A 55,716-nucleotide genomic window follows, 5' to 3' on the forward strand; every position below is an offset into this window, starting at 1 on the left:
GGCGACGAAAAAGCGTGTGTCGAAGCGCTTGGGCATGCCGGGTGGGGTGAGCCAGTGGCTGTGGTAGGCCAGGGCCGCGGCGTCCAGCCGCAGGCCGTGACGCTGGCACAGCGCGGCGAAATCGGCGCCGGTATTCACCAGCGCCCGCTCGCCCAGGGCGGCCGCACGGGCGGTGTCGGCGCCGGCATAGAGCAGGCCCACCTCCTCGAAGGTCTCGCGGATGGCGGCCACGGTGTAGGCCAGCGCGTCCGGCACGCCCAGGCGATCGTCGGCGGCCGCCGCCGTGTCCCCGTCGCACAGGCCGGCCAGGCCCGCGTCCTGCGGGTCCAGCACGCCGCCAGGGAACACCCACACGCCGCTGCGCATGTCACCGTCGCGCTCGGCGCGGCGCAGCAGCAGCACCTCCGGGGTGCCGCCCGGGCCGTCGCGCAACACGATGAGGCTGGCCGCACGGCGGGCGCCCACGGCATCGGCGTCCGGCGCGTCGGAGGGGGCAGAGGCAGGGGGCGCGGATGCGGACGCCATGGGGTGGGTGCTCATGCGGCGATTGTCCGGCGCGCGGCGCCGCTGGCCAGCAGCGTGGTGATCTCGGGCGGCGTGTAGCCCGCCTCGGCCAGCAGGGCCTCGGTGTCCTGGCCGGGCTCGGGCGGCGGCCGGGGCGCGTCGGGCACGCTGCGGTCGAAGCGCGGCGCCGGCGCCGGGTGGCGCACGCCGTCCACGTCCACGAAGGCCTGGCGTTCCGCCGCCAGCGGGTGGGCGGCCGCCTCCTCCAGCGTCAGCACCGGCGTGACGCAGGCATCGCTGCCCTCGAACACGTCACACCACTCGTCGCGCGTGCGGCGGGCGACGAGCGCGGCGATCTCGGCCCGCATCGCCGGCCACAGGGCGCGGTCGTGCTGGCCGGCCACGAAGCGGGGCTCCAGGCCGGCGCGCCGGGCGAACTCGGCGAAGAACTTGGGTTCCAGCGCGCCCACGGCCAACCAGCGGTCATCGGCCGTGCGGTAGGTGGCGTAGAACGGCGCGCCGCCGTCGAGCAGGTTGGCGCCGCGCCGCGCGGTGTGCCAGGCGCCGGCCGCCGCCAGGCCGTGGAAGATGGCCAGCAGCGAGCCCACCCCGTCCACCATGGCCGCGTCCACCACCTGGCCGCGGCCCGAGCGCTGGCGCTCCCACAGGGCTGCGAGGATGCCCACGGCGAGGTACAGCGCGCCGCCCCCGTAGTCGCCCACCAGGTTCAGCGGCGGCACCGGCGCGGCGCCGCCCGGCCCCTCGGCGGCGGCGCCCTGCGGCCCGATGGCGTGCAGCGCACCGGCCAGGGCGATGTAGTTGATGTCGTGGCCGGCCGTGTGGGCCATGGGCCCGGACTGGCCATAGCCCGTCATGCGGCCGTAGACCAGGCCGGGGTGGCGCGCATGGCAGTCGGCCGGACCGAGGCCCAGGCGCTCGGCCACGCCGGGCCGCCAGCCCTCGATCAGCACGTCGGCCCGGTCGATCAGCCGGCGCGCGGCCTCCACGCCGGCGGGCTGCTTCAGGTCCAGCGCGACGGAGCGCCGGCTGCGGCCGGGGATGTCGAAGCGGGCGGCCACGGGCACGCCCAGGCCGCTGGGCTCCGTGCGGTCGATTCGCCAGACCTCGGCGCCCAGGTCCGCCAGCAGCATCGCGCACATCGGCCCGGGCCCGATGCTCGCCAGTTCCACCACCCGCATGCCATGCAAGGGTCCCATGCCGACTGTCTCCTCGTGATCGCCGTTCTGCAGCCCGCAGGCTAGCATCGCCGGCATGACTCGCCTGCTGCACATCCAGCCCGCCGGCTGGCAGGTGGCGGTGGCCCCTGGCCAGAGCCTGCTCGAGGCCGCCCAGGCCGCCGGCATCCGCCTGCCGCGCTCCTGCCGCAACGGCACCTGCCGCGCCTGCCGCTGCCGGCTGCTGGCCGGCACGGTGAGCTACCGGGTCGAGTGGCCGGGGCTGCTGGCCGAGGAACGGGCCGAGGGCTGGGTGCTGCCGTGCGTGGCGGAATCCGACGGCGACGTCACGGTGTGGGCGCCAGGCGCCGCCGACAGCCGGCGCGCCGCCCCCGGCAGCGCCTGATCAGCCCGCCTCGGCCACCTCGCACGCCAGTTCGCCGTCCTCGAACTGGGTCACCCGGCCCACCCAGGCCGGGGAAGACACCTGCAACTGGCGTCGCACGCCGCCCGACCTCACCAGGTCGCTGTGGACGTGCAGCGGTATGCCGGCTTCATCGAACGTGAACACGGTGAGGAACTTCGCCTGCCGGCCGTGCCGGGTGGCCACGAGGGTGGGCGCAAAACACGTGTCGTACATGGCTGCGCCCGCACACAGCGCCACCTGCCGCCCCGAGCCGGCCGGCAGGTGCTCCAGGTCGTCCAGGGGCCACAGCTGGCGCACCGTGAAGCCCAGGCGCTCGTCGCGGTAGCTGGTGTCGTCCATCGGGACGAGTTCGCACTGGTCGCCGAAGTGCCACACCTGCTGGAAGCGGACCGGCGTCGCGGCATCCAGGCGGTCCATCACGACGACACACTCCGGCTCGAAGAACACGACCACGTCGCGGCGCCGCCGCACCCCGATGCTGGGCTCGTCCTCCATGCGCAGATGGCAGAAGCGCGGGTCCAGCGACTGCCGGCTGAGGGTGGTGTGCGGGTTGAGCGCTCGTCGCGCCGGATCGGTGCACATCGCCACGTTGTGGGCAGCGGGTGCGCGCAGGTGGGCCCGCACGGCGTCGTCGGTGTAGCCGTGGAAGCCGCCGTCGCGCAGGATCTCGGTGCCGCGACTGAAGTAGGTGAGGGACGTGTGGTCAAGGTGGCCGTGGATGGCGCGGGGCGGGCCGAAGCGCAGCGCGAATGCGGTTTCCTCGGCGAACGGGCGGCGGCGCCCCCAGCCGGAGCGGCCGAACACGTAGCCCGCGCGCTCATACACGGCCACGCTGTGCGCGGGTTCAATGCCCTCGCGGCCCTGGGTGGCGGCGTACTCCGCCGCCGTGCCCGGGATCGCCGTGGCCGCCTGGACCTCCGTGTCACCCAGGCAGAAATAGGTCCCGTCCGGCCGCGTGGCATGGGCCAGGAACAGCGGCATGCGGTTCCATCGGTCCGTCACGTCGGCATCCACGCCGACCGCCCGCAGGCGGTCGACCGCGGTCGCCAACTGCTTGTAGCTGTAGAGCTGGTAGCTGATCGCCTGCTCGATCGTGGCGCCCTGCTCGTCCACCACGGTGGTCAGTGCGCCAGCGAGCCGGTCCGCGCCGATGCGCGCGCACTCGGGCAGCCCCAGCGCCTGGGCCACGTCGACCAACGCGATGGACTGGTCCACACCGTGGTTCCAGTGGCCCTGGTAGTTCTCGTCGGCCGCCAGGAACGCGGCGTGTTCGGCCAGCAGCGGACGCAGCCAGTCCTCGCCACGGAGGAACACCTCGCCAAGCACCCTGGCGCGCAGCGCCACGGCGTGGCCGTCCCAGGCGCGGCCCGACGCGGGGGCGCCCCGCGGGTTCTTCGCCATCCAGTCGGACACGATGGCGCGCACGATCGCCCGGTCTGCCGCGGCGAAGTCGCCGCGCAACAGGCAGCGCAGGTAGCCGAAGCAGTTGAGCCACCACTTGTAGGACTCGGGCGCCGACTCCAGCGCGCCGTAGTCGATGCCACCCTGCCAGGCAAGCTCCGGCATCCGGTACTTGCGCGGCGCCACGATGAAGCCCCGGCGAAGCCGGAGCCTCAACGACGCCAGATCCACACTTTTCTCCCTGAACTCTTTTTGTGGCCGGATTTTCCCGGCCCCTGCCCGCCGGCGCAAGAGCGCCGGTGCGCGCGCGCTACAGAAAGCGTTCCAGCAGCCGCTTCGAGTGCTTGTCCATGGCCAGCAGGTCCGCCACCTTGAAGACGATGCCGTGGCTGCTGGTGATCAGCAGCGCGGCGCGGTTGCCGGGCAGGCGGCGGATGTCCTCCTCGCCCTTGAGCACGAACTGGGTCGGGCCGCGGTCGGTCTCCACCGTCCAGGTGCTGGGCGTGGAGAAGGTGGACACCTGCAGCAGGCGCTGGATGACCGGCGTGAACTCGCGCTGCGTGAGCTCCTCCTGCAGCATCTCGCGCGGGCCGGCCGGCAGGGCCGACAGGCGCGGCACCCAGGCCAGCTCGCGGCCCGCGGCACTCACCAGCGACAGGCCCTCGTCCGGCGCGGCCACCGGAAAGGCGCGCACCGGCGTCACGCCCACATGCTCCGTGCCGTCCGCGGCGATGAACACGAGCTGGCCCAGCGCGTTGCGCGCGAGGCGGAAATCGGGAAGGGTCATGGCGCTCATTGGCTCACCACATCGTGCGCCGACGGCTGCGGCAGGGCATGGGCGATGAGCACGGCGTCGTGGTCCTTGCCGTCGGCCTCGGCCTTGCGCGCCTGGGCTTCGTACAGGCGCCAGTAGGCGCCCTGACGGGCCATCAGCTCATCGTGCGGTCCCACCTCGACGATCTCGCCGCGGTCCATCACGACCAGGCGGTCGGCCTTGCGCAGGGTGGACAGGCGGTGGGCGATGGCGATGGTGGTGCGGCCCTGCACGAGGTTGTCCAGCGCCTTCTGGATCTCCTTCTCGGTCTCGGTGTCCACCGCCGAGGTGGCCTCGTCGAGGATGAGGATCTTGGGGTCGATGAGCAGTGCCCGGGCGATGGAGATGCGCTGGCGCTCGCCGCCCGACAGGCCCTGGCCGCGCTCGCCCACCAGCGAGTCGTAGCCCTGCGGCAGGCGCAGGATGAACTCGTGCGCGTGCGCGGCGCGGGCGGCCGCGACGATCTCGTCGCGCGTCGCGCCGGGCTTGCCGTAGGCGATGTTCTCCGCCACCGTGCCGAAGAACAGGAAGGGCTCCTGCAGCACCAGGCCGATGTGGCGCCGGTAGTCGGCCACGGCGAAGCGGCGGATGTCGGTGCCGTCGACCAGGATGCGGCCGTCGGTCACGTCGTAGAAGCGGCAGATCAGGTTGACCAGCGTGCTCTTGCCCGAGCCGCTGTGGCCCACCAGGCCGATCATCTCGCCCGGCCGGATGTCCAGCTCCAGGCCGCGGATGACCGAGCGGTTGCCGTAGCGGAAGCCGATGCCGTCCAGCCGCACGCCGCCCTGCAGCTGCCCGGCGGGCACGGGCTGCGCCGGCTCCGGCACGTTGGACACGTGGTCGAGGATGTCGAAGATGCGCTTGGCGCCGGCCGCCGCCTTCTGCGTGACCGACACGATGCGGCTCATGGAATCGAGCCGGCCGTAGAAGCGCCCGATGTAGGCCAGGAAGGCGGTGAGCACGCCCACCGTGATCTCGCCCCGGCTGACCTGCCAGATGCCGAAGGCCCACACCACCAGCAGGCCGATGTCGGTGAGCAGCGTCACGGTCGGGGTGAACAGGCTCCAGGTCTTGTTGAGCCGGTCGTTCACCGCCAGGTTGGCCTGGTTGGCGTCGCGGAAGCGGTTGGCCTCGCGCGACTCCTGGGCGAAGGCCTTCACCACCCGGATGCCGGGGATGGTGTCGGCCAGCACGTTGGTCACGTCGCCCCAGACGCGGTCGATCTTCTCGAAGCCGGTGCGCAGGCGGTCGCGCACCCGGTGGATCATCCAGCCGATGAAGGGCAGCGGAATCAGCGTGACCAGCGCCAGCCAGGGGTTGATCGAGAACAGGATCACCGAGGTCATGACCAGCAGCAGCACGTCGGTGGCGAAGTCCAGCGCGTGCAGCGACAGGAACACCGAGATGCGGTCGGTCTCCGAGCCGATGCGGGCCATCAGGTCGCCGGTGCGCTTGGCGCCGAAATAGTCGAGCGACAGGCCCAGCAGGTGCTCGAAGGCCGTCACGCGCAGGTCCGCGGCGATGCGCTCGGACACCAGCGCGAGCAGCCAGGTGCGCGCCCAGCCCAGCGCCCAGGCGAGCAGCCCGGCGCCCAGCAGGCCCGACAGCAGCAGCATGACGTAGCCGCGGTCGATCGACTGGCCGTTCTGGAACGGGATCAGCACCTCGTCCATGAGCGGGATGGTGAGGTAGGGCGGCACCAGCGTGGCGCCGGTGGAGGCCAGCGTGAGCATGAAGCCGCCAATGAGCTCCTTGCGGTAGGGCCGGGCGAAACGCCCCAGCCTTAGCAGCACCCAGGTGGACGGCGGCTCGTTGTGCTCCCGGCTGCACACCACGCACTCGTCGCTGTCGGGCGGCAGCAGGGCGCGGCAGCTGGGGCAGCGGGTGGGGTCGTCGCCCTCGGGCACCACGCCGCGCGCATGCGCCGCCTGCACCTGCTCGAAGCGTTTCACCAGCCGCAGCGCCTGCACGTTGGCACCGAGGGTGAAGCGCCAGGTGGCCGTCAGCCGCGCGCTGCCGGGCGCCTCGTCGACCAGGCTCAGCGTGCCGACGCCGGCATGGTCGTGGTGCCGAAGCGACATGCCCGGCGAGAGCCCATGGCGCTGCCATGGCCCGCCATCCAGGCGGGCCCACAGGGCGCGCTCGCTGAGCACCAGGCGGCCCGGCGCGAAGCGCAGCTGCTCGTCCAGGTCAACCTGCAGCGTGGCGAGGACGTTGTCCCCGCCATCGAGAGGGGGGTGGTCGTCGGCCTCGGCGGCCGCAAGGTGGTGGGTGGCTTGCATCTGAATCGACGATTTTCCCTGATGGCGCCGGCGGTGGCCGCCCCGGGTGCGCCCGGGCAGGCGGGCTGCCCGGACACGGCGCACAATCCTAGCCTCGCACAGCCCCTGACGCCGTCCGGGCGGCCCGGCCGCCCACGCATGCGCTCCATGACCGACCGCAAGAACGACATCACCCTGCAGCGCATCACCTACCTGCGCGGCCCCAACATCTGGACCTACCGACCGGTGCTCGAGGTCTGGCTGGACCTCGGCGAGCTGGAGGGTTATCCCTCCGACAAGCTGCCCGGCTTCACCGACCGGCTGCTGGCGCTGCTGCCCGCGCTGGCGGAGCACCACTGCGGCGTGGGCGAGCGCGGGGGCTTCCTGCAGCGCCTGCGCGAAGGCACCTGGGCCGGCCACATCCTCGAGCACTGCGTCATCGAGCTGCTCAACCTGGGCGGCATGCCCACCGGCTTCGGCCAGACGCGCAGCACCCGCCAGCCCGGCGTCTACCGCATGGTCTTCCGGGCCCGCAACGAGCAGGTCGGCCGCGTGGCGCTGGCGCAGGGCCATGCGCTGCTGATGGCCGCCATCAACGACCAGCCCTTCGACGTGACGGCGGCGGTGGCGCAGGTGCGCGAGGCCATCGACGACTGCTACCTGGGCCCGTCCACCGCCTGCATCGTGGCCGCGGCCACCGACCGGCGCATCCCGCACATCCGGCTCAACGACGGCAACCTGGTGCAGCTGGGCTACGGCGCCAAGCAGCGCCGCATCTGGACCGCCGAGACCGACCTCACCGGCGCCATCGCCGAGACCATCGCCTGCGACAAGGACCTCACCAAGTCGCTGCTGCAGAGCTGCGGCGTGCCGGTGCCCGAGGGCGAGATCGTCGACAGCGCCGAGGCCGCCTGGACGGCGGCCCAGGACATGGGCGGTGCCGTGGCCATCAAGCCCACGGACGGCAACCACGGCCGCGGCGTCACGCTCGACCTGACGAAGAAGGACGACATCGAGGCGGCCTACCGCCTGGCTGCCGAGGAAGGCAGCGAGGTGATGGTGGAGCGCTGCATCCCGGGCGGCGAGCACCGGCTGCTCGTCGTGGGCGGCAAGGTGGTGGCCGCTGCGCGCGGCGAATCCGCCTGGATCACCGGCGACGGCCAGCACACCGTGGTGCAGCTCATCGACCTGCAGATCAACACCGACCCGCGCCGCGGCACCACCGAGGACCACCCGCTGAACCGGCTGGACGTGCGCGAGGACCCGGTGATCCTGCTGGACCTGCAGCGCCAGGGCTTCCCGCCCGACAGCGTGCCGCCGGCCGGCCACCGGGTGCTGGTGCAGCGCAACGGCAACGTGGCCATCGACTGCACCGACGACGTGCACCCCGAGGTGGCCCACAGCGTCAGCCTGGCCGCCAAGGTGGTGGGCCTGGACATCGCCGGCGTGGACGTGGTGGCCGAGGACATCTCGCGCCCGCTGCAGGCACAGGGGGGCGCCGTGGTGGAGGTGAACGCGGGCCCGGGCCTGCTGATGCACCTGAAGCCGGCCGTGGGCAAGCCGCGCCCGGTGGGCCAGGCCATCGTCGAGCAGCTGTTCCCGAGCGAGGAACACGACCCGCACCCCGGCCGCATTCCCATCGTCGGCGTGGCCGGCACGCGCGACACCCAGGTCGTGGCGCGCGCCATCGCCTGGCTGATGCACCTGTCGGGCAAGCACACCGCCCTGGCCTGCCGCGACGGCCTGTTCGTGGGCCAGCGCCGCATCGAGCGGGCCGACATGGCCCGCAGCAGCGCCTACTGGGAGGCCGGCCACCGCCTGCTGATGAACCGGGACGCCCATGCGGCCGTGTTCGAGAACGGCCCCGCGCTCATCCTGGACGAAGGCCTGCCCTACGACCGCTGCCACGTGGGCGTGGTGACCGACTTCGACGGCGCGCCGGGCCTGGAGCGGCACGACGTGACCGAGGCCGAGCAGCTGTACAAGGTGATGCGCACGCAGATCGACGTGGTGCTCGCCGACGGTGTGGGCGTGCTCAACGCCATGGACGCGCGCGTGGCCGAGCTGGCCGAGCTGTGCGACGGCGAGGTGGTGTTCTACGCCGCCGAGGGGCCCGAGGGCGACCCGCCCGTGCTGCGCGACCACTGCCAGGAAGGCGGCCGGGCTGCCGTGCTGCGCGCCGGCCGCGTGCTGCTGCTCACCGGCGCCAGCGAGCAGCCGGGGCCCGACCTGCACGCGGCGCTGCGCCGACACGACATCACGGAGCCGGCCCAGGTGGCCGCGCTGTCGCAGGCGCTGCTGGCCGCCGTGGCCGCGGCCTGGGCGCATGGCATCTCGCCCGAGCTCATCGCCGCCGGCATCGAGACCTTCGAGCCGCCGCGCGCCGCCGCCTGAGCCCCCCGCCCGCATCCCGCCCCCTTCTTCCCGTCCGCCGTCGCCCATCCATGGACATCTCCCGCATCCGCGCCCTGCGCGGCCCCAACCTGTGGAGCCGCCACACCGCCGTCGAGGCCGTCGTCACCTGCACCGAACAGGAGTGCGACGCCCTCGCGCACCTGCCCGGCTTCGAGGCCCGGCTGCGCGCCCTGTTCCCCGGTCTCGGCTCGCTGCGCGCACGGGCCGAGGAATCCTCCCTGGCGCACGTGCTCGAGGCGGCCACCCTGGCGCTGCAGACCCACGCCGGCTGCCCCGTCACCTTCAGCCGCACCGCCGCCACCCATGAGCGCGGCGTCTACCAGGTCGTCGTCGAGTACAGCGAGGAAAAGGTGGGCCGCCAGGCGCTGGAGGCCGCCGAGGCCCTGATCCGCAGCGCGCTCGGCGAGAACGGGACGCTGTTCGACTGCGACGCCACCGTGAAGTCGCTGCGCGAGCTGGACGAGGACATCCGCCTGGGGCCCTCCACCGGCTCCATCGTGAACGCCGCGGTGGCGCGCGGCATCCCCTACCGCCGCCTGACCAGCGGCAGCCTGGTGCAGTTCGGCTGGGGCTCGCGCCAGCGTCGCATCTGGGCCGCCGAGGTCGATTCCACCAGCGCCGTGTCCGAGTCCATCGCCCAGGACAAGGACCTGTGCAAGACCCTGCTGCGCGCCGCCGGCGTGCCGGTGCCGCTGGGCCGGCCGGTCGGCAGCGTCGAGGACGCGGTGGCCGCGGCCGAGGAGATCGGCTGGCCGGTGGTGTGCAAGCCGCAGGACGGCAACCAGGGCAAGGGCGTGACGGTGAACGTCACCGACGCCGCCGGCATGGCCGGGGCCTACCAGGCCGCCGCCGAGATCGGCACGCCCATGGTCGAGAAGTTCCTGCCCGGCTGCGACTTCCGCATGCTGGTGGTGGGCCACAAGCTGGTGGCGGCGGCGCGCCGCGATCCGCCGCAGGTCAGCGGCGACGGCATCCACACCGTGCGCCAGCTCGTCGAGCAGGTCAATGCCGACCCCAAGCGGGGCGACGGCCACGCCACCTCGCTCACCAAGATCCGCTTCGACGACATCGCGGTGGCCCGGCTGGCGCTGCAGGGGCTGACGCCGGAGTCGGTGCCGGAGAAGGGCCGGCGCGTCATCCTGCGCAACAACGCCAACCTGTCCACCGGGGGCACCGCCACCGACGTGACCGACGACGTGCACCCGGAGGTCGCGGCGCGCGCCGTGGCGGCCGCCCGCATGGTGGGCCTGGACATCTGCGGCGTGGACGTGGTGTGCGAGTCCGTGCTGCGCCCGCTGGAGGAGCAGCACGGCGGCATCGTCGAGGTGAACGCCGCGCCGGGCCTGCGCATGCACCTGTCGCCGTCCTACGGCAAGGGCCGGGCGGTCGGCGAGGCGATCATCAACCACCTGTACGCCGCGGGTGACGACGGCCGCATCCCGGTGGTGGCGGTCACGGGCACCAACGGCAAGACCACCACGGCCCGGCTGGTCGCGCACCTGTTCGCGTCCACCGGCCTGCGCGTGGGCATGACCAACACCGACGGCGTGCACGTGAACGGCCGGCAGATCGACTCCGGCGACTGCTCCGGCCCGCGCAGCGCGCGCAACGTGCTGATGAACCCCGAGGTGGACGCCGCGGTGTTCGAGACGGCACGCGGCGGCATCCTGCGCGAGGGCCTGGGCTTCGACCGGTGCCAGGTGGCGGTGGTGACCAACATCGGCGCGGGCGACCACCTGGGCCTGAACTTCATCACCACGGTGGAGGAGCTGGCGGCCGTCAAGCGCGTGATCGTGCAGAACGTGGCGCCCGGCGGCTACGCGGTGCTCAACGCGGCCGACCCGCAGTGCGTGGGCATGGCGCCCACCTGCCCCGGCGGCATCATCTACTTCGCCCACGACCGCCACCACCCCGTGCTGGCCACCCACCGCGCCCAGGGGCAGCGCAGCGTGTTCGTCGAAGGCGACCAGATCGTGGCCGCCGAAGGCAACTGGCGCGAGTTCGTGGCCCTGCGCGACATCCCGCTCACCCGGGGCGGCAGCATCGGCTTCCAGGTGGAGAACGCCATGGCCGCCGTGGCCGCCGGCTGGGGCGTGGGCCTGCACTGGGACGCCATCCGCTCCGGCCTGGCCAGCTTCGTGAACGACGCCGACAACGCGCCGGGCCGCTTCAACGTCATGGACTACCGCGGCGCCACGCTCATCGCCGACTACGGCCACAACCCGGACGCCATGCGTGCGCTGGTGGCGGCCATCGAGGGCATGCCGGCCCGGCGCCGCTCGGTCGTCATCTCCGGCGCCGGCGACCGGCGCGACGAGGACATCCGCGAGCAGACCCAGATCCTGGGCACCGCGTTCGACGAGGTGATCCTCTACCAGGACGCCTGCCAGCGCGGCCGGGCCGACGGCGAGGTGATCGCCCTGCTGCGCCAGGGCCTGGCGGGCGCGGCCCGCACGCGCCATGTGGACGAGATCACCGGCGAGTTCGTGGCCATCGACACCGCGCTGTCGCGCCTGCAGCCCGGCGACCTGTGCCTGATCCTGGTGGACCAGGTGGAAGAGGCCCTGGCCCACCTCGCGCAGCGCGTGGCCGAGCCGGCCACCGCCTGACGGCCGGCCCGGCGGCGGCCGGGTTTGGCGCCGGCAATCCGCCCGTCGGTCGCGCCGAACGGGCGGTTCGTCGCAAGGCCCGCCCGTGCCCCCGGGGCGCCCGGCTATCCTCGTGCGAGCACGCGTGCGGCCGACCGGCCCGCGCGGCCACCCCAGCCCTGGCGCCGCCACCGCGGCGCCATTTGCTTGATGGAAAGCGCTTGGAGCCCATGAAAACCCTCAGACTGTCGACCCTGGCCGTCCTCGTCCACCTGGCCACGGCCACGATGGCCGCCGGTGCCGCCCCGCTCGCCTCCGGCCTCGACCGGCCCGGTTTCGACCCCTCGGTGCGCGTGCAGGACGACCTGTTCCATGCCGCCAACGGGGGCTGGCTCAAGGCCACCGAGATCCCGGCGGACAAGCCGGAGTACGGCACCTTCATCCAGCTGCGCGACCTGTCCGACCAGCGCGTGCGCGAGATCGTCGAGGGCCTGGCGCGCCAGAAGGCCGCGGCCGGCAGCGTGGAGCAGAAGGTCGGTGCGTTCTACGGCTCGTTCGTGGACACCGCCACCATCGACAAGCTCGGGCTCAAGCCGGTGCAGCCGCACCTGGCCGCCATCGACGCCATCCGCACCCCGAAGGACCTGGCCCAGTGGATGGGCAGCATGCAGGGCATGGTCGAGGCGCCCGTGCTGCTGTGGGTGATGGCCGACTTCAAGAACCCCACGGTGAACCAGGCGCTCACCTGGCAAGGCGGCCTGGGCCTGCCCGACCGCGACTACTACCTGAAGCAGGACGACGAGCGCCTGGCCAAGGCCCGCGCCGCCTACGTCGGCTACCTCACCACCCTGGCCCGCCTGTCGGGCATCAAGGACCCGGCCGCGGCCGCCAAGACGGTGATGGCGATCGAGCAGCGCATCGCCGAGGTGCACTGGGACAAGGTGGACAACCGCAACCCGGTGAAGATCTACAACCCCATGACGGTGGCCGAGCTCGCCAAGGTCGCCCCGGGCATCGACTGGGCCACCTACCTGAAGGCGGCGCAGCTGGGCAGCGTGGAGCGCCTGTCGGTGTCGCAGCCCAGCGCCGTGACCGGCATCGCCAAGCTGTTCGCCGAGGTGCCGCTGGCCGACTGGAAGGTCTACTTCAAGCTGCGCAGCCTGGACGCCGCGGCCAACCTGCTGCCCAAGGACTTCCGCGACGCCCGCTTCGCCTTCCGCGGCACCGCTCTGACCGGCGCCAAGGAGCCCAAGCCGCGCTGGCAGCAGGCCATCACCGAGGTCAATGGCTCGCTGGGCGAGGCCGTGGGCCAGCTCTACGTGGCCAAGCACTTCCCGCCCGAGGCCAAGGCCCGCATGCAGACGCTGGTGGGCAACCTGCTGGCCGCCTACAAGGAGTCGATCGACGGCCTGAGCTGGATGACGCCCGCCACCAAGGCGCAGGCGCAGGACAAGCTGGCCAAGTACATGACCAAGATCGGCTACCCCGACACCTGGCGCGACTACGGCAGGCTCGAGGTGCGCGCCGGCGACGCCCTGGGCAATGCCCAGCGCTCGGGCCGCTTCGAGTGGCAGCGCGTGGCGGCCAAGGTGGGCAAGCCGGTGGACCGCGCCGAGTGGGGCATGACGCCGCAGACGGTGAACGCCTACTACAACCCGACGCTCAACGAGATCGTGTTCCCGGCCGCCATCCTGCAGCCGCCGTTCTTCGACATGCAGGCCGACGACGCGGTGAACTACGGTGCCATCGGCGCGGTGATCGGCCACGAGATCAGCCACGGCTTCGACGACCAGGGCAGCCAGTTCGACGGCGACGGTGTGCTGCGCAACTGGTGGACCGACGAGGACCGCAAGGCCTTCGACTCGGTGGGCGCCAAGCTGGTGGCCCAGTACGAGACCTACGAGCCCATCCCGGGCAAGAAGCTCAACGGCAAGCTGACGCTGGGCGAGAACATCGCCGACCTGTCCGGCCTGCAGATCGCCTACAAGGCCTACGTGCGTTCGCTGGGCGGCAAGCCGGCGCCGGTGATCGACGGCTTCAACGGCGAGCAGCGCTTCTTCCTGGGCTGGTCGCAGGCCTGGCGCGAGAAGGTGCGCGAGGAGCGCGCCCTGCAGCTGCTGACCATGGACCCGCACTCGCCGCCGGAATTCCGGGCCAACGGCGCCGCGGTGAACCACGACGGCTTCCACCGCGCCTTCGACACCAAGCCCGGCGACAAGATGTACAAGCCGGCTGAAGAGCGCATCCGGATCTGGTGACCTTCAGAGGGCGGGCCGCGCGCAGCGCGCCCGCCCCTTCAAGCGGCGTGCGCGGGTCCGGCTCCGCCGGCCCGCTGCGCGAGCCCCCTCGGGGGGCAGCCCCCGGGAGGGGCGTGGGGGCCCTGTTTCAGGGCTTGTAGAGCTTGATCTCCTTGTTCCAGCGGTGCAGCGTGGTCGCCTGGCTGGAGTAGACCTGCATCTGCACCGTGTGCGTGCCGTAGGCCACGCTGGTGAAGGTCTGGTAGTTCATGACCTGGTAGCCGCCGCCGGCGCGCACGATGCCGTTGAACGGGCAGTTGACGGAGCCGCCGTCCACCATCAGGCAGATGGCCGCGGCGTTCTCCGCGGCCGCCGCCGCGATCTGCGCGTTGAAGTTGCCGGCGATGGTGCAGCCTGCCGTGTTGGTGCAGTTGACCGTGAGCGTGGTGCCCACCGTGTTCATGCCCGGGCTCAGCGACATCGAGGTGCTGTCGGTGTCGAAGTAGGTCTTCAGCAGCTTGTGGGCGGTGCTGATGGCCTCCGTGCCCTGGCGCGGCTGGGACTTCAGGCCGGGGGGTTCGCCGGCGGCCTGGGCGCCGAGGGCGATGGCGGCCGCGGCGGCGGCGAGCGCGAGCTGGATCGAACGGGACATGGTGCCTCCTGGGGATATGGCAGGTGAAATGACCGACGCCATCGCCCTCTGAAGGCAGCGCGGCGTCACCCGGCGGTCCGTGTGGCCCCCGGTGACGCCATTGTTCGAACCCAGCCCGTCGCGCAGCACCCTGCGCCTGGCAGGGGGAGCGCCCCTGCGTTCGCGGGAGCCGCCCCCCTAGCCGCCTCAGGCCGCGGAGGCCGTGCTGTGCCGGATCAGGTAGTCGAAGGCACCCAGCGCCGCCTTCGCGCCATCGCCCGCGGCGATGATGATCTGCTTGAACGGCACCGTCGTGGCGTCGCCCGCGGCGTAGACGCCCGGCACGCTGGTGGCGCCCTTGGCATCCACCTCGATCTCGCCGAAGCGCGAGAGCTCGAGCGTTCCCTTGAGCCACTCGGTGTTGGGCACCAGGCCGATCTGCACGAACACGCCTTCCAGCGGCACATGCTGCGTCTGGCCGCTCACGCGGTCCTTGAAGCTGAGGCCGTTCACCTTCTGGCCGTCGCCGGTGATCTCGGTGGTCTGGGCGTTCACGTGCACCGTCACGTTGGGCAGCGACTTCAGCTTCTTCACCAGCACGGCATCGGCCTTCAGCTGTTCGGCGAACTCCACCAGCGTGACGTGCTCGACGATGCCCGCCAGGTCGATGGCGGCCTCCACGCCGGAGTTGCCGCCGCCGATCACCGCCGTGCGCTTGCCCTTGAACAGCGGGCCGTCACAGTGCGGGCAGTAGGCCACGCCCTTGTTCCTGTACTCCTGCTCGCCGGGCACGTTCACGTTGCGCCAGCGTGCGCCGGTGGACAGGATCACGGAGCGGCCCTGCAGCACCGCGCCGTTGGCCAGCTGCACGCCGACCAGGCCGCCGGGCTGCGCGGCGGGGATGATCTTCTCCGCGCGCTGGTTGTTCATGATCTCGACGTCGTAGGTGCGCACGTGCTGCTCCAGCGCGGCGGCGAACTTCGGCCCTTCCGTTTCCTGGATGGACACGTAGTTCTCGATCGCCAGCGTGTCCAGCACCTGGCCGCCGAAACGCTCGGCCACGATGCCGGTGCGGATGCCCTTGCGGGCGGCGTACACGGCCGCGGCGGCGCCGGCGGGGCCACCGCCCACGATGAGCACGTCGAAGGGCGGCTTCGCGCCCAGCTTGGCCGCGTCACGCGCGGCCGCGTTGGTGTCCACCTTGGCCAGGATCTCGGCCAGCTCCATGCGGCCCGACCCGAAGGGCTGGCCGTTGAGGAACACGGTGGGCACGCCCATGATCTGCCGCGCCTCGACCTCGTCCTGGTACAGCCCGCCGTCGATGGCCACGTGGCGCACCTTGGGGTTGAGCACCGCCATCAGGTTCAGCGCCTGCACCACGTCCGGGCAGTTGTGGCAGGTCAGGGACATGTAGGTCTCGAAGACCATCTCGCCGTCGAGCGCCTGGATCTGCTCGATGACGTCGGCCTCCACCTTGGGCGGGTGGCCGCCGGCCTGCAGCAGGGCCAGCACCAGCGAGGTGAACTCGTGGCCCATGGGGATGGCCGCGAAGCGCACGCCCATGTCGGCGCCCACGGCGCTGATGGAGAAGCTGGGCCGGCGCGCATCCTGGCCGTCGTAGCGCACGGTGATCTTGTCCGGCCCGGCGGACGCGACGGCCTCCAGCAGCTCGCGCATCTCGGCCGAGGCGGGGCGGTCATCCAGGCTGGCCACCAGCTCGATGGGCTGGCGGATGCGCTCCAGGTAGGCGGCAAGCTGGGTCTTGGTGGCGGCGTCCAACATGGCGGTCTCCTTGGGTCGTCCGGGGGGTCAGTCAGCGAAAGGCAACAGGCCATCCTGCCGGCCGGCGCAAGCCCGGTCGGTGAGGTGGGTCAAGGGGGAGAAAGGGGCGGGAACCGAGCGCACGTCACGAAGTGGCTCGATTCCCGTTGCGGGCCCATCGAGGCCGCCGCCCGGGCAGCGCAGCCGTACACCCGTACGGCGAGCAGCGCAGGCAAGGGATCGATGGGCGCAGCAGGAAAGCGCGCTACGTCGTCAGATCTTGCCGACCAGGTCGAGAGACGGCGTCAGCGTCTTCGCGCCGTCGTTCCACTTGGCCGGGCAGACCTGGCCGGGGTGGCTGGCGACGTACTGGGCCGCCTTCAGCTTGCGCAGCGTTTCCTTCACGTCACGCGCAATGGCGTTGTCGTGCACTTCCAGGGTCTTGATCACGCCTTGCGGGTCGATCACGAAGGTGCCGCGCAGGGCCAGGCCCTCCTCGGGGATGTGCACGCCGAAGGCGTTGGTCAGCGCGTGGGTGGGGTCGCCCACCAGCGGGAACTGGGCCTTGCCCACGGCCGGCGAGGTCTCGTGCCACACCTTGTGCGAGAAGTGCGTGTCGGTGGTGACGATGTAGACCTCGGCGCCCAGCTTCTGGAACTCGGCGTAGTTGTCGGCCGCGTCTTCCACCTCGGTCGGGCAGTTGAAGGTGAAGGCCGCCGGCATGAAGATCAGCACGGACCACTTGCCCTTCAGGCTCTCTTCCGTGACCTCGATGAACTTGCCGTTGTGGAAGGCCTGGGCCTTGAACGGGGCGACTTGGGTGTTGATCAGCGACATGGGGTCTCCTTGAGGGGGCAGGGGTTGAACGGAATGGTCAAATCTTAGTGGCCGGCACGCATTTGTGTGATTGATTGATACGATAAACCAGATTGAAACACGCTATTAGAAATCCGACACCGCGGCCAGCCGGTGGGGCCGCCGATGATGCCGCGCGGGCCATCTGCCCACGCTGCCAGCGGGCTTTCGACTGCGGCGCCGCGGGCCCCGGGCCCTGCGCCTGCGCGGGCCTGGTGGTGCCCGAGTCGGTGCGGGAGGCCCTGCGTGGCCGCTACACGGGCTGCCTGTGCCTGGGCTGCCTGGCCGAACTGTCACGCGAGGACGCCGCGCCGCCCGCCCCTGCGCCGCCCGCCAGCGCGTAGCGGCGGGCGGCCGCCACGCGCCGTGCCGCCACCGCTTTTTCCACGGCGCGCGCCGGATGGGCGCCGCCGCGGCTTCAGGCGGCCCGCGCCCGGCCGATAACGATCCGACCGCCGGGCGCCTTGCGCCGGCCCCTTTGCGCCCATGACGTCTCCTTCCGCCTTCGACACTGCCGGCCCGCCCCAGGCCGACGGCGGCCTGCCGCCCGACAGCCCCGGGCGCCCGGCCAGTGCGCACGCGGCCACCTGGCTGCGCACCCTGCTGGCGCTGGTGGGCGTGGTGCTGATGGTCGCCGCCTGGGGCTTCGTGCAGGTGACCGCCGGGCTCGCGGTGGCCAGCCAGGGCGACGCCGAGGCACTCAAGCTCGCGGGCCGCCAGAGCTTCCTGGCCGAACGCCTGGCCACGGGCGCCATGGACGTGGGCGCGGGGGCGGACACCGCGCGGCCGCTGGAGGACACCCTGGCCCGCATGCTGGCCGAGGCCACCCGCCTGAACGAGCTGAGCGGCGTCTGGTCCGAGGCCGACGGCGACGGCCTGACCTGGACCGACCACCGCGAGCGCGTCTGGGGCACGGTGCAGTCGCTGCTGATGGCCCGCGAGCGCGGCGAGTCCGACCTGGGCCCGTACGTCACGCGGGTGCGCAACGAGGCGCGCCAGTTCATCGACGAGATGGAGCTGGCCACCACCGCGCTGCAGCGCCTGGCCGAGCAGCGCCAGCAGGACACGCGCGAGGCGCACGCCCGGCTGGTCGGCCTGCTGGCGCTGGGCGTGGGCGCCCTGCTGCTCGGCCTGGGCGAGCCGCTGGCCCGCCGCATCCAGCGTCACCACGACCAGCTGCACGCCCAGGCCCAGGAGCTGGAACGCCTGGCCGTGGTGGCCGACCGCACCCCCAACGCGGTGGCGATCACCGACACGCACGGCGCCATCGTCTGGACGAATGCGGCCTTCACCGCCATCACCGGCTACGCGGCCGACGAGGCCCGTGGCCGCACGCCCGACGCGCTGCTGCAGTTCGAGGGCACCGCGGCGGCCACGCGCGCCGCCGTGGCGCGCGCCCGCGATGGCGCGCTGCCGGTGCGGGTGGAGATCCTGCACCGCGGCCGGCACGGGCGCAGCTACTGGGCCGACCTGAGCGTGCAGCCGATGCGCGACGAGGCGGGCCGGCTCACCGGCTTCATCCACGTCGAGACGGACATCAGCGCCCAGGTGGAGCGGCGCGAGTACCTGGACGCGGTGCTGCGCGCCCTGCCCGCGGGCCTGATGGTGCGCGACGCCGACGGCCGCGTGGTGGACGTGAACGTGAAGGCCGAGCAGCTCATCGGCGCGCCGCGCGAGCTGCTGCTCGGGCAGCCGGGCCTGCCGCCGGGCTGGTCGGCCACCCGGCCGGACGGGTCGCCGCTGTCCGCCGAGGATCTGCCCGGGCTGTCCACGCTGCGGCACGGCCAGCCGCAGGAGGGCCTGCCCATCGCCGTCTGCCTGCCCGACGGCGAGCGCCGCTGGCTGCGCATCAACACGCAGCTGCTGCCCGCGCCGGACGGCGCCGTGCAGGGCGTGATCTCCTGCTTCCTCGACGAGACCGAGGTGCGTGCCCAGCGCCACCTGCTGCAGACCACCATCGACGGCGCCGGCGTCGGCACCTGGGACTGGGACATGCAGACCGGCCGTGTCGATTTCAACGACCGCTGGCTGCGCATGTTCGGCTTCGGCGGGCCCGACAACCCGCCCCGCACGGTGGACGACTGGCTCGCCCTGATGCACCCCGAGGACGCACAGGCCGCGCGCCGCGCCGTGGTGGACCACCTGGCCGACCCGACCGTGCCCTACCGGACGGAGTTCCGGGTGCAGCACCGCAGCGGCGGCTGGATGTGGGTGATGGCCGCCGGCGCCGTCATCGAGCGCGGGCCGGACGGCCGCGGCCGACGCATGGCCGGCGTGCACGTGGACATCGACGCCCGCAAGCGCCTGGAGCAGGCACTCAGCGACGCCGCGCTCACCGACGCGCTGACCCAGCTGCCCAACCGCGCCGGCATCCAGCATGCGCTCGCGCGCTGCGTGGAGCGCGTGCACGAGCGGCCGGACGACACCTTCGCCGTGCTGTTCATGGATTTCGACCGCTTCAAGCTGGTCAACGACAGCCTCGGCCACGAGGCCGGCGACGAGCTGCTGCGGCAGATCGCCGAGCGCCTGCGCCACGCACTGCGCCCGGGCGACGACGTGGCGCGCGTCAGCGAGCTCGAGGCCCGCGGCCTGCCGGCCGGCCAGCCCGACGTGGCCGGCCGCCTGGGCGGCGACGAGTTCGTGGTGCTGCTGGAACACCTGCATGCGCCCGCCGACGCCATGCGCGTGGCCCGCCGGCTGCTGGACGCGCTGGGCGAGCCCTACGAGATCGGCGGTCGCCAGGTGCAGTCCAGCGTCAGCATCGGCATCGTCACCAGCGACGTCTCGTCCGCCAGCGTCGAATCGGTGCTGCGTGACGCCGACACCGCCATGTACGAGGCCAAGCGCCTGGGCCGCGGCCGCTATGCGGTGTTCCAGCCCGAGATGCACCGCCGCATCCGCCATGCGATGGAGCTGGAGGGCGACCTGCGCCAGGCCCTGCTCAGCGAGGACCAGATCTTCGTCGCCTACCAGCCCATCGTGTCGCTGCCCCACGGCCGCCCCGTCGCGCTGGAAGCGCTGGTGCGCTGGCGCCACCCGGCCGACGGCCGCCTGGTTTCGCCCGCCGAGTTCGTGCCGCTGGCCGAGGAAGCGGGCCTGGTGGAGCAGCTGGGCGAGCGGGTCCTGCGCCGGGCCTGCCTGGACCTGGCCGCGTGGCAGCGCCACCTCGGCGACGCCGCGCCGCGCAACGTGTCGGTCAACCTCAGCCGGGCCCAGCTGCGCCCTGGCCGCCTGGCGGCCACCGTGCGCTCGGCCCTGGCCGATGCCGGCGTGCCCGCATCGGCGCTGCGGCTGGAGATCACCGAGACGCTGGCGATGAAGGTGGAGGACGCGGAGCAGGTGTTCGCCGAGCTGCGCACCATGGGGGTGGCCCTGGCGCTGGACGACTTCGGCACCGGCTACTCCTCGCTGGCGTCGCTGGACCAGCTGCCCATCGACACCGTGAAGGTGGACCGCGCCTTTGTGGCCAAGGTGGTGGACAGCCGCTACCAGCGTGCCCTCGTGCACTCCACGGTGCAGGTGGCCGACGCGCTGCACCTGCGGGTGGTCGCCGAAGGCGTGGAGACGGAGGAGCAGGCCGCGGCCCTGGTGGCGCTGGGCTGCCACCTCGCCCAGGGTTTCCTGTTCGGCCGCCCCATGGTCGCGGTGGACTTCGAGGCCTGGTGGGCCGACGCGGTCCGGCGCACGGCCGGGCCGGCGGCGGCCGACACCCTACTGGTCATCCATCCAGTATCCTGACGGGCGTGACCGCCCCGACTGCCTTCCTTGCCGAGCCCGTCCTGGACCGGCTCACCCACGCGCTGAACGACGCCCAGCGCGAGGCCATGGCGCACGGCGACACGCCGCTGCTGGTCATCGCCGGGGCCGGCACGGGCAAGACCATGACGCTCGCCGCGCGCGTGGCGCGCCTCGTGGCGGGCGGCGCCGACCCGCAGCGCCTGCTGCTGCTGACCTTCTCGCGCCGTGCGGCGGTGGAGATGCAGCACCGCGTGGCCGCCCTGCTGCGCGAGGCGCTGGGCCTGCCGCCGGGCAGTGCCCCGCCCACGCTGCCATGGGCCGGCACCTTCCACGCCATCGGGGCCCGGCTGCTGCGCGAGCAGGCCGGTCGCCTGGGCCTGTCGCCCGAGTTCTCCATCCTCGACCGCGGTGACGCGGAGGACCTGATGGGCTGGGTGCGCGACGGGCTGGGCCTGGCGTCGCAGGCGGACGGCCGGCGCTTCCCGCTGAAGGGCACCTGCCTGGCCATCTACTCGCGTGCCGTGAACAGCCAGGCGCCCCTGGCCGAGGTGCTGCGCGAGGCCTTCCCGTGGTGCGCCGAGCACGAGGGCGCCCTGCGCACGCTGTGCCGCGCCTACGAGGACGCCAAGCGCGAGCAGCAGGCGCTGGACTACGACGACCTGCTGCTGTGGTGGGCCGAGATGCTGCGCGAGCCCGACATCGCCGCCTGGCTGGGCGACCGCTTCACCCATGTGCTGGTGGACGAGTACCAGGACACCAACCGCTTGCAGTCGGCCATCCTGCATGCGCTCAAGCCCAGCGGCCGCGGCGTCACGGTGGTGGGCGACGACGCCCAGGCGATCTACGCCTTCCGCGCCGCCGAGGTGCGCAACATCCTGGACTTCCCGCGCGCCTTCGATCCGCCGGCCCGGGTGGTGACCCTGGAGCGCAACTACCGCGCCACCCAGCCCCTGCTCGACGCGGCCAACGCGGTGATCGGCCTGGCGCCGGAGCGCTTCACCAAGCGCCTGTGGACCGACCGCCCCGGCAGCGAGCGGCCGCAGCTGGTGGCGGTGGAGGACGAGCTGGCGCAGGCCCGCTGGGTGTGCGAGCGCCTGCTCGAGCGCCGCGAAGGCGGGCTGAAGCTCAAGTCCCAGGCGGTGCTGTTCCGCACCTCCAGCCACAGCGCCGGGCTGGAGCTGGAGCTGGCGCGCCGCCGCATTCCCTTCGTCAAGTACGGCGGCCTCAAGTTCCTGGAAGCCGCGCACGTGAAGGACCTGCTCGCGCTGCTGCGCTGGGCCGGCAACCCGCGCCTGCGCCTGGCCGGCTTCCGCGTGGCGCAGCTGGTGCCGGGCATCGGCCCGGCCAGCGCACGCCGGCTGCAGGACGCCATGGACGCCGCCGCGGACCCGCACGCCGCGCTGCAGGCCTGGCAGCCGCCCGCCGCGGCGGCGGGCGACTGGGCCGCGCTGGCGGCCCTGCTGCAGCACCTGGCCGAGGCACCGCAGTGGCCCGCCGAGCTGGCCGAGGTGGCCGGGTGGTACCTGCCGCACATGGAGCGCCTGCACGACCACCCCGGCCCGCGCCGCGCCGACATCGAGCAGCTGCAGCGCCTGGCCGCCGGCCACGCCACCCGCGAGCGCTTTCTCACCGAGCTCACGCTCGACCCGCCCCAGGCCACCAGCGACGAGGCCGGCGACCCCATGCTGGACGAGGACTACTGCATCCTGTCCACCATCCATGCGGCCAAGGGCCAGGAGTGGTCGGCGGTGACGGTGCTCAACGTGGTCGACGGCTGCATCCCCGGCGACCTGGCCACCGCCACGCCGGCCCAGCTGGAAGAGGAGCGCCGCCTGCTCTACGTGGCCATGACACGCGCGCGCCACCACCTGGCGCTGGTGGTGCCGCAGCGCTTCCACGTCACCCAGCAGCGCCGCTTCGGCGACCGCCACCTGTACGCCGGGCTCACCCGCTTCATCCCGCCGGAGGTGGCGCAGCACTTCGACTCCGTCGGGCCCGCCACCCCGCACTGGGCCCCCGGCCCGCCCACGCCGCCCACCGGCGCGGTGCTCGACCTGGCGCGGCGCCTGCGCGAGCGCTGGTAGGCACGCGGATGGCGCGTGCCGGCGGCGGTCAATCGCCGTGCCTGCACGCTGTCCCACGACCGTGGCTAGGGGGGTGCTGGGTTAACCCACGCGCCACGCGCCAGGGCGGGTGCTAGCTTGCCAGCCTGCGTGGCGCCCGGCCGCGCCAGGGAGACGCCCATGCACATCCCGAGCCCCCCGCGGCCCGCGGCCCTGACCGCGGTGGCCATCGCCGCGGCCCTGCTGTGCCTGCCCGCGGCGGCCGCGCGGCGGCCGGGCAGCCCGCCGCCGGGGCGCGCCGCCGACCTGCCGGTGGACCTGGCGGACGTGGTCGCCGGCCAGGGCGGCTTCGTGCTCGAGGGCACGGCCTCCTCACGGGCTGGCCAGAGCGTGTCGGCGGCGGGCGACGTCAACGGCGACGGGCTGGCCGACCTGATCGTCGGCGCCCCGCAGGACGGCGGCGGCCCCTCCAATGCCCGCCCTGGCGCCAGCTACGTGGTCTTCGGCAAGCCTGGCAACGACCCGGTGGACCTGGCCGCACTGCAGGCCGGCGGGACCGGCGGGTTCGTCATCCGCGGCGAGGCCGCGGGCCTGGGCAGCGGCCGGTCCGTCGCGGGCGTGGGCGATGTCAACGGCGACGGCCTGGACGACCTGGCCATCGGCGTGGGCAGCCTGTACGGCCCGCAGGCCGCGCAGCGCAGCTACATCGTCTTCGGCAAGGCCGACAACGCGCCGGTGGAGCTGCAGGCCGTGTCGGCCGGCACCGGCGGCTTCGCGGTGCAGGCCGCCGACCCGGCCATCCGCGGCTTCGAGGTGGCGGCGGCGGGCGACTTCGATGGCGACGGCCTGGCGGACCTGGCCGTGGGCGTGCGGTACGCGCGCGACAGCCTCACGGACCGGGGTCGCAGCTACGTGGTGTTCGGCCAGACGGGCACCCGGACGGTGGAGCTGGCCCAGGTGGCGCAGGGCCGGGGTGGCGTGGTGATCGACGGCGAGCCCGGCTACCACCCCGTGAGCCAGCCCGCCGGCGCGGGCGACGTGAACGGCGACGGCCTGGCCGACCTGGTGATCGGCGTGCCGGGCCAGCTCAACGGCGCCGGCCGCAGCTACGTCGTCTTCGGCCGGCCCGGCACCGCCCCGGTGGACTTGGCCGCCGTGGCCGCAGGCAGCGGCGGCTTCCGGCTCGACGGCTGGGACGTCTGGGACGGCAGTGGCACGTCCGTGGCCGCGGCCGGCGACGTGAACGGCGACGGCCTGGCGGACGTGCTGGTGGGCGCGCCGGGCACGTACTGGCGCTATGGGCGCGAGTGGAGCAAGGGCTTCACCTACGTCGTCTTTGGCCGCACCGGCACCGCACCGGTCGCCCTGCGGGACGTGGAACTGGGCACGGAGGCCGGCTTCGTCATCGCCGGCGAGGGCATCCGCTACGACTTCAGCGGCACCAGCGTGGCGGGCGCCGGCGACATCAACGGCGACGGCCTGGCGGACGTGCTCATCGGCGCCCCGGGCGCCGACGGCCTGACCGACCGCGAGGTGTACTACGGCGGACGCAGCTACCTGGTCTACGGCAAGGCCGACACCTCGCCCGTGGCGCTGCGGTCGGTGACCGCGGCCCTGGCGGCCGGGGCCACCTTCATGAGCGAGGGCGACTACGGCGCCCTCGGCACCAGCGTGTCGGCCGCTGGCGACGTGAACGGCGACGGCCTGGGCGACCTCATCCTGGGCGCACCGCAGCGCGACCTGCCCGCGGGGGACCGCTCCGGGCGCGCCTACGTGGTCCACGGCGCGCCCACCGGCGCCTTCCTGCCGGTCGCGATCGACGCGCTCGGTGGCCCGGGCCCCGACACCCTGCCGGGCGACCCCGCCGCGGACAGCCTCGCCGGCGGCGCCGGCCCCGACATCCTGGGCGGCCAGGGTGGCGCGGACGTGCTGGCGGGCGGCCCCGGCGACGACCTGCTGCGCGTGGACGGTGGCCAGTGGCGCGCGCTGCGCTCGCCGCTCGGCAGCGGCGGGAACCGGAGGCAGCTGGCGCGCCTGGAGGGCGGCAGCGGCATGGACACGCTGGCCGTGGCCGGCGCAGGCGTCTCGCTGAACCTGCGGCAGGTGGCCCACCTCGGCATGGGGCTGCCCGGCAGCGTCTCGCGCATCGCATCCATCGAGCGCATCGACCTGCAGGGCAGCGGCGCGAACCAGCTGCGGCTGGAGGTGGCGGACGTGCACGACATGACCGGCATGAACCTGCTCAACGCCGGCAACCACCTGGCACGCGGCTGGAGCGCCGGCACCTATGCGTTTCCCGCCACGGTGCGCCGGCACCAGCTGGTGGTGGATGGCGACGGCGACGACACCGTGTGGCTGTCCGGCGCCTGGCGCGATGCCGGCACGGTGATGCGCGGCACGCAGGCGTACACGGTGTGGAACAGCCGCAGCGGCCGGGCGCAGGTGCTGCTGAACCAGCAGGTGGCGCCGGCCCTGGCCCCGCGCGACGCGGCCCGATGAACGGGCCGGCCGCGCCCGCGCTGGAGATCAGCGCCTCGCGGCAGATGCTGGCCTGGATGGCGCAGCAGCGGCTGTCGCTGGCGCTCACCACCTACCAGATCGGCAAGCTGTTCCTGCTCGGGCTGACGCCCGAGGGGCGGCTCAGCGTGCACGAGCGCAGCTTCAACCGCTGCATGGGCCTGTGCCCGGCCGACGGCGGCTTCTACCTCAGCAGCCTGTACCAGGTCTGGCGCTTCACCAACGCGCTCGCACCGGGGCAGGCGCAGCCCGACGGACACGACCGGCTGTACGTGCCCCGCGTCGGCCACACGACGGGCGACCTGGACATCCACGACATGGCCGTCGACGGCCAGGGGCGGCTGGTCTTCGTGAACACGCTGTTCGGCTGCCTGGCCACGCTGAGCGACACGCACAGCTTCCAGCCGCTGTGGCGCCCGCCGTTCATCAGCCGCCTGGCCGCGGAGGACCGCTGCCACCTCAACGGCCTGGCCATGAAGGACGGTGCGCCCGCCTACGTCACGGCCGCCAGCACGTCCGACGTGGTGGACGGCTGGCGCGAGCATCGCCGCAGCGGCGGCGTGGTGGTGGACGTCGCCCGCCACGAGGTGGTGGCCACGGGCCTGAGCATGCCGCACTCGCCGCGCTGGCACGGCGGGCGGCTGTGGCTGCTGAATTCCGGCACCGGCGAGTTCGGCCACGTCGAGCTGGACACGGGCCGCTTCGTCCCGGTGGCCTTCTGCCCCGGCTACCTGCGTGGCCTGCACCTGGTGGGCGACCACGCCCTTGTCGGCCTGTCGCGCCCGCGGGACAACAAGACCTTCAGCGGCCTGCCGCTGGACGAGCGGCTGGCCCGCCACGGCGCTCAGGCGCGCTGCGGCGTCCAGGTGGTGGACCTGCGCAGTGGCGACGTGGTGCACTGGCTGCGCTTCGAGGGCGTGGTGGAAGAGCTTTACGACGTGGTCGCGCTGCCGGGCGTGCGCCGGCCCATGGCGCTGGGCTTCAAGACCGACGAGATCCGCCGCGTGCTGAGCGTGGCCCCGGCAGGCTAGAGGCCCCCTGGCCGCGGCGCGTTGAAATCGGCCGCACCGGCCCCACCTGCGGCCGATCCGCCCGCGTCACGGGCGCGTGACGAAAGGGGCCGCTTGCCCACCGCACCCGATGCGCTCTCGCTGACGCTGGGCCTCCTGGCGTTCGCCAGCCTGCTGGCCGCCGGCCTGTGGGCGCCCACCGCCTGGCGCGCCTGGCGGCGCCGCCGCATCGCCGCGCGGCCGTTCCCGGCCGCCTGGCGCAGCGTGCTGCGCCGGCGCATGCCGCTGATGCAGGCGCTGCCGCCCGACCTGCAGCTGCAGCTCAAGCGGCGCATCCTGGTGTTCCTGGCGGAGAAGCCCTTCATCGGCTGCCATGGCCTGGTGGTGACCGACGAGATGCGCGTGCTGGTGGCCGCACAGGCCTGCCTGCTCACGCTGAACCGGCCCGGCGAGCATTTCGCCGGGCTGCGCCAGATCCTGCTGTACCCCAGCGCCTACTGGGTGGACCGCCGCGAGGCGGACGGCACCGGGGTGCAGCACGAGCGCCGCGAGGCCCGCGCCGGGGAGTCCTGGGTGCAGGGCCAGGTCATCCTGTCCTGGCCGGACGTCCTGGCCGGGGCCGCCGACCCGGCCGACGGCGACAACCTCGTCATCCACGAGTTCGCGCACCAGCTGGACCAGGCGCGCGGCCGCGCCACCGGCGCGCCCTACCTGGGCGACCACCGGCGCTACGCCCGCTGGGCGGCGGTGATGGGCCGCGAGTTCGCCGCGCTGCGCGCACGGCTGGCGTCGGGCGAGGCGGGGCTGCTGTCGCCCTACGCCGCCACCGAGCCGGCCGAGTTCTTCGCGGTGGCCAGCGAGGTGTTCTTCGAGCGCCCGCAGGACCTGGCGCGCGAGCACCCCGCGCTGTACGGCGAGCTGGCCCGCTACTACGCCGTCCACCCGCTGTCCTGGCACTAGCCTGCCGCGCGAGCCGCCTCCGGGCAAACCCGAAGCCGCAGGGTAGGATCCCGCGGAGGCAGACGGGACGAGGACACGGTATGCACCATGACGTGGTGGTGGTGGGGGGCGGCGCGGGCGGCCTGGAGCTGGCCGCGCGGCTGGGGCGGCGCCTCGGGCGGCGGCACGGCCCGCGGCGCGTGCTACTGGTGGACCGCTCGGTGTTCCACATCTGGAAGCCCACGCTGCACGAGGTGGCCGCGGGCACGCTGGACGCGCACCAGGAGGGCCTGAGCTACACCGTGCTGGCCCGGCGCAACCACTTCGGCTTCACGCTGGGCGAGCTGCGCGCCCTGGACCCGCAGGCACGCACCCTGCGCCTGGGCGCCATCCACGACGAGCAGGGCCGCCTGCTGGTGCCCGAGCGCACGCTGAGCTACCGCTGGCTGGTGCTGGCCATGGGCAGCGGCTCGAACTTCTTCGGCACGCCGGGCGCCGAGCATGCCTACGTGCTGGAGCAGGCGGCCGACGCGGAGCGCTTCCGCCGCCACCTGCAGGCGGCCTTCACGCGCAGCGCCTTCGCCGCCGACAAGCGCCTGGGCATCGCCATCGTGGGCGGCGGCGCCACCGGCGTGGAGCTGGCGGCCGAGCTCATCGAGGCGCACCAGGAGACCCTGGCCAGCCTGGACCCTGAGCAGGCCTTCCGGCTCGACCTGACGCTGGTGGAAGCCGCCCCGCGCATCCTGGCCGGCCTGCCGGAGCGCATCTCGGCCCAGGCGCAGACGGCCTTGCAGCGCAAGCAGGTGCGCGTGCTCACGCGCACCCGCGTGCAGGCGGTGCAGCCGGACCGCCTGGTCACCGAGTCGCAGGGCGACATCCTGGCGGACCTCATCGTCTGGGCCGCCGGCATCCAGGCCGCGCCGAACAACCCCTCGCTGGGGCTGGCCACGAACCGGGCCAACCAGTTCGTGGTGGACGACCGGCTGGCCACCTCCGCCGAGGGCGTGTACGCCCTCGGCGACTGCGCGGCCTGCCCCTGGAGCGCCGACAAGACCGTGCCTGCGCGCGCCCAGGCCGCGCACCAGCAGGCGGACTACCTCGCCACGCGCCTGCTGGCCCTGCTGCACGAACGTGCGCCGGCCGAGCGGCCGTTCACCTACCGCGACTTCGGCTCGCTGGTCTCGCTGGGCGACAACAAGGGCGTGGGCAACCTCATGGGCGGCCTGGCCGGCCGCAACTTCTTCGTCGAGGGCCTGATCGCCAAGTGGATGTACATGTCGCTGCACCTGATGCACCACCGCGCCATCCTGGGCGTGGGCGGCACCTTCGTGCTGGCGATGGCGCGGCTGCTGCAGCGGCGCGTGTCGGGGCGGCTGAAGCTGCATTGACCGGCGCCGGCCGACGCGCGCCGTCGGTCCTGTCCGACACGCGGCGGCCGCCCGGGCGCGCACCATGGATCCCGTCGATGAGGCCCGCAGCGGCCCGACAACCGATCCACCCGACAAGGAGATTCCACATGAACAAGCGCACCCTGCAAGCCGCCCTGGCCGCCGCCCTCGCCGCCGGTACCGTGGGCCTGTACGCCCAGTCCACCACGGACAGCTCGACCACCTCCACGACCACCACGACGACCCAGTCCGAAATGGACAAGGGCGTGCCCGATGTGGACGTGAACGTCGGCCGCAACGCCGACGGCGCCATCGACGTGAACCGGGCCAACACCGAACGCGCCCAGGGCGTGCCGGGCGTGGACGCCGACGCAGGCCGCAACGCCTCGAACGGCGCCATGGACGTGACCACCTCGCCGCAGGCCGACCGCGACGCCAGCCTGACCGGTTCCGCCACCACGGGCAGCGCCACGACCAGCGCCGACACGAGCGCGGACGGCTCGCTGGCCCCGCGTGCGGACCGCAACTAAGGCCTTCGCCGCGCCTTCCGGGCCGCCGCCGCCGCGAGGCGCCGGCGGCCGTCGGCACCTAAAATGCGGGGTTTGATCGCCCGGGCCCCGCGCCGATGCCGCACGACCTCTCCTCCCGCCTCGGCCGCCTGTGGGCCTGGCTGGACATGCACCTGGTGGACCACGGCTTCGTGCGGGCGGTCTACAACAACTTCCACGACCTGGGCGGCGGCATGTACCGGCTCTCGCAGCCGAGCCCTGCGCAGATCCGCGCCTACCACCGGCGGCTGGGCATCCGCACCATCGTCAACCTGCGTGGCGACCACGGCTACGGTTCCTACCCGATGGAGGTGGAGACCTGCCGCGAGCTGGGCATCCGGCTGGTCGACCACCGCATGTTCTCGCGCCAGCCGCCCTCGCCCGAGACGGTGGAGGCCACGCGGCAGCTGTTCGACAGCATCGAGTACCCGGCCCTGCTGCACTGCAAGTCCGGCGCCGACCGCGCGGGCATCGCCAGCGTGCTGTACCGCCACTTCCGCATGGGCGTGCCCATCGCTGAGGCCAGGCGCGAGCTGAACTGGCGCTTCGGCCACTTCAACTTCGGCAAGACGGCGGTGCTGGACTACTTCTTCGACCGCTACCTGCAGGACAACGCGCGCGAGCCGATCCCGTTCATCGACTGGGTGCGCCAACGCTACGACAAGCGCACGCTGCACCAGGCCTTCAACCGCCAGCGGCGCGAGAACGGCGTGGGCGACTGGATCATCGACAAGCTGCTGCACCGCGAATGAAGGCCGCCTGGGGCACCTACCGCCGCCTGCTGGGCTATGCCCGGCCGTACCGCCGCGTGGTCGCGGTGTCGCTGCTGGCCATGGTGACGGCCGCCGTGCTGGAGCCCATGCTGCCGGCGCTGCTGAAGCGGCTGACCGACGAGGCCCTCATCGGCAAGGACCCCACCGCCGGCTGGCAGGTGCCCTTGCTCATGATGGCCGTGTTCCTGGGCAAGGGCGTCGCCGAGTACGCCGCCAGCGTGGCCAGCCAGTGGGTGGCGCAGCGCGCCATCGCCGACCTGCGGCAGCAGGTGTTCGACCACCAGACGGGCCTGCCGCTGGCCGCCCACCAGGCACAGACCCACGGCCGCATGCTCTCGCGCGTGCTGTACGACATCCCGCAGGTGGGCCAGTCCATCTCCAGCGCGTGGATCGTGGTGGTGCGCGATTCGCTGTTCGTCGTCGGCCTGGTGGGCTACCTGCTCTACACCGCCTGGCAGCTGGCGCTGATGCTGGTGGTGGTGGGGCCGCTGGTGGCCGTGGTCATCCGGGTGGCCAGCCGCAAGCTGCGCGGCTCCAACCGCGAGATGCAGCAGCTGGCCGGGCTGATGACCGGCCAGGTGGAGTCGTCGCTGGTGGGCGTGAAGGAGATCAAGGTCTTCGGCGCGCGCCGCTACGAGGCCGAGCGCTTCAACGCCCTGGCCGAACGCCTGCGCCGCGCCACCATGCGCACCATCCGCGTCCAGGCGGCCAACGTGCCGCTGGTGCAGGTGCTGGCCGCCGTGGCGGTGTCCGGGATGATCCTGTTCGTCACCACGCTGTCCTCGCGCAACCTGCTCACGCCGGGCGAGTTCTTCGGCTTCGTGACCGCCATGTCCATGCTGTTCGAGCCGATCCGCCGGCTCACCAACGTGAACGGCACCATCCAGGCCGGCCTGGCCTCGGCCGAGAGCATCTTCGGCCTGCTCGACGAGCCGCTGGAGCCCGACACCTCGTCCAGCGCGGCCGGCGCCGCGCCCGCGCCGGCGCGCGCGGCGGCCCGCGAGCCGCGCCCGCTGCGGTTCCGCCAGGTGGGGTTCCACTACCCTGGCCAGGAGCGTGCGGCCCTGGCGGACTTCGATCTCGTGGTCCCGGCCGGCGCCACGGTGGCGCTGGTGGGCGCGTCGGGCAGCGGCAAGACCACCGTCACGCACCTGCTGGCGCGCTTCTACGCGCCGGGCGAGGGCCAGATCCTCTGGGGCGACACGCCGATCGACGCCCTCCCGCTGGCCGACTGGCGGGCCCACCTCGCACTCGTGGGCCAGCAGGTGGTGCTGTTCGACGACACGCTGGCCGCCAACATCGCCTATGGCCGGCCCGACGTGCCGCGCGAGGCCATCGAGCAGGCCGCCCGCGCCGCGCACGCCTGGGAGTTCATCGAGCGCACGCCGCAGGGGCTGGACACCCCCTGCGGCGAGAACGGCGTGTCGCTCTCCGGCGGCCAGCGCCAGCGCATCGCCATCGCACGCGCCTTCCTCAAGGACGCACCGCTGCTCATCCTGGACGAGGCCACCTCCGCGCTCGACAACGAGAGCGAGCGCCAGGTGCAGCAGGCGCTGCGCACCCTCGTGCGCGGCCGCACCACGCTGGTCATCGCGCACCGCATGTCCACGATCGAGCATGCCGACCTCATCGTCGTGATGGACCAGGGCCGCATCGTCGAGCAGGGGCGCCATGCCGAGCTGCTCGCGCACGGCGGCCACTATGCGCGCCTGCACCGCGCGCAGTTCGACGAGGCCGGCTGAGGCGCGGGCGCACCGCGTGCAGGCATCCGCCTACACGGCGATGCTCGCGCGTCCGATGGGCCGCACCACCCGGCACGGCGAGCATGGCGGCATGGCCCGCGTGTCCGCGGGCAGCGAAAGGACCGCCATGACCCGCACCCGACTGCTTGCCCTGCCCCTGGCCCTGGCCGTGGCCGCCCCCCTGATGGGCCTGAGCCTGCCGGCCGCCGCACAGGTGGACGTGGACCTGGTGCTGCGCGTGCCGCCGCCCGCCCCGCGCGTGGAGCCCGTGCCGCCCCCGCGCCCGGGCCACGTCTGGGCGCCCGGCTACTGGGCCTGGCGTGGCAACCAGCACGTGTGGGTCGCCGGCAGCTTCCAGCCCGTGCGCGCCGGGCATGTCTACCAGCAGCCGCGCTGGGTGCAGCGCGACGGCCAATGGGTGTTCACCGCCGGCCGCTGGGCGCGCCACGACAAGGACGGCGACGGCGTGAACAACGCCTGGGACCGTGACCGCGACGGCGACGGCGTGAACAACCGCCACGACCGCCATCCCAACGTGGGCCGCTGACGGTCCGGGGCCGGCCATGGCACGCCTGAAGCGCGGCGCAGCGCTGGCGCTCGGCGCCGCCGGGCTGCTGGTGGCCGCCTTCGGCCTGGCCGAATGGCGTGGCTGGCCGTTCCTGGCGGCCCCCGCCGAGCGGTGGCTGACCGGCCGGCTGGAGCGCACCGTGCAGTTCGGCGCGGGTGAGGCGGCGGCGCCGGCCTCCGCCGGCTTCCACCTGCGCCTGCTGGGCGGCCTGCGCCTGCGCGTGGATGCGCTGGAAGTGGCGAACGCCGACTGGAGCCGCATGGGGCCGGTGATGCAGGCCCGCCAGGTGGTGCTGCACCTGCGCTGGCGTGACCTGCTGGCCGCGCGCGATGGCCGCATGCTGCGCGTGGCGGACCTGCGCGCCGATGGTCTGCGCCTGGCGCTGGAGCGCCGGGCCGATGGCCGCGCCAGCTGGCACCTGGGGGAAGGCAGCCGCGGCGCGGACAGTGGCGCGCCGGCCATCGCGGGCGTGCAGTTCGAGTCGCTGCAGGTGCGCGACGGCCAATTGCGCCTGGCCGATGCCGCCGCCGCGGTGCAGCTGGAAGGCCGATTCGCCTACCTGCCCGACACCTGGAAAGGCCAGCCGGGCTGGCGCGCGGAGGCCCGCGGCCGCTACCGCGACGCGCCGCTGACCGTGCAGATGACCACCGGCCCGGTCATGGCCGAGCTGGACCCGAGCCAGCTGCCGCCCGTGCCCCTGCGGCTGGAGGGCAGCGCCGGCCAGGCGGCCCTGCGCTTCGAAGGACAGGTGGACCGCCTGCCTTCGCTGGGTGCGTTGCAGGGGCGCTACAAGCTCAGCGGGCCCTCGCTGGCCGCGGTGGGCGAGCCGCTGGGCGTCACCTTGCCCACCACCCCCTCGTTCACGATGAGCGGTGAGCTGGTGCGCCGCGGCGAGCGCTGGACCACGGCCGTGGAGAACGCACGCATCGGGCGCAGCCAGCTGGCCGGTGAGTTCGTGTTCGAGCGCCGCGCGGGCGCGGTGCCGGTGCTGACGGGCGAGCTGCGCGGCCCCGCCCTGGTGCTGCAGGACCTGGGGCCCGCCATCGGCACCACCGCCGCGCCGGGCGCGCCGCCCGCGCCCCGGCCGGTCGGCGCGGCGGCCGCGCGCGAGGCGACGGATGCCGACGGTGGACGCGTGCTGCCCGACCGGCCGCTCGACCTGCCCTCGCTGGCGGCCATGGAGGCGGACGTGCGCATCGCGCTGGGTCGGCTGGAGCTCGGCCATCCGCGCCTGCAGGCGCTGCAGCCGGTGCGCGGCCGCCTGCGGCTGGTCGACCGCGTGCTGACGCTGGAGGACCTGGACGCCACGCTGGCGCGCGGCCGCGTGACCGGCCGCATCACGCTCGACAGCCGGCCGGCCCAGGCCCACTGGACCATGGACCTGCATGCGCGCGACCTGCGCCTGGAAGAGTGGATCGCCCAGCCGCGCGACGACGGCCAGCCGCCCTACGTGACGGGCGAGCTGGACGCCAAGGTGGCCCTGCAGGGCCCTGGCCGCTCGATCGCCCAGCTGCTGTCGCAGGCGCAGGGCGACGCACGGCTGGTGTGGACGCGCGGCACGCTGTCGCACCTGGTGGTCGAAGGCGCCGGCATCGACGTGGCCCAGGCCGTGGGCGTGCTGCTGCGCGGCGACCAGGGGCTGCCCGTGCGCTGCGGCGCGGCCGACCTGCGCGTGCAGCGGGGGGTGGTGGTGCCCAACCTGCTGGTCGTGGACACGCCCGACTCCACGCTGTGGGGCACCGGCCAGCTGTCGCTGGCCACCGAGGCGATGGACCTCACCCTGCGCTCCGCCCCCAAGGACGTGAGCCCGCTGGCGCTGCGCACCCCCGTGCATGTGCGCGGCACGCTGGGCGACCCGCAGCTGTCGCTGGACAAGGGGCCGCTGGCGCGGCGCCTGGTGCCCTCGCTGCTGCTCGGCCTGGTGAACCCCCTGGCCGCCCTGCTGCCCCTGGTGGACACGGGCAGCGACGCCGCGGACCAGCGCGCCGCGGGCTGCCGCGCCCTCATGTCCCGGCTGGGCGCCCCGCCGTCCGGCGGCGCCGCCGCGCCGGCCGCCACCCCCCCGGCCACCGGCGCGCGGCACCTGACGCGGCGCCGTGTAGGACGTGTCCGACAGCAATCCCACTCTTGCACGCACGCCTCACACCTGTGCACCATGCCGATAATCGATCGCACCCCCTCGCCGCTGCGACGCCCACCGCCCATGTCCTCGACTCCGCCCGTCCGCGTCGACATCGCCGCCCTGGCGCCGCCCCAGACGGCGGCGGCGACGCTGCGCTGCTTCCTGGTCGAGGACAGCCCGGTGATCCGGCAGAACCTCGTGGCCACGCTGGAGGAGCTGCTGGCGGTGGACGTGGTGGGCACGGCCGAGGACGAACGCAGCGCCGTGCAGTGGCTGCGCCAGGAAGGCGCCGCGTGCGACCTCATGATCATCGACATCTTCCTGCGCCAGGGCACGGGCCTGGAGGTGCTGCGCCAGGCGCGGCAGCTGCGCCCGGGCACCCGGCTCGTCGTGCTGACCAACTACGCCACGCCGGACATGCGCAAGCGCTGCGCCGAGCTGGGCGCGGACCGTGTGTTCGACAAGTCGGCCGAGCTGGAGGAGCTGATCGCCTACTGCGAGACCCTGGGCACGGGCCCCACCGGCCTCACTGGATGAGGCCGTTCTTCAGCGCGTAGTAGGTCAGGTCGCTGTTCGAGCTGAGCTTCATCTTCTCCATCACGCGCGTGCGGTAGGTGCTCACGGTCTTCACCGACAGCGCCATCGAGTCCGCCATGTGGCCGATGGTCTCGCCCTTGGCCAGGCGCAGGAACACCTGGAACTCGCGCTCCGACAGCTGCTCGTGCGGCAGCTTGTCGGGGTTGCCGCCCAGCGTGTCGGCCAGGAGCTCGGCCACCGCGGGGGTGATGTACTTGCGGCCGCGGTACACCGTGCGGATGGCGCTGACGATCTCCTCCGGGTCGCACTCCTTGTTCAGGTAGCCGCTGGCGCCCTGGCGCAGCAGCGTCGTCGCGTAGTGCGCCTCGGGAAAGCCCGAGAGGATGAGCACCGGCAGGTCGGGCTCGCGCGCCTTGATCGCCGCCAGGGCATCGACGCCGCTCTGGTCGGGCATGGACAGGTCCATCACCAGCACGTCGACCTCGCCCTTGCGCACCAGGTCCAGGGCCTCGCGGCCGTTGGCCGCCTCCCCGGTGACCCGCAGGTCCACCTGCTCGGAGAAGAACTGACGGAGCCCCGTGCGGACGATGACGTGGTCGTCGACGATGCCGATTCTGATCATGGGAAGCCTTGTGCGTTGGCCGGAAGCAGCGCCTGCGTCGGCAAGTGCCGTGCCCGGGCAGGCCCGCCGATTGCCGTGGGCGCCCGGCATGGCACGTCGCATTCCCTCCTGGCTCGAGCGCCGCCGCTACAAGGTGCTTGCCCTGCCCCTGGCCGCCCTGGTGGCCGGCCTGCTCATTGCGGTGAGCGAGCTGGCCTACCACGGCGCCAGCTCGCGGCTCGCCCGCCTGTCGTCCATGGACCAGGCACGCTTCGAGCTGCTGCGCGTGCTGCGCCGCGTGACGGATGCCGAATCCGGCGAGCGCGGCTACCTGCTCACGCGCGGGCCCGAGTACCTGGCGCCCTACCAGTCGGCCCGCGCCGACGTGTTCGACGGCCTGGCGCGGCTGGAGACGCTTTACCGCGAGAGCGGCGACAGCGGCGCCGAGGTGCACCGCCGCCGCATCTCCGCGCTGGTGATCGCCAAGATGAGCGAGATGGAGGAGGTGCTGCGGCTGGACGCCAGCGGCGCGCGCGAGACCGCGCTGGAGATGGTGCGCACCGGCATCGGCCGCGACCAGATGGACCAGCTGCGGCGCGAGGTCGATGCACTGCTGCGTGAGCAGACCCTGGCCAGCGCCGAGGCGCAGGCCGGCGTGTACGACACCCTGCTCTGGCACCGCCTGGGTGTGGCGGGCCTCACCGGCCTCGGCCTCATCGTGCTGGCGGCCTTTCTGCGCAAGGAGCGCCAGCTCGACCGCCAGCTGGCCGAACGCCAGGCCGAGGTGCAGGCCGAGCGCGACCGCCTGGAACGCGAGGTGAGCGAACGCACCGCCGACCTCACCGAACTGGCCCGCCACCTGCAGACCGCGCGCGAGGACGAGCGCGCCCGCCTGGCGCGCGAGCTGCACGACGAGCTGGGCGCCTTGCTCACCGCCGCCAAGCTGGACGTGGCGCGCATCCGACCGCGGCTGTTGCAGGCCGCGCCCGACCTGCAGCCGCGGCTGGCGCACCTGGTGGAGGCGCTGAACAGCGGCATCGCGCTGAAGCGCCGCATCATCGAGGACCTGCGGCCCTCCACGCTGAACAGCCTGGGCCTGGTGCCGGCGCTGGAGATCCTGTGCAGCGAGTCGGCCGAGCGCATGGGCGTGCCCATCCACACCGAGCTGGCGCCGGTGCGGCTGCCGCCGGGGGCCGACCTGGTCGTGTTCCGCCTGGTGCAGGAATCGCTCACCAACATCGCCAAGTACGCGCAGGCGAAGCAGGTGCGCGTGCAACTCGGCGCGGAGGGCGACGAGGCGCGTGTGCAGGTGGCCGACGACGGCGTGGGTTTTCGGGTGAGCCGCACGCTGCGCGGCAGCCACGGCCTGTTGGGCATGCGCTTTCGCGTCGAGGCCGAGCGCGGCCGGCTGGACGTGGCCTCCACGCCCGGCGAGGGCACCACGCTCACGGCCTGGCTGCCGCTGGACGCCCCGGACGCCCCGCCGGCCGCCACCGATGCCACCGACGCGCCGGCCGACGGCGCCGCCCAGGGCGCGGCGTAGGCCGCGTCCTACGGCAGGGTGCCCGCGCCGACTACAGCGAGCCGCGCCGTGTGCCGCTGTCGGCCGGGCGATGGCCTTCCTACAGTGGCTTCCATCGCGGCACGCCAGATGCCGTGTCACCACTGAGGAGCCCGTTCATGCTGCATTACGCCGTCGTCTTTCTCGTCATCGCGCTGATCGCGGCGCTGCTCGGTTTCGGCGGCCTGGCCGCCGGCGCCGCCAGCATCGCCAAGGTGCTCGCCATCGTCTTCGTGGTGATGGCCGTGGCGTCGTTCCTGTGGGGCCGGCTGCGCCGTCCCTGAGCGCGACCGCTCCTCCTCCACCGTTCGCCCACAGAAAAAGGAACCACCATGCAAAAGACCGCTTCCGCCCATGACACCGCCCAGGCCGTGGCCGACCGGCTGGCCGAGCGCGCCGACCATGCCCGCGAGCGCATGCACGCCGCGGTCGACACGCTGCACCACGGCGCGGACGACCTGCTGCACGCCGCGCCCAACGCCTTCAGCCGCGCCGCGGCGCAGATGGAGGCCATCACCCGCCGTGGTGTGGACCGCGCCCGCGAGGCTGGCCACCGGGTGAGCGACAGCGCCCACCTGGCGCGCGACCGCACGCTGGGCTACGTGGCCCATGAGCCGGTGAAGTCGCTGCTGATCGCCGTCGCCGCCGGCGCCGCCGTCGCGCTGCTGGCCGGCTGGCTGTCGCGTTCGCGCCAGCACCCCCCCTACTGACCGCCGCGGGGCCCTGCCCCGCCGGCCCACCTGCCCACAACCACGAGAGGACCTGCCATGAACACCACCCACCGCACCACCGCCTGCTGGATGGCGGCCGCCCTGAGCGCCTTCATGATCGTCGGCTGCGACAGCCGTGACGACCGCACCGCCGGCGAGAAGCTGGACGCCGCCGTCGCCGAGACCAAGCAGGAGACGGCCGAGGCGCGTGCCGACGCTTCCGCCGCCATGGACCGGGCCGGCGACAAGGTGGAGAACGCCACCGCGAACATGGCCAACACCATGGACGACGCCGGCATCACCGCCAAGGTCAATGCTGCGTTCGCGGGCGACCCCAAGCTCAGCGCCATGAAGATCGACGTGGACACCGAGCAGGGCCGCGTCAGCCTGAGCGGCACCGCCCCCGACGCGCAGGCGCGTGACCGCGCCACCGAGCTCGCCCAGGCCGTCGAAGGCGTGAAGGGCGTGGACAACCAGCTGCAGCTGGGCCGCTGAACGCCCGCCTGACCCAGCGCCCCCGGGAGAACCACCATGCGACGCCTGCCCGCCACGTTCTACGTCGTCGTCACGCTGCTCAGCGTGGCCATGACCCTGGTGCAGCCGGCGGAAGCCGATGCGTTCAATGCCAGCTCGCCGGCCGTGGCCGACGAGCTGGTGGGGCCGCTGGTGTCACAGCTGCTTGAAGAAGAAGGTGGTGCCGCAGACGCGGCCGTCGGGCAGTAAGGCGTAGCGCGGCACCTCGCCCACTCGCTGCCATCCGCAGCGTGCGTAGAGGCGCTCCGCATCACCGCCGGTGACGGTGTCCAGCACCAGCACATCGCGCCCCGCTTGCGTGGCCGCCTGCTCCACCGCCCGCATCAGGCCCTCGGCCACGCCTTGGCGCCGGGCGCGCCGGTGCACCAGCACCTTGGCCACCTCGGCACGATGGGGCTGGTTGTCCGGCATGGCCAGCACCAGCTGCGCCGTGCCCACCACGGCGCCGGTGGCGCCCTCGACCGCCACCAGCAGGACACGCTCGCCGCGTGTCACGCCCTGCGCCACGCCCTCCCAGAACGCCAGCGCCTGCGCGCGGCTCAGCCCCGCCATGAAGCTGACCGAGGCGCCCCCGGCCACGCAGTCCAGCAGCACGTCGGCCAGGTCGTCGCGCCAGGCGCGGGCCTTCAGCGCATCGGCGCGCCGGATCTCGATCGACAGCGGATGCAGGGCGTTCATGCGCCGGCCTTTCGCGAAGCGGCCGGCAGCGTGACCAGCGCCACGAGGTAGCGCGCCGTGCCCGGGCCGGGGTTGTGGAAGACGATGGCATGGTCCAGCGTCATCGCCAGGCAGTCGCCGGGCTCCAGCCGCCACAGCGCGTCGCCCATGCGGATGTCCATGCGGCCGTCGATCATCCAGACCTGCTGGCGCACCGGCGCCGGCCGGGCGAGCTGGTCGTAGGCGATGCGCTGGCCGGCGGGGAACAGCACGTCCACCAGCTGAAGCGGCGCGCCCACGACCGGCGACACGTTGCGCCGCACATAGCCCGTGGCGGGGTCCTGCCAGAGCGGCTGCTCGTGCACGCGCAGCAGCGGCGACGGCACCGCCGCCGGCTGGGCCGGCTCGAACAGCGAGGCCACGGTGACGCCCAGCGCACCCGAGAGCCTGTCCAGCACCACGGCCGTGGGGCTGCTCTGGCCGCGCTCGATGAGCGAGATGTTGCTGCGGCTCACGCCGCTGGACTCGGCCAGGGCCTCCAGCGAGAGCCCGGACGTGTCACGCAGCTGCTTCACGCGCTGGCCGATGCGTTGGTTCAGGTCCATGCCGTCCAGTTTACTGGAATCTTGCGTCCCGCAAAATGGAGGAAGGCGGCGCGTCGCTTGCCGGTCGTCGCCATGGCCCTCGCACCCCGCGGCACCGTCCGCATCGGCATCTCCGGCTGGCGCTACGCGCCCTGGCGCGGCGTGTTCTACCCGCCGGGGCTGCGCCAGCGCGACGAGCTGGCGTACGCGGCCGGCCGGATGGCCAGCATCGAGCTCAACGGGTCCTTCTATTCGCTGCAGCGGCCCGCCGCCTGGGAGGCGTGGGCGGAGGCGACACCGCCGGGCTTCGTGTTCTCGGTGAAGGGGCCGCGCTACCTCACGCACCTGCGACGCCTGAAGGACGTGCAGGCGCCCCTGGCCAATTTCCTGGCCTCCGGCGTGCTCACGCTGGGCGCGCGCCTGGGCCCGCTGCTGTGGCAGTTCCCGCCGCAGATGCGCTGGGACGCCGAGCGCTTCGAGGCCTTCTTCGCCCTGCTGCCGCGCGACACCGGGGCCGCCGCCGCGTTCGCGCAGCGCCACCACGATGGCCGTGTCGACGGCCGCAGCGACTGGCGCGTGGACGAGCCCCGCGCGCTGCGCCACGCCGTGGAGGTGCGGCACCCCAGCTTCGTCGACCCGGCCTTCGTGGCGCAGTTGAGGCGCCACGGCATTGCGCTGGTGGTGGCTGACACGGCGGGCCGCTGGCCCTGGCTGGAAGACCTCTGCACGGACTTCATGTACCTGCGCCTGCACGGCGCCGAGGAGCTCTACGCCAGCGGCTACGACGACGGTGCGCTGGACCACTGGGCGCGGCGCATCACCGCCTGGCGCCGCGGCCGGCAGGTCGACGACGCGCGGCTGGCCGCCCCGGACGAGCCGGCACCGCATGCGCCGGCACGCGACATCTACTGCTACTTCGACAACGACATCAAGGTGCATGCGCCCTTCGATGCGCAGCGCCTGGCCGAGCGGCTGGGCGTGGCGCCGCCGCCCGCGGCGGCGCCCGCCCTGCGTAGGACAAGCCGCACGGGCAAACCGCCGCTTGTCGACTCCCCGCGAACGCGGTGGCCCGGGAAGATGGGCACCCATCCCTCTCACCGAAAGCCCACATGACCGCCTCCCCTTTGTCCCTGCTGGCCGCCTCGTCGCGGCGCGCCCGCGCGCCGTCCTGGCTGCTGCTGGGCGCCGAGCCGCTGCGGGCGGCCTGCGAGTACGCCAGCGTCCACTGGATGAGCCACGACGACCTGCCTGCGGGCGACGGCCACCCGGTGCTGCTGTTCCCGGGGCTGGCCCTGGACGAGCGCACCCTGGGGCCGCTGAAGAACCTGTGCCTGCGCCTGGGCTACGACGCGCACGACTGGGGGCGCGGCATGAACACCGGCCCCGAGGGCGACGTGGACGACTGGCTGCAGTCACTGGCCGACGAGGTGGCCGCGCACGCCGACCGCGCGGGCGAGCCCGTCAGCCTGGTGGGATGGAGCCTGGGCGGCATCTACGCGCGCGAGGTGGCCCGGGTGCTGGGCCCGTCCCGCGCCCGGCGCGTGATCACCATCGGCACGCCCTTCGCCGGACGCCCGGAGCACACCAACGCCGGGCTGCTCTACCGCCTGCTCAATGGCGCCCACCCGCACATCGAGCCGACGCTGCAGCAGCGCCTGGCCAAGGCCCCGCCCGTGCCCACCACCTCCATCTACAGCCGCACCGACGGCGTGGTGGCCTGGCAGGCCTGCGTGCAGCGCAGCCGCCGCCGCGACGTGGAGAACATCGAGGTGCAGGGCAGCCACTGCGGCCTGGGCTGGAACCCCGACGTGCTGCGCGTGGTGGCCGGCCACCTGGCGCGGCCGGTGGCGCGCCCGCCCCTGCGCGCCGGCTCCCGCACGCGCTGACGCGGGCGCCGCTGGCCATGCCCCGGCACGCGCTGCACCCCGCCGAGCTGGGCAGCCTGTTGAAACAGGCGGTGAACGGCTGGCTGGACGACGCCGCGCCGAGCATGGGCGCGGCGCTCGCCTACTACACGCTGTTTTCCATCGCGCCGATGATGCTGATGGTCATCGCGCTGGCCGGGCTGGTGTTCGGCGAGGAGGCGGCCCGCGGCGAGATCATGGGCCAGCTGGCCGGCCTGGTGGGCACCGAGAGCGCCCAGGCCATCGAGCAGATGCTGGCCAAGGTGCATTTCCAGCGCGACAAGCCCCTGGCCGCCGGCCTGGGGCTGGCCGCGCTGCTGGTGGGCGCCACCAGCGTCTTCGCCGAGCTGCAGAACGCGCTCAACCGCATCTGGCGCGGCCCGGCGGTGGCCGAGGCCTCGGTGGGCGGGCTGGCCGGCGTGTGGGCCTTCGTTCGCACCCGCCTGCTGTCGCTCGGCATCATCCTCGGGCTGGGTTTCCTGTCGATGGTGTCGCTGCTCTTCAACGCCGCGCTGTCGGCGTTCAGTGCGTGGTGGACACCGTTCTTCGGCGCGGCGGCCCTGCTGGCCAAGGCGCTGGACTTCGCGCTGGGCTTCGGCCTGGTGACCGTGATGTTCGCGATGCTCTACAAGTGGGTGCCCTACGCCAAGGTGCGCTGGCACGACGTGTGGATCGGCGCGGCCGCCACCGCCCTGCTGTTCAACGTGGGCAAGTGGCTCATCGGCCTGTACCTCGGCCACAGCAACGTCACCTCCGGCTTCGGCGCAGCCGCCTCGCTGGTGGTGCTGATGGTCTGGGTGTACTGGTCCGCGCAGGTGTTCCTGCTCGGCGCCGAGCTCACCTGGGCCTATGCCCGCCGGTTCGGGTCCATGCGGGGCGTGGTCCCCGCCGAGCGCGGACCGACCGCCCCGGCCTGATCGGCCGCGGGCAGACGACGGTTCCGCGGCGGGCAGCCGCGGGGCCGCCGCGCCTCAGGCGCGGCAGCGGGCGATGGTCAGCAGCGCCACGTCCGCCAGGCCGGGCTGGCCGAGGAAGTGGCCGTGCTCCAGGAAGTGGCGGTCCTCGATGGCCTCGCGCAGCGCGGCCGGCTGCACGTCGTGCAGCGGCAGCTCGTCCATGGGGCAGGCGGCCAGCGCTTGGCGCAGGCGGCGGGCAAAGAGCCGGTAGGCCACCGGGTCCATGCGCTGCTGGCCGCATTCCATGCGGTGCAGTCGCAGGGCGACATCGATGACGTAGAGAAGCGGGCCGGAGGTGGGGCTGATGGGCATGAGGGGCGCCTGGGAAGTGGCATCTCGCAACAGCCCAGAGCATCGGCCGGATCACCCGCGGCCGATGGCCCGAAAAGCGGCACCAGGGGGGTGCTTGTTACGCGAGGCGGCCCGGGCCGCCGCAGGCAACCGCATTCGGCAATGCGTTGGATCGGTTGAGGACATCGACGAGGCCTTGGGCGTCAACCACCGCCCACTTCACGACGGAGCGGCATGGCTCGGTCGGAGTCCGTCGGGCTGAAGAGGGCCGTCGGCGAGCGCCGGGACTCGGCTCATCCCGGCGAGGTCGGTGCTGCGGCACACCACGCGAGTCGCCGTTGGGTCCGGCGGGGTACCCGATCCTCAGGTGGCCGCATCTGCCCGCACGACGGACCCACCATGTCTCGCTTTCACCCGGTCGCCCTTCACCGATAGGCACAGGAAGGCGCCCTCACCGGCTTGCCTTCGCAGGCCGTCTCGCGCGGGAGCGCCGATCCAGCCTGCTGCCGGCAAGGGAGCAGCACAACGAATACTGACGGCCGTGCTGGCGGAACCGCGGGCCCGAGCTGGCTACGCGAGTGGCGCATGCGGGAGGGCGCTCGCGTCATTGGTCCCTGCGCGGGGCAGGGGCATGGAAATGTCCGGTAGCGGACATATGGAGTAGGCTGGACCTCATCGGTGCCCGCACCGCTCGCAGCATCCCTGCCACGGTTCAGCCCTGGGTGAACCACGCCGACAGAACCTGAACAACACGTGAACGCCCCGTCGTCGCCGCGTCAGAACCGACTCCTCGCTGCGCTCCCCGCGGCCGAGTCCCAGCGTTGGGCTGCGCATCTGGAGTGGACGCGGCTGGCACTGGGCCAGGTGCTCTACGAATCCGGGCGACCGCTGAGTCACGTCTACTTTCCGACGACGGCCATCGTGTCTCTCCTGTATGTGCTGGAAGACGGTGCATCAGCCGAGATCGCGGTCGTCGGCAACGAGGGCATCGTGGGCGTCTCCCTCTTCATGGGTGGTGAATCGACGCCCAGCCGTGCGGTGGTGCAAAGCGAGGGCGAGGGGTACAAGCTGTCCGCCCGCGCGATGAAGGAGGAGTTCAACCGGGCCGGACCGGCCATGCACCTGCTGCTGCGCTACACGCAGGCGCTCATCACCCAGATGTCGCAGACGGCGGTGTGCAACCGGCACCACTCGCTCGATCAGCAGCTGTGCCGCTGGCTCCTGCTCAGCCTGGACCGGCTGGACGGCACGGAACTGGTGATGACGCAGGAGCTGATCGCCAACATGCTCGGCGTGCGCCGGGAGGGCGTGACCGAGGCGGCGCTCAAGCTGCAGAAGCAAGGGCTGATCCGCTATGCGCGGGGCCACATCCAGGTGCTCGATCGTCCCGGCCTGGAAGCGCGAACCTGCGAGTGTTATGAGGTCGTGCGCAAGGAGTACGCCCGCTTGCTGCCCGGCTCCACGGCGAGCTGACAACGCGCGAATCGCCCGCGGTCCTGCGTGCGCCACCGCACGGACTGCTGCAGTCCTTGCGGGATACCGTGGTGGTGCTGCCCTGAACGGTGTTCGCCCCGAACGACCGGCCCAGTCTGGCAGGTCCGACCACTGGCACACCGCAGGCACACCCATGAGCACCGCCTTACTCGACAGCATGAACCGGGCCTGCTATGGCGCGCCAGGCTCCGTGGCCGGCATGGCCATGCAGCAAGGTTTCACGGACGAGGGCGAGCGGGTGGCTTTCGAACTGCTGGCTGGCGAGATGCGCGACCGTCGCATCCTCGATCTGGGCGTGGGCCCCGGCCGCACGGTGCCACTGCTGCGGTCCATCAGTGAGCGATACGTGGGTCTGGACTACGTGGTTCCGATGGTGTCGGCCGCCCGCGAACGCCATCCACAGGCCGACATCCGGCTGGGAGATGCACGGGACCTGAAGGGGGTGGCAGACGGCAGTCAGGCGCTGGTGGTGTTCAGCTTTCACGGCATCGACTCGGTGGACCATGACGACCGTCGGCGCGTGCTCGACGAAGCGTTCCGCGTCCTGGAGCCTGGCGGGGTGTTCTGGTTCTCCACACTGAACGTGGCGGGTCCGGCGGCGCGCTACCGTCCCTGGTGGCCGTTGATGCTGCAGGCGTCCCCTCGCCCGGCCCGCTGGGTGCGGCAGGCGCTGGCTTGGGCGAGAGAAATGGCACGAGTCCCCGTGTACACGACCCGCTACTGGCACTCGCGGGCCCTGTCCGAAGCGGGCGGCGGCTGGAGCGTGGCGCCCTTTTTCGCCGGGGGATGGCGCCTGGTGGCGCACTACGTCTCCCTGCGCGAGTTGCGGTGCGAGCTGGCCGCTGCCGGATTCGATGACGACCCCGATGTGTTCGAGGATGCCCATGGCCGTCGTCTCGTCGCAGGCGAGGACCTGCGCAGCGTCTTCGGCTTCAACGTGCTGGCCCGCAAATCGCAGGGCTGACCGCCGGGCACATGCGAGGCGCCGCCTTCCCAAGAACCAGCCTTCGGCCGCACCTGCCACCGCGCCGGGCCGGCCCCCTCGGACGCCGACGTGCCCCACTCCGACAACCGCCTGCTTGAACGATTGCCGCACCGCAACCGAGATCGACTGCTGTCGATGTGTGAACCCGCGCCGCTCACGTTGGCGGACGTGCTGTGCGACGCGGGCGAAGTCATGCGCCATGTGTACTTCCCCCTGGAAGGGTCCATCTCGCTCACCGTCTCGGTGGACGGCCATCCCGGCATCGACGTGGGGACGGTGGGATGCGAAGGCGTGCTGGGTGCATCACTGACGCTGGGAGTCCGCACCGCACCGCTGCGCGCGCTGGTCAGGGTGTCCGGCCATGCCATGCGCATCCGCTGCGGCGATCTGCAAGGCGAGCTGACGCACAACACCGCCCTTCGGGAGAGCCTCCAGAGGCACGTGTACCTGAGCCTCGTCCAGGTCTCTTCCGCCGCCGCCTGCCTGCGTCATCACCTCGTCGGCGCGCGTCTCGCCCGGGCACTGTTGATGATCCAGGACCGCGTCCGGGCCGACCGCTTCCGTGTGACGCAAGAGCTGCTTGCACGCATGCTGGGCGTGCGAAGGGTGGGGGTGACGGAAGCCGCCGGAGCCCTTCAGCGTGCCGCACTCGTGGCCTACCGACGCGGCGACATCGAGATCCTGGATCGCCGAGGCCTGGAGGCCGTGGCATGCAGCTGCTATGCGGCGGACAAGCGCGCCTACGCGCGTTGGTTCGATTGAGGTCCACAGCGGTGGGTGGGATCTCCGCCGGTTCGGTGCGTGCGGCGCACGTCACGCAAGTCCGGCCGGGGGCGAAGCGAACACGACGCCCGTGTGGTGACGCTTCGCGCGGTACATGGCTGCGTCAGCGGCCCTCAGCAGCGCTTCGGAAGTGTGCGCATCGGTAGGGAACACGGCCACACCGATGCTCGGCGAGACTTGAAGTGTCAAGACGCCGATGGTCAACGGGGCGGCCACCGCGTCGAACAGTTTCCGGGCCAGCTGGTCGAGCTGGGCACTTTCCAGATGGCCCGACGGAAGGCAGACGAACTCGTCTCCTCCAAGGCGACAGACCATGTCGCCTGCACGCACCGTGCGGGCCAGCCGGGCCGCCACGATGCGCAGCACTTCATCGCCCGCGTCGTGACCATGTTCGTCGTTGATCACCTTGAACTTGTCCAGGTCCAGAAACATGAGCGCTGCCGTGGCCTGGCGACCATCGGCCAGCCGCAGGGCCTCTTCGATCCGATCATGGCAATGGCGCCGATTCGGCAGGGCGGTCAGATCGTCGTGCAGGGCAAGGTGGCGGGCCTGCAGCTCCCCTGCATGGCTGTCCGCGAAGTCACGGTGGGCACGTGACAGGGAACGCCGGGCATCGTGCAGCTCGCTTTCGAGCCGGCGCAGTTGCGTTTGATCTGCAGCCATGGCGGCTTCCAGCAGCTGCAGTGCAGCGGCGCAGTCCAGGGCCAGCGTATGGGTGTACTCAGAGCGCACGAGCGATGGCACTCGAGCCGCCTCTGACCCCGTGTGGTGCAGGATTTCCTGAAGCAGTCGGGCCATCCCGTCGGCAATGCCGCCTCCGCCGTCGTGGCGCGCCTCCATCGGCTCAGCGTGGCCTGCGTGAAGCGCGATGGGTTGCGGTGGCATGGGGCGTCCTTCCTGCCGGGCTCACCGGGCCCCGCCAAAGGAGGGGGTCGGCGCCTTGGGCATTGTTGCGCCCTGGACATGGGTGTCTGTGCGGTGCCGCACCGATACGGGTGCAGCACCGGAAGGTCCGACGTGCGGGCAGGAAGAACGCGCGGGGGTCCCTGCGTGTTCCAGCGCACCGACGGAGGACCCTGGTCGGCACCAGACTTCCCACATGCCGCCACTCCCAGCCATGCGCCCTCATGGGCGCGGAAAGCACGCCGTGATCCCCAAGTTCCTTCCTCTCCTGCTGTGGCTGGTGGCATGGCAGGCCTGGTCGTTGCTGCCCGCCATGCCCGCCCTTCACCTGGCCGCCGGCACGCGCGGGCTGGATGCCGCCATGGTCACCGTCCCGCCGCCGCCTGTGCCCGAACCGCTCGCCGTCGACGATTTCCGCATCGATGTGCACGACGGTGTCACAGCGGATTCGTACCGGCTGGAACCCCAGGGGGACCCTGACCCCGCGCGCACACAGTCGCTCGTCGATGGCATTTCCGGCCGGGCGGCGACCCGGGCTGCGCCCGTCGTGGATACGGACAACGCTGCCGGCGCGGACGGTGGCCTGCCGGCCCCAGCGGCCGCTGCCCTGTGGCTCGCCGGGCTGATCGCGGTGGTGTGGATGGCCATCCGCCACCGGAGGTAGTCCGGCACATACCGTTCGTTCGGTGTCCTCGTGCGCCTGATGCATGGCTGCACGTCCGCGGGCCCCGAGCGCGCCAAGCGCTTCTATGACGCCATGGGCGCCGTGGAGGCCCAAGTAGCCTTGCGGGGAAGGGCGTCGTTTCGATCTGTTGAAAGAATCTTTGAGATCGACGGGGAGGGCCACTCCGCACGCTGGCGGCTTGCCGGTCGTCCCCCGGCAGCTGCAGTGCATCGGACCGCGCTGCCGGCCGTCGCAGGGCGCTGGTCCGGCGGGCTGTCCGATCCTAGAGTGGCAGCCAACCAACCGCACCACGGAGCCCACCATGTCCCGCTTTCAACCGGTCGCCCTCGTCCTCGCCGCACTGACCACGACCGCCCTGCTGGGTGGAGTGGGTGCCCTGGCCGATACGCAGGACCGACAGGTCGTCTCGCAGGCGTCTGGCCAACATGCGACCGCCGTGGCGGCGGCGCAAGCGAGCACCGGCCCGTTCGTCATCGTGGTGGGTCACAGGCTGTCGCTCTGACCGCGGTCCACCCCGGCGGCGTCAGGACACCGATGCATAGGCATCGCGCGGCGGCCACGATGCGGCCGTCGGATGAACAAGGCGCGCACGGCCACTTCGTGGGGGTGTCCAGGCGCGTCTTCAGTGGCCCCGTGACAGACCACTGCACCCTGGCGAGTCGCAGAAGGTCAGCTGTGGCGTAGACGCGATCAGCGAATCGAAGGACCTCAGCAGCACCTTCACGGCCGGCTGCGCCAGATGGTTGTCGAAGGCGGCGCGGTCGGCGTAGTACTCACACAGCATGAACGTGTCAGGCTGCTGCTGCAGCTTCGCAGCGCCGTAGAAGGGAACGCCGACTTTTGTGCTGGCATGGGCGACCAGTTGGCGCAGGGCCGCCGCTTCCAGCTCGATGGCACGGCCGGACGCCGTGGTCTGGTGAACGATCGGGACGAGCATGTGCAACTCCTCTGAGGATTGAAAAGCGCAGCGTGGCGGCTCATCGCCGGAGAGCATTGAAGAAGTGCAACAGGGGCGGCGGCTCACGCGGTAGTTCCAGGCGATAGCTACGTCGCCGACCTCGTGTGTCGGCCGACGGCGCTCACCCAATCCGGCAGGAAACAGCGCCGCTCGCCGCTGGGGAACTCCACGTCGACGGATACCGCATCGGCCGCCACCACACGGCCGCGGCCGTAGCGGCGCACGCGCACCTCATCGCCCACGGCGTGGGGCAGCCGGGTCGCCATGTCGCCGGGGGCGTCACCGACTGCGTCATGGCTCGCTTCCTCGCCCGCCTCGCTGGCCTCGGCCTCGAGGTGCGCCGCCAGGCGCACGCAGTTGTCGCAGTGCCCGCAGCGGTCGAAGCCCGCCGGCAAGGCGGCCAGGTGCTCCAGCAACACGCGCCAGCGGCACCAGCCGGACTGGGCATAGAACACCATCTGCTCGAGCTGCGCCTGGTCGTCGGCGCGGCGGGCGGCGTAGCGGGCGGCGAATTCGCGCAGCCGCGCGGGCGGCAGGTCGGTGCGGCGCAGGCGCAGCCGGCCCGCGCGGTCCTGCGCCACCACGCGCTGGCTGCGCAGCATCGCCAGCGCCACCTGCAGCTTGGTGCGCGGCCGTTGCAGGGCCTGCTGCAGCGCCGCCAGCGTCCAGGCGCCCGCCTCGGCCGGCGGCTCGGCACGCAGCCGGTCCACCACCGCGGCCAGCTCCTCCTCGCCGGGGTAGCGCCCGGCCAGGAAGAACTGCTGCACCGCCTTGTCGGCGCGCAGGTACAGCAGCGTGCACAGCGCGGGCTCGCCGTCGCGCCCGGCGCGGCCCGACTCCTGGTAGTACGCGTCCAGCCCGCCCGGCATCTGCCAGTGCAGCACAAAGCGCACGTCGGGCTTGTCGATGCCCAGGCCGAAGGCATTGGTGGCCACCATCACGCGCAGGCGGCCGTGCATGAAGGCGTCCTGCGCCTCGGCGCGGCGAGCGGCGGCCAGGCGCCCGTGGTACAGCCCGGCGGATTCGCCCGCCTGCACCAGCGCCTCGTGCACCGCCTCGGCGGCCTTGACGGTGGCGGTGTAGACGATGCCGCTGCCCGCCTGCCCACGCACCAGCGCCAGCAGCCGCGGCAGCTTGTCGGCCTCGGCCGAGAGCAGGTCCACCCGGTACTGCAGGTTGGGCCGGTAGCTGCCCTGGCGCAGCACGCCCTCCTCGGGGATGCCGAGCTGCGCGGCGATGTCCCGTGCCACGTCCGGCGTGGCGGTGGCGGTGAGCGCCAGCACGGGCGGCGCGCCCAGGCGCTGGCGGGCGGCGCCGATCTCCAGGAAATCGGGGCGGAAGTCGTGCCCCCACTGCGACACGCAGTGCGCCTCGTCCACCACCAGCAGCGACAGCGGCGCGGCCTGCAGCGCGGCCTGCTCGGCCGGGTCGGCCAGCCGCTCGGGCGTGAGGAACACGATGCGCGCGCTGCCATCGGCCACCGCGGCCTCGGCCTCCTGGCCCTCGGCGGCACCCTGGGCGCTGTGCAGGGCCACGGCCGGCACGCCCAGCGCCACCAGCGCATCGGCCTGGTCCTTCATCAGCGCGATGAGGGGCGAGACCACCAGCGTGCGCCCGGGCAGCAGCAGCGCGGGCAGCTGGTAGCACAGAGACTTGCCCGCGCCGGTGGGCATCACCGCCAGCGTGGATTCACCAGCGAGCACCCGCTCGATCACCGCCGGCTGCCCGGGACGCAGGGACTTGAGGCCGAAGACCTCGTGCAACAGCCGGCGCCCCGCGGCAGGCAGCGGTCGGGGCGAGGGGGCGGGGCGGGGCATGCGCGCTCTTGGGCAAGCCGAGGGCCCGGCAGGGCATCCACAGCTTCTGTGGACAACTCCGTGGATTGGCCGTGGCCGGAGCGAAAAAGGCGTGGTGTGGCGCGGGCTTGCCTCAGGCTGCCTCTTCTTGAGGCAGTGGACATCCGGCGCAGGCATGCGGCTTGCCTTGCAGGCCGATTCGCCTGCCCCACCCTTGACAGAACCGCCGATGGGTCCCTCCGATTCCCCCCTGTCCACCTGGGCGGCGCTGGCCGGCCGCTGGGGCCTGCGGGCCGGCCGCGTGTTGTTGGCGGGCGCTCGCTTCGAGCCGCCCGATGGCGGTGGGACAGGTGCTGGGACAGGCGCTGAAGCGGCCGACACGGCCGCCGCGCTCGTCGCCGACGCGGTGGAGCTGGGCGACCTGGCCGTGCAAGGCGGCCTGCCGCTCACCACCGCCTGCGCGGACTGGACGCTGGCGCCGCTGGCCACCCTGGCCGGCACCCTGCATGCACGCATCACCGACGCCCACTGGCTGTTCGACGCCGACGTGACGGTGCCGGTGCGCGACGGCGCGGTGGACTTCGACGACGTGGCGGTGGCGCACGTGGGGCCCGATTCGCGCATGGGCGTGAGCCGCCTGGGCATCTACGTGGATGCGCCCAACGGCCGCACCTACTTATTCCAGTTCGAGCAGCCCACGCTGGCGGGCGTGCAGCTGGAGCAGCGCAGCAGCCTGCTGGGCGCCTGGGTGGCCGACCGCGGGCGGCTGGCGCTGCAACCCTTTGCCGAGAGCCTGCTGCGCCAGACGGCCCGCCTGCGCGCCGGCCACGGGCCCACCGAGCAGGCGCGCCAGCTGCTGGGCCGCACGGCGCTGCGCGGCGACCTGCAGCTCGGCGACGGCGAGCTGGGCGGCCCCGGGCTGCGGCTGCGCCTGACCGGGCGCGGTGAGGGCCACAACGCCGTGGGCCTGCAGGCCCAGGCCGTCGGTCAGGGCCTGTCCGTCACCCTGGCGCACCTGCGGGCGGCGGATCTGGCGCTGGACCTGCCCGGCGCCCGCCTCAGCGCCACCGCGCTGCATGGCCGCCTCAGCGCCCGCGTGCACTTGGCCGCCGACGGCGCGCCGCAGGTGTCGCTGCAGGCGGCCGAATTGCGGCTGGAGGGCGTGGTGCTCACCCCGCGCTGATCGGGGCGGGGTACAGGAACTCCCGCAGGCGCTGCGCCACCTCGGCCGGCGCCTCGGCGGGCAGCCAGTGCCCGACGCCGGGAAAGTGCAGCACCTGCGCCTGGCCGAAGCGCCCGGCATACCGGCGGGGAATGTAGGGGTCGTGCTCGCCCCACATCACCAGCGAGGGCACGCGGGCCGTCAGCGCCTGCATCGCCTCCTGCCACCCGGCGAAATGCCGGGGGTCCGTCGCCCGGTACCAGCGCAGCACCATGCGTTTCGTGGCCGGCGTGACGAGGTCGTAGGTGCGGTGCATCTGCGCCGCGCTCAGCCGGCGGGAGCCGCGGCGCATCTCGCGCACGAAACCCGATCGCGTGGTGAGTGCCTGCACCAGCTCGCCCACCACCGGCGTGCGCCATAGCCGGCCCAGGCGGTGCCAGCGGTAGTCGGCATGGAACACGGTGTTCATGATCACCAGGCGGTGCACCCGCTGGGGGTGCCGCACCGCCCACGCCAGGCCATGGGGGCCGCCGATGTCGTGCACCACGAGGTTCACGGGGCCGCCCACGCCCAGCGCCTGCAGCAGCGCCTCCACGAAGTGCGCCATGCCCTCCAGGGAGCAGTCGAGGTCCGGCGGCGCGCTGGAGCGCCCGAAGCCCGGCAGGTCGGGCGCCAGGCAACGGCCATGGGCGGCGAGCGCGGGCAGCACCCCCGCCCACACCTCCGAGGAATCGGGGTTGCCGTGCAGGAACAGCGTGGGCACGCCGTCGCTGCGGTCCCGGTCCCCCTCCGGCCCCTGGTCCACCACGTGCACCTGGCACCCCGCCGCGTCGACCCGCATGCCTGACTCCGCTGTTTCACTGGCTCCAGTGTCGCGGCCGGCCAGGCCAGCCAGAATGGCAGCTTCTGCCAATGGACTGACACATCTTGCCAAGCCGCCTGGACCCGCCCTCGCCGGACCGGCCGCCGCTTCGCCTGGGGCTGGTGCTGTTCCCCGGCTGCATGCCGGCGGGCCTGTTCGCCACCGCGGACCTGGTGCGCGCCTGTGCGCTGCGCCACGGGCGCGCCCGGCTGAGCACCACCTGGGTGGCCGTGGACGGGGCCGAGGTGGGCACCCACGACGGGCCGGCACTGCGACCCCAGGAGCGCCTGGCCACCGCGCGCTGCGATGCCCTGCTGCTGCCGGGGCTGTGGCTGGACTCGCCGGCGGCGCTGGAGCGCGCGGTGCAGGCCCACGCCGGGCTGGTGGACGCGCTGCGCCGCCTGCCCGCCCGCACGGCGGTGTGGAGCTATTGCGCGGGGGTCGCGCTGGCCGCGGCAGCGGGCCGGCTGGACGGCGTGGCCGCGACCGCCACGTGGTGGCTGGGCCCCCACCTGGCGGACCGCTTCGGTTGGGTGCGCTGGCGCTTCGAGCAGGCGCTGGTGACCGGGCGGCACCACGCCACCGCAGCCGGCCCGGCGGGCCACCTGCCGCTCATGGCCGACCGGCTGGCCACCCTGTACCCCGCGGACGTGCTCCGTGACGTGGCGGAGCTGCTCATGCTGCCGCAGCCGCGCACGCGCCACCCCGCTTTCCTGCCCGTCGCCCCCATGGCGCTCGGGGACGAGCGCCTGCGCACGCTGTGGGCCTGGGCACAGCGCCAGCCGGCGCATGCCTTGTCGCTGCAGGCCGCGGCGCGGCTGCTGCATGTGTCGCCGCGCAGCCTGTGCCGCCATGTGCAGGCGCACACCGGCCTGTCAGCGGGCGCATGGCTGCGCCGCGTGAAGCTGGACCAGGCCGCCGAGGCGCTGCGCCAGGGCAGGCGGCCGGTGAAAGCCATTGCCGCCGAGCTGGGCTTCGGCAGCGACGCCGCGCTGTACCGCGCGTTCCGCACGGCCACCGGCATGACGCCGGGCACCTACCGGGTGGCCCAGGGCGGGCAGCCCGTCACGGCGGCGACACGGGCGTGAACAGCAGCATCAGCCGCTGGTCGGCGACCGGGTCGTAGGCGTTGGCCGCCACCTGGCCGGCCGCATTGATGCGCACCACGCCGGCCGTCAGCTCGCCCACGCGGGGACGCAGCGGGTCGTTCGGGTCGATCAGCGACATCAGGTCTGCCCAGCCGCTGCCCTCGTCCCAGTAGAACAGGCCCTCGCGCCACTGGCCGTTCACCGAGCCCAGCCACGAGCCCACCACCTGCCGGGCGGCATTGATGCCTTCCGGGAAGCTGTCGTCGCCGCTGCCGGTGCGCGGGTCGATCACCACCGCGCCGGTGGATGCGCGCCACACGAAGGCCTGGAAACGGTCGATGGTGGTCGCCAGCGCGCCGGCCACGTCGCCCGCGTCGTTGATCGCCCGCGCCTGCGAGGTGCGGTGGCTGTCCACCAGCTGCGTGTGGCCGCCGCCCACCTCCATGCGCACCGCGTGCGTGCGGCCACCGGACAGCCAGTCGAGCGTGCCCGCGATCTGCCCGGCCTCGTTGATGTCCATGCTGACCAGGCGCCGGTTGCGGCTCGGCTTGGCATAGTCCAGGCCCGTGTCGGCCTGCCAGCGGAACGCCTTCCACGCGAACTCGAAGTCGTCGGCGCGTGCCGTGTGGCCCGCGGCCACGCCGGCGTCGTTCAGGGCGCGCACGTCGATCCGGCGGTCCGCGTTGCCGAAGTAGGTGAAGCCCGAGCTGGGGCTCCACACGAAGCCGCGCGTGACCGCGTAGTCGGGCGAGCTGCGGGTGCCCGCCACCTGGCCGGCGGTGTTGATGGACGTGGGGTACAGCGCGGCCTGCGGGTGCGCCGGGTCCACCAGGCGCTGGCCGCCGCCGTCGGGCGTCCAGACGAAACCCTCCAGCCCGCAGCGGCCGGCCACGTGGCCCAGGTCGTTCAGCGCCTCGATCTGGCAGGGCGGCTGGCCCGGCGCGCCGCTCACCAGCGTGAGCCGGAAGACCGGCGCGGCATGGGCGCCGGCCGCCGCGCCCAACGCCAGCCCGACAGCCAATGACAACAGCGTGAGCCCGAGCACGCGACGCACAGGTTGGGACATGATGGCCTCCACCGGAATGAAGGCGCCATGGTCACGCGGGCGCGCCGGCTTGTCAGGCCCCTGAGATGGGGGCAGCGGCCGGCCGCCTCGGGCCCGCCGCATGCCCCGGGCGGCGGCTCGCCGCGCCGGTGAAGGCGAAATCCACCTCCGGCGCCAGGCCGCTGACGATGCGCGCGATGCTGCGGCCCGAGCCGCAGGCGTGCGTCCAGCCCAGCGTGCCGTGGCCGGTGTTGAGGAAGAGGTTGGGCAGCGCGGTGCCGCCGATGAGCGGCACGTTACTCGGCGTGGCCGGGCGCAGGCCCGACCAGAACTGGGCACGCTCCAGGTCGCCCGCGCCGGGGAACAGCTCTTCCACGCGGCGCACGATGGCTTGGCAGCGCACGCGGTTGAGCTGGCGCTCGAAGCCATTGAGCTCGGCCGTGCCGGCGATGCGCAGGCGGTCGCCCAGGCGCGAGAACACGAGCTTGTACTCGTCGTCGGTGAGCGAGACCTGGTGCGCGCGCCCGGGGTCGCGCACCGGCATGGTCACCGAGTAGCCCTTGGCCGGGTAGATGGGCAGGCGGATGCCCAGCGGCTGCAGCAGCGCGGGGCTGAACGCACCCAGCGCCACCACCACCGCGTCGGCCTGCAGGCGCTGGTAGCGGCCCTGCGGGTCGATCACCTCCACATGGTCGAGCCGCCCGCCGGCCGCATGCAGGGCGGTGACCTGGTGCGACAGGCGGAAGCCCACGCCGCGCGCGGCGCCCTGCCGCGCCAGCTCGGTGACGAAGCGCTGCGCATCGCCGGATTCGTCCTCGGGCGTGTAGGTGGCGCCCGCCAACTGGTGCTGCGCGCCGCGCAGCGCGGGCTCGATGGCCACGGCCTCGGCGGCCGAGAGCACGCGGCGGTCGCAGCCCAGCTCGCGCATCTGCGCCGCGGGCGCGTGGGCCGCCTCGAACTCGCGCTCGCTGGTGTAGAAGTGCAGGATGCCCTGCGTGCGCTGGTCGTAGTGCAGGCCCAGCTCCTGGCGCAGCGCACGCAGCACCTGGCGGCTGTAGGTGCCCAGCTGCACGATCTGGCGGATGTTGTGGCGCGTGCGCGCCGGGGTGCACTCACGCAGAAACTGCAGGCCCCAGGCCCATT

Annotated in this window: 49 protein-coding genes (2 of these 49 only partly in view); 31 read left to right on the top strand and 18 right to left on the bottom strand. The window is 73.0% G+C overall.

Annotation, left to right across the window (positions count from 1 at the left end):
* A protein-coding gene (locus ACE3UN_RS10095) for an MBL fold metallo-hydrolase (RefSeq protein WP_374674807.1) crosses the window boundary here: on the bottom strand, positions 1 to 540 show its beginning. It extends 1,197 nt beyond the left edge of the window; only the first 540 of its 1,737 coding nucleotides appear in the window; its start codon is at positions 538 to 540; its stop codon lies off the left edge, out of view.
* Positions 537 to 1,721 carry a CaiB/BaiF CoA transferase family protein gene (locus tag ACE3UN_RS10100; RefSeq protein ID WP_374674808.1) on the bottom strand — a complete coding sequence of 395 codons (1,185 nt, stop codon included), beginning with the start codon at positions 1,719 to 1,721 and terminating at the stop codon, positions 537 to 539. The genes ACE3UN_RS10095 and ACE3UN_RS10100 overlap by 4 nt, the downstream gene beginning before the upstream one ends.
* Positions 1,722 to 1,776: 55 nt before the next feature.
* Here ACE3UN_RS10100 and ACE3UN_RS10105 point away from each other — a divergent pair, with 55 nt between their 5' ends.
* Positions 1,777 to 2,085 carry a 2Fe-2S iron-sulfur cluster-binding protein gene (locus tag ACE3UN_RS10105; RefSeq protein WP_374674809.1) on the top strand — a complete coding sequence of 103 codons (309 nt, stop codon included), beginning with the start codon at positions 1,777 to 1,779 and terminating at the stop codon, positions 2,083 to 2,085.
* Here ACE3UN_RS10105 and ACE3UN_RS10110 read toward each other — a convergent pair whose 3' ends face one another.
* The 3 genes from ACE3UN_RS10110 to ACE3UN_RS10120 form a co-directional block, all read right to left on the bottom strand.
* The gene (locus ACE3UN_RS10110; protein ID WP_374674810.1) at positions 2,086 to 3,723 is read right to left on the bottom strand and encodes a heparinase II/III family protein; all 1,638 of its coding nucleotides are present in this window, start codon (positions 3,721 to 3,723) and stop codon (positions 2,086 to 2,088) included.
* 94 nt (positions 3,724 to 3,817) lie between these two features.
* Complete coding sequence (locus ACE3UN_RS10115) at positions 3,818 to 4,294, bottom strand: DUF1854 domain-containing protein (RefSeq protein ID WP_374674811.1); 477 nt, start codon at positions 4,292 to 4,294, stop codon at positions 3,818 to 3,820.
* 5 nt (positions 4,295 to 4,299) lie between these two features.
* Positions 4,300 to 6,603, bottom strand: a complete 2,304-nt coding sequence (locus ACE3UN_RS10120) for an ABC transporter ATP-binding protein (protein WP_374674812.1) — start codon at positions 6,601 to 6,603, stop codon at positions 4,300 to 4,302.
* A gap of 147 nt (positions 6,604 to 6,750) precedes the next feature.
* On the opposite strand from ACE3UN_RS10120, the gene cphA (ACE3UN_RS10125) reads away from it, so the two are divergent.
* The 3 genes from cphA (ACE3UN_RS10125) (at position 6,751) to ACE3UN_RS10135 (ending at position 13,843) form a co-directional block, all read left to right on the top strand.
* A complete protein-coding gene (gene cphA / locus ACE3UN_RS10125) occupies positions 6,751 to 8,976 on the top strand; it encodes a cyanophycin synthetase (protein ID WP_374674813.1) in 2,226 nt (741 codons plus the stop codon).
* Between the two features lie 50 nt (positions 8,977 to 9,026).
* Positions 9,027 to 11,606, top strand: coding sequence for a cyanophycin synthetase (gene cphA / locus ACE3UN_RS10130; RefSeq protein ID WP_374674814.1), 2,580 nt, complete (start codon positions 9,027 to 9,029; stop codon positions 11,604 to 11,606).
* 209 nt (positions 11,607 to 11,815) lie between these two features.
* Entirely contained in the window at positions 11,816 to 13,843 is a 2,028-nt protein-coding gene (locus ACE3UN_RS10135; RefSeq protein WP_374674815.1) for a M13 family metallopeptidase, read from the top strand.
* A gap of 127 nt (positions 13,844 to 13,970) precedes the next feature.
* Here ACE3UN_RS10135 and ACE3UN_RS10140 read toward each other — a convergent pair whose 3' ends face one another.
* The 3 genes from ACE3UN_RS10140 to ahpC form a co-directional block, all read right to left on the bottom strand.
* Positions 13,971 to 14,474, bottom strand: coding sequence for a hypothetical protein (locus tag ACE3UN_RS10140; RefSeq protein WP_374674816.1), 504 nt, complete (start codon positions 14,472 to 14,474; stop codon positions 13,971 to 13,973).
* A 186-nt stretch (positions 14,475 to 14,660) separates the two neighbouring features.
* Positions 14,661 to 16,235 (bottom strand): alkyl hydroperoxide reductase subunit F, encoded by a 1,575-nt coding sequence (ahpF, locus tag ACE3UN_RS10145; protein ID WP_374674817.1) that lies wholly within the window; start codon positions 16,233 to 16,235, stop codon positions 14,661 to 14,663.
* Between the two features lie 252 nt (positions 16,236 to 16,487).
* Positions 16,488 to 17,051 carry an alkyl hydroperoxide reductase subunit C gene (ahpC, locus tag ACE3UN_RS10150; RefSeq protein ID WP_374674818.1) on the bottom strand — a complete coding sequence of 188 codons (564 nt, stop codon included), beginning with the start codon at positions 17,049 to 17,051 and terminating at the stop codon, positions 16,488 to 16,490.
* A 92-nt stretch (positions 17,052 to 17,143) separates the two neighbouring features.
* Between ahpC and ACE3UN_RS10155 the strand changes: the two genes are divergently transcribed.
* From ACE3UN_RS10155 to ACE3UN_RS10210, 12 genes are all read left to right on the top strand, one after another.
* Positions 17,144 to 17,413 (top strand): cysteine-rich CWC family protein, encoded by a 270-nt coding sequence (locus ACE3UN_RS10155; protein WP_374674819.1) that lies wholly within the window; start codon positions 17,144 to 17,146, stop codon positions 17,411 to 17,413.
* 142 nt (positions 17,414 to 17,555) lie between these two features.
* Positions 17,556 to 20,807, top strand: coding sequence for an EAL domain-containing protein (locus ACE3UN_RS10160; protein ID WP_374674820.1), 3,252 nt, complete (start codon positions 17,556 to 17,558; stop codon positions 20,805 to 20,807).
* 5 nt (positions 20,808 to 20,812) lie between these two features.
* Positions 20,813 to 22,891 carry an ATP-dependent helicase gene (locus ACE3UN_RS10165; RefSeq protein WP_374674821.1) on the top strand — a complete coding sequence of 693 codons (2,079 nt, stop codon included), beginning with the start codon at positions 20,813 to 20,815 and terminating at the stop codon, positions 22,889 to 22,891.
* 159 nt (positions 22,892 to 23,050) lie between these two features.
* A complete protein-coding gene (locus tag ACE3UN_RS10170; RefSeq protein ID WP_374674822.1) occupies positions 23,051 to 25,369 on the top strand; it encodes a hypothetical protein in 2,319 nt (772 codons plus the stop codon).
* Complete coding sequence (locus ACE3UN_RS10175) at positions 25,366 to 26,418, top strand: TIGR03032 family protein (RefSeq protein WP_374674823.1); 1,053 nt, start codon at positions 25,366 to 25,368, stop codon at positions 26,416 to 26,418. The genes ACE3UN_RS10170 and ACE3UN_RS10175 overlap by 4 nt, the downstream gene beginning before the upstream one ends.
* Positions 26,419 to 26,511: 93 nt before the next feature.
* The gene (locus tag ACE3UN_RS10180; RefSeq protein ID WP_374674824.1) at positions 26,512 to 27,357 is read left to right on the top strand and encodes a zinc-dependent peptidase; all 846 of its coding nucleotides are present in this window, start codon (positions 26,512 to 26,514) and stop codon (positions 27,355 to 27,357) included.
* An 80-nt stretch (positions 27,358 to 27,437) separates the two neighbouring features.
* The gene (locus ACE3UN_RS10185) at positions 27,438 to 28,724 is read left to right on the top strand and encodes an NAD(P)/FAD-dependent oxidoreductase (RefSeq protein WP_374674825.1); all 1,287 of its coding nucleotides are present in this window, start codon (positions 27,438 to 27,440) and stop codon (positions 28,722 to 28,724) included.
* 128 nt (positions 28,725 to 28,852) lie between these two features.
* Positions 28,853 to 29,254 carry a hypothetical protein gene (locus tag ACE3UN_RS10190; protein ID WP_374674826.1) on the top strand — a complete coding sequence of 134 codons (402 nt, stop codon included), beginning with the start codon at positions 28,853 to 28,855 and terminating at the stop codon, positions 29,252 to 29,254.
* Between the two features lie 95 nt (positions 29,255 to 29,349).
* Entirely contained in the window at positions 29,350 to 30,024 is a 675-nt protein-coding gene (locus ACE3UN_RS10195; RefSeq protein ID WP_374674827.1) for a tyrosine-protein phosphatase, read from the top strand.
* The gene (gene msbA / locus ACE3UN_RS10200) at positions 30,021 to 31,787 is read left to right on the top strand and encodes a lipid A export permease/ATP-binding protein MsbA (RefSeq protein ID WP_374674828.1); all 1,767 of its coding nucleotides are present in this window, start codon (positions 30,021 to 30,023) and stop codon (positions 31,785 to 31,787) included. The genes ACE3UN_RS10195 and msbA overlap by 4 nt, the downstream gene beginning before the upstream one ends.
* A 127-nt stretch (positions 31,788 to 31,914) precedes the next feature.
* On the top strand, positions 31,915 to 32,334 hold the full coding sequence (locus ACE3UN_RS10205) for a thrombospondin type 3 repeat-containing protein (RefSeq protein ID WP_374674829.1): 420 nt from the start codon (positions 31,915 to 31,917) through the stop codon (positions 32,332 to 32,334).
* Between the two features lie 16 nt (positions 32,335 to 32,350).
* Entirely contained in the window at positions 32,351 to 35,014 is a 2,664-nt protein-coding gene (locus tag ACE3UN_RS10210; protein WP_374674830.1) for an AsmA family protein, read from the top strand.
* Here ACE3UN_RS10210 and ACE3UN_RS10215 read toward each other — a convergent pair.
* Entirely contained in the window at positions 35,004 to 35,636 is a 633-nt protein-coding gene (locus tag ACE3UN_RS10215; RefSeq protein ID WP_374674831.1) for a response regulator, read from the bottom strand. The two genes, ACE3UN_RS10210 and ACE3UN_RS10215, sit on opposite strands and share 11 nt — an antisense overlap.
* Positions 35,637 to 35,724: 88 nt before the next feature.
* Between ACE3UN_RS10215 and ACE3UN_RS10220 the strand changes: the two genes are divergently transcribed.
* From ACE3UN_RS10220 to ACE3UN_RS10240, 5 genes are all read left to right on the top strand, one after another.
* On the top strand, positions 35,725 to 37,158 hold the full coding sequence (locus tag ACE3UN_RS10220) for a CHASE3 domain-containing protein (RefSeq protein WP_374674832.1): 1,434 nt from the start codon (positions 35,725 to 35,727) through the stop codon (positions 37,156 to 37,158).
* Positions 37,159 to 37,295: 137 nt separating this feature from the next.
* Entirely contained in the window at positions 37,296 to 37,460 is a 165-nt protein-coding gene (locus ACE3UN_RS10225; RefSeq protein ID WP_374674833.1) for a DUF1328 domain-containing protein, read from the top strand.
* Positions 37,461 to 37,508: 48 nt separating this feature from the next.
* Positions 37,509 to 37,886, top strand: a complete 378-nt coding sequence (locus ACE3UN_RS10230) for a hypothetical protein (protein WP_374674834.1) — start codon at positions 37,509 to 37,511, stop codon at positions 37,884 to 37,886.
* Between the two features lie 57 nt (positions 37,887 to 37,943).
* Entirely contained in the window at positions 37,944 to 38,381 is a 438-nt protein-coding gene (locus ACE3UN_RS10235) for a BON domain-containing protein (RefSeq protein ID WP_374674835.1), read from the top strand.
* Between the two features lie 36 nt (positions 38,382 to 38,417).
* Positions 38,418 to 38,609 (top strand): hypothetical protein, encoded by a 192-nt coding sequence (locus tag ACE3UN_RS10240; RefSeq protein WP_374674836.1) that lies wholly within the window; start codon positions 38,418 to 38,420, stop codon positions 38,607 to 38,609.
* Here the strand turns inward: ACE3UN_RS10240 and ACE3UN_RS10245 are convergent.
* Positions 38,556 to 39,098 (bottom strand): N-acetyltransferase family protein, encoded by a 543-nt coding sequence (locus ACE3UN_RS10245; protein WP_374674837.1) that lies wholly within the window; start codon positions 39,096 to 39,098, stop codon positions 38,556 to 38,558. The two genes, ACE3UN_RS10240 and ACE3UN_RS10245, sit on opposite strands and share 54 nt — an antisense overlap.
* On the bottom strand, positions 39,095 to 39,682 hold the full coding sequence (locus tag ACE3UN_RS10250; RefSeq protein WP_374674838.1) for a helix-turn-helix domain-containing protein: 588 nt from the start codon (positions 39,680 to 39,682) through the stop codon (positions 39,095 to 39,097). The genes ACE3UN_RS10245 and ACE3UN_RS10250 overlap by 4 nt, the downstream gene beginning before the upstream one ends.
* Positions 39,683 to 39,754: 72 nt before the next feature.
* On the opposite strand from ACE3UN_RS10250, the gene ACE3UN_RS10255 reads away from it, so the two are divergent.
* From ACE3UN_RS10255 to ACE3UN_RS10265, 3 genes are read left to right on the top strand one after another with little or no spacing between them, the layout of a single operon-like run.
* Positions 39,755 to 40,774, top strand: coding sequence for a DUF72 domain-containing protein (locus ACE3UN_RS10255; RefSeq protein WP_374674839.1), 1,020 nt, complete (start codon positions 39,755 to 39,757; stop codon positions 40,772 to 40,774).
* A complete protein-coding gene (locus ACE3UN_RS10260; protein ID WP_374674840.1) occupies positions 40,771 to 41,547 on the top strand; it encodes an esterase/lipase family protein in 777 nt (258 codons plus the stop codon). The genes ACE3UN_RS10255 and ACE3UN_RS10260 overlap by 4 nt, the downstream gene beginning before the upstream one ends.
* Positions 41,548 to 41,564: 17 nt before the next feature.
* Positions 41,565 to 42,482 (top strand): YihY/virulence factor BrkB family protein, encoded by a 918-nt coding sequence (locus ACE3UN_RS10265; RefSeq protein ID WP_374674841.1) that lies wholly within the window; start codon positions 41,565 to 41,567, stop codon positions 42,480 to 42,482.
* A gap of 54 nt (positions 42,483 to 42,536) precedes the next feature.
* Here ACE3UN_RS10265 and ACE3UN_RS10270 read toward each other — a convergent pair whose 3' ends face one another.
* Complete coding sequence (locus tag ACE3UN_RS10270; protein WP_374674842.1) at positions 42,537 to 42,833, bottom strand: hypothetical protein; 297 nt, start codon at positions 42,831 to 42,833, stop codon at positions 42,537 to 42,539.
* 732 nt (positions 42,834 to 43,565) lie between these two features.
* Here ACE3UN_RS10270 and ACE3UN_RS10275 point away from each other — a divergent pair.
* The 3 genes from ACE3UN_RS10275 (at position 43,566) to ACE3UN_RS10285 (ending at position 46,053) form a co-directional block, all read left to right on the top strand.
* Positions 43,566 to 44,285: a Crp/Fnr family transcriptional regulator gene (locus ACE3UN_RS10275; RefSeq protein ID WP_374674843.1), complete on the top strand. Its 720-nt coding sequence runs from the start codon at positions 43,566 to 43,568 to the stop codon at positions 44,283 to 44,285.
* 154 nt (positions 44,286 to 44,439) lie between these two features.
* Positions 44,440 to 45,270, top strand: coding sequence for a class I SAM-dependent methyltransferase (locus ACE3UN_RS10280; protein ID WP_374674844.1), 831 nt, complete (start codon positions 44,440 to 44,442; stop codon positions 45,268 to 45,270).
* Positions 45,271 to 45,360: 90 nt separating this feature from the next.
* A complete protein-coding gene (locus tag ACE3UN_RS10285) occupies positions 45,361 to 46,053 on the top strand; it encodes a Crp/Fnr family transcriptional regulator (protein ID WP_374674845.1) in 693 nt (230 codons plus the stop codon).
* A 51-nt stretch (positions 46,054 to 46,104) separates the two neighbouring features.
* On the opposite strand, the gene ACE3UN_RS10290 is transcribed toward ACE3UN_RS10285, so the two are convergent.
* On the bottom strand, positions 46,105 to 46,959 hold the full coding sequence (locus ACE3UN_RS10290) for a diguanylate cyclase domain-containing protein (RefSeq protein ID WP_374674846.1): 855 nt from the start codon (positions 46,957 to 46,959) through the stop codon (positions 46,105 to 46,107).
* A 262-nt stretch (positions 46,960 to 47,221) separates the two neighbouring features.
* Here ACE3UN_RS10290 and ACE3UN_RS10295 point away from each other — a divergent pair, with 262 nt between their 5' ends.
* Positions 47,222 to 47,641, top strand: a complete 420-nt coding sequence (locus ACE3UN_RS10295) for a hypothetical protein (protein ID WP_374674847.1) — start codon at positions 47,222 to 47,224, stop codon at positions 47,639 to 47,641.
* Positions 47,642 to 47,963: 322 nt separating this feature from the next.
* Entirely contained in the window at positions 47,964 to 48,164 is a 201-nt protein-coding gene (locus ACE3UN_RS10300) for a hypothetical protein (protein WP_374674848.1), read from the top strand.
* A gap of 120 nt (positions 48,165 to 48,284) precedes the next feature.
* On the opposite strand, the gene ACE3UN_RS10305 is transcribed toward ACE3UN_RS10300, so the two are convergent.
* Both ACE3UN_RS10305 and ACE3UN_RS10310 read right to left on the bottom strand, forming a co-directional pair.
* On the bottom strand, positions 48,285 to 48,599 hold the full coding sequence (locus tag ACE3UN_RS10305; protein WP_374674849.1) for a putative quinol monooxygenase: 315 nt from the start codon (positions 48,597 to 48,599) through the stop codon (positions 48,285 to 48,287).
* Between the two features lie 107 nt (positions 48,600 to 48,706).
* Entirely contained in the window at positions 48,707 to 50,437 is a 1,731-nt protein-coding gene (locus tag ACE3UN_RS10310) for an ATP-dependent DNA helicase RecQ (protein ID WP_374674850.1), read from the bottom strand.
* A 208-nt stretch (positions 50,438 to 50,645) separates the two neighbouring features.
* Here ACE3UN_RS10310 and ACE3UN_RS10315 point away from each other — a divergent pair, with 208 nt between their 5' ends.
* The gene (locus tag ACE3UN_RS10315; protein WP_374674851.1) at positions 50,646 to 51,599 is read left to right on the top strand and encodes a hypothetical protein; all 954 of its coding nucleotides are present in this window, start codon (positions 50,646 to 50,648) and stop codon (positions 51,597 to 51,599) included.
* Here ACE3UN_RS10315 and ACE3UN_RS10320 read toward each other — a convergent pair.
* Complete coding sequence (locus ACE3UN_RS10320; RefSeq protein WP_374674852.1) at positions 51,586 to 52,419, bottom strand: alpha/beta fold hydrolase; 834 nt, start codon at positions 52,417 to 52,419, stop codon at positions 51,586 to 51,588. The two genes, ACE3UN_RS10315 and ACE3UN_RS10320, sit on opposite strands and share 14 nt — an antisense overlap.
* 86 nt (positions 52,420 to 52,505) lie before the next feature.
* Here ACE3UN_RS10320 and ACE3UN_RS10325 point away from each other — a divergent pair, with 86 nt between their 5' ends.
* Complete coding sequence (locus ACE3UN_RS10325; protein ID WP_374674853.1) at positions 52,506 to 53,528, top strand: helix-turn-helix domain-containing protein; 1,023 nt, start codon at positions 52,506 to 52,508, stop codon at positions 53,526 to 53,528.
* Here the strand turns inward: ACE3UN_RS10325 and ACE3UN_RS10330 are convergent.
* Positions 53,506 to 54,594 carry a hypothetical protein gene (locus tag ACE3UN_RS10330; RefSeq protein ID WP_374674854.1) on the bottom strand — a complete coding sequence of 363 codons (1,089 nt, stop codon included), beginning with the start codon at positions 54,592 to 54,594 and terminating at the stop codon, positions 53,506 to 53,508. The two genes, ACE3UN_RS10325 and ACE3UN_RS10330, sit on opposite strands and share 23 nt — an antisense overlap.
* A gap of 52 nt (positions 54,595 to 54,646) precedes the next feature.
* A protein-coding gene (locus ACE3UN_RS10335; RefSeq protein ID WP_374674855.1) for a D-amino acid dehydrogenase crosses the window boundary here: on the bottom strand, positions 54,647 to 55,716 show its 3' portion. Its footprint extends 253 nt past the window's final position; the window shows 1,070 of its 1,323 coding nt (coding positions 254-1,323); its start codon lies beyond the right edge, outside the window — the gene reads right to left on this strand; the stop codon is at positions 54,647 to 54,649.

This window comes from Ideonella sp. (assembly GCF_041918995.1).
Lineage (GTDB): Bacteria > Pseudomonadota > Gammaproteobacteria > Burkholderiales > Burkholderiaceae_C > Ideonella.

What these genes read in the sequence shown, in the direction of transcription:
- ACE3UN_RS10100 (WP_374674808.1), bottom strand. Translation starts at nt 1,721, where the DNA reads ATGGGACCCTTGCATGGCATGCGGGTGGTGGAACTGGCGAGCATCGGG.
- ACE3UN_RS10105 (WP_374674809.1), top strand. Translation starts at nt 1,777, where the DNA reads ATGACTCGCCTGCTGCACATCCAGCCCGCCGGCTGGCAGGTGGCGGTG.
- ACE3UN_RS10115 (WP_374674811.1), bottom strand. Translation starts at nt 4,294, where the DNA reads ATGACCCTTCCCGATTTCCGCCTCGCGCGCAACGCGCTGGGCCAGCTC.
- ACE3UN_RS10120 (WP_374674812.1), bottom strand. Translation starts at nt 6,603, where the DNA reads ATGCAAGCCACCCACCACCTTGCGGCCGCCGAGGCCGACGACCACCCC.
- cphA (WP_374674813.1), top strand. Translation starts at nt 6,751, where the DNA reads ATGACCGACCGCAAGAACGACATCACCCTGCAGCGCATCACCTACCTG.
- cphA (WP_374674814.1), top strand. Translation starts at nt 9,027, where the DNA reads ATGGACATCTCCCGCATCCGCGCCCTGCGCGGCCCCAACCTGTGGAGC.
- ACE3UN_RS10135 (WP_374674815.1), top strand. Translation starts at nt 11,816, where the DNA reads ATGAAAACCCTCAGACTGTCGACCCTGGCCGTCCTCGTCCACCTGGCC.
- ACE3UN_RS10140 (WP_374674816.1), bottom strand. Translation starts at nt 14,474, where the DNA reads ATGTCCCGTTCGATCCAGCTCGCGCTCGCCGCCGCCGCGGCCGCCATC.
- ahpF (WP_374674817.1), bottom strand. Translation starts at nt 16,235, where the DNA reads ATGTTGGACGCCGCCACCAAGACCCAGCTTGCCGCCTACCTGGAGCGC.
- ahpC (WP_374674818.1), bottom strand. Translation starts at nt 17,051, where the DNA reads ATGTCGCTGATCAACACCCAAGTCGCCCCGTTCAAGGCCCAGGCCTTC.
- ACE3UN_RS10160 (WP_374674820.1), top strand. Translation starts at nt 17,556, where the DNA reads ATGACGTCTCCTTCCGCCTTCGACACTGCCGGCCCGCCCCAGGCCGAC.
- ACE3UN_RS10170 (WP_374674822.1), top strand. Translation starts at nt 23,051, where the DNA reads ATGCACATCCCGAGCCCCCCGCGGCCCGCGGCCCTGACCGCGGTGGCC.
- ACE3UN_RS10175 (WP_374674823.1), top strand. Translation starts at nt 25,366, where the DNA reads ATGAACGGGCCGGCCGCGCCCGCGCTGGAGATCAGCGCCTCGCGGCAG.
- ACE3UN_RS10185 (WP_374674825.1), top strand. Translation starts at nt 27,438, where the DNA reads ATGCACCATGACGTGGTGGTGGTGGGGGGCGGCGCGGGCGGCCTGGAG.
- ACE3UN_RS10190 (WP_374674826.1), top strand. Translation starts at nt 28,853, where the DNA reads ATGAACAAGCGCACCCTGCAAGCCGCCCTGGCCGCCGCCCTCGCCGCC.
- ACE3UN_RS10195 (WP_374674827.1), top strand. Translation starts at nt 29,350, where the DNA reads ATGCCGCACGACCTCTCCTCCCGCCTCGGCCGCCTGTGGGCCTGGCTG.
- msbA (WP_374674828.1), top strand. Translation starts at nt 30,021, where the DNA reads ATGAAGGCCGCCTGGGGCACCTACCGCCGCCTGCTGGGCTATGCCCGG.
- ACE3UN_RS10205 (WP_374674829.1), top strand. Translation starts at nt 31,915, where the DNA reads ATGACCCGCACCCGACTGCTTGCCCTGCCCCTGGCCCTGGCCGTGGCC.
- ACE3UN_RS10210 (WP_374674830.1), top strand. Translation starts at nt 32,351, where the DNA reads ATGGCACGCCTGAAGCGCGGCGCAGCGCTGGCGCTCGGCGCCGCCGGG.
- ACE3UN_RS10215 (WP_374674831.1), bottom strand. Translation starts at nt 35,636, where the DNA reads ATGATCAGAATCGGCATCGTCGACGACCACGTCATCGTCCGCACGGGG.
- ACE3UN_RS10220 (WP_374674832.1), top strand. Translation starts at nt 35,725, where the DNA reads ATGGCACGTCGCATTCCCTCCTGGCTCGAGCGCCGCCGCTACAAGGTG.
- ACE3UN_RS10225 (WP_374674833.1), top strand. Translation starts at nt 37,296, where the DNA reads ATGCTGCATTACGCCGTCGTCTTTCTCGTCATCGCGCTGATCGCGGCG.
- ACE3UN_RS10230 (WP_374674834.1), top strand. Translation starts at nt 37,509, where the DNA reads ATGCAAAAGACCGCTTCCGCCCATGACACCGCCCAGGCCGTGGCCGAC.
- ACE3UN_RS10235 (WP_374674835.1), top strand. Translation starts at nt 37,944, where the DNA reads ATGAACACCACCCACCGCACCACCGCCTGCTGGATGGCGGCCGCCCTG.
- ACE3UN_RS10240 (WP_374674836.1), top strand. Translation starts at nt 38,418, where the DNA reads ATGCGACGCCTGCCCGCCACGTTCTACGTCGTCGTCACGCTGCTCAGC.
- ACE3UN_RS10245 (WP_374674837.1), bottom strand. Translation starts at nt 39,098, where the DNA reads ATGAACGCCCTGCATCCGCTGTCGATCGAGATCCGGCGCGCCGATGCG.
- ACE3UN_RS10250 (WP_374674838.1), bottom strand. Translation starts at nt 39,682, where the DNA reads ATGGACCTGAACCAACGCATCGGCCAGCGCGTGAAGCAGCTGCGTGAC.
- ACE3UN_RS10255 (WP_374674839.1), top strand. Translation starts at nt 39,755, where the DNA reads ATGGCCCTCGCACCCCGCGGCACCGTCCGCATCGGCATCTCCGGCTGG.
- ACE3UN_RS10260 (WP_374674840.1), top strand. Translation starts at nt 40,771, where the DNA reads ATGACCGCCTCCCCTTTGTCCCTGCTGGCCGCCTCGTCGCGGCGCGCC.
- ACE3UN_RS10265 (WP_374674841.1), top strand. Translation starts at nt 41,565, where the DNA reads ATGCCCCGGCACGCGCTGCACCCCGCCGAGCTGGGCAGCCTGTTGAAA.
- ACE3UN_RS10270 (WP_374674842.1), bottom strand. Translation starts at nt 42,833, where the DNA reads ATGCCCATCAGCCCCACCTCCGGCCCGCTTCTCTACGTCATCGATGTC.
- ACE3UN_RS10280 (WP_374674844.1), top strand. Translation starts at nt 44,440, where the DNA reads ATGAGCACCGCCTTACTCGACAGCATGAACCGGGCCTGCTATGGCGCG.
- ACE3UN_RS10290 (WP_374674846.1), bottom strand. Translation starts at nt 46,959, where the DNA reads ATGCCACCGCAACCCATCGCGCTTCACGCAGGCCACGCTGAGCCGATG.
- ACE3UN_RS10300 (WP_374674848.1), top strand. Translation starts at nt 47,964, where the DNA reads ATGTCCCGCTTTCAACCGGTCGCCCTCGTCCTCGCCGCACTGACCACG.
- ACE3UN_RS10305 (WP_374674849.1), bottom strand. Translation starts at nt 48,599, where the DNA reads ATGCTCGTCCCGATCGTTCACCAGACCACGGCGTCCGGCCGTGCCATC.
- ACE3UN_RS10310 (WP_374674850.1), bottom strand. Translation starts at nt 50,437, where the DNA reads ATGCCCCGCCCCGCCCCCTCGCCCCGACCGCTGCCTGCCGCGGGGCGC.
- ACE3UN_RS10315 (WP_374674851.1), top strand. Translation starts at nt 50,646, where the DNA reads ATGGGTCCCTCCGATTCCCCCCTGTCCACCTGGGCGGCGCTGGCCGGC.
- ACE3UN_RS10320 (WP_374674852.1), bottom strand. Translation starts at nt 52,419, where the DNA reads ATGCGGGTCGACGCGGCGGGGTGCCAGGTGCACGTGGTGGACCAGGGG.
- ACE3UN_RS10330 (WP_374674854.1), bottom strand. Translation starts at nt 54,594, where the DNA reads ATGTCCCAACCTGTGCGTCGCGTGCTCGGGCTCACGCTGTTGTCATTG.